This window comes from Microbulbifer variabilis (assembly GCF_052468405.1).
The window spans coordinates 4,129,124-4,186,794 of record NZ_CP174343.1; the positions used below are offsets into that span (position 1 = coordinate 4,129,124).

General features: G+C 51.5%; 53 protein-coding genes (2 of these 53 running past the window's edge). 29 read left to right on the forward strand and 24 right to left on the reverse strand.

What is annotated here, in order from left to right; genetic code table 11:
* From coaBC to slmA, 4 genes are all read left to right on the forward strand, one after another.
* Positions 1-653: the 3' portion of a bifunctional phosphopantothenoylcysteine decarboxylase/phosphopantothenate--cysteine ligase CoaBC gene (gene coaBC / locus ACJJJB_RS18735; RefSeq protein ID WP_445365302.1), read on the forward strand. The gene continues 556 nt to the left of window position 1, outside the view; only the last 653 of its 1,209 coding nucleotides appear in the window; the start codon falls outside the window, past its left edge; it ends in the stop codon at positions 651-653.
* A 22-nt stretch (positions 654-675) separates the two neighbouring features.
* A complete protein-coding gene (locus tag ACJJJB_RS18740) occupies positions 676-3,057 on the forward strand; it encodes a phosphomannomutase/phosphoglucomutase (protein ID WP_445365303.1) in 2,382 nt (793 codons plus the stop codon).
* Positions 3,058-3,225: 168 nt separating this feature from the next.
* Positions 3,226-4,128 carry an acetylglutamate kinase gene (gene argB, locus ACJJJB_RS18745; protein ID WP_282953646.1) on the forward strand — a complete coding sequence of 301 codons (903 nt, stop codon included), beginning with the start codon at positions 3,226-3,228 and terminating at the stop codon, positions 4,126-4,128.
* 127 nt (positions 4,129-4,255) lie between these two features.
* Positions 4,256-4,864 (forward strand): nucleoid occlusion factor SlmA, encoded by a 609-nt coding sequence (gene slmA / locus ACJJJB_RS18750; RefSeq protein WP_020413977.1) that lies wholly within the window; start codon positions 4,256-4,258, stop codon positions 4,862-4,864.
* A 100-nt stretch (positions 4,865-4,964) separates the two neighbouring features.
* Here the strand turns inward: slmA and ACJJJB_RS18755 are convergent, their stop codons facing one another.
* Together ACJJJB_RS18755 and pyrE are read right to left on the reverse strand one after the other, a co-directional pair.
* A complete protein-coding gene (locus tag ACJJJB_RS18755; protein ID WP_020413976.1) occupies positions 4,965-5,570 on the reverse strand; it encodes a hypothetical protein in 606 nt (201 codons plus the stop codon).
* A 46-nt stretch (positions 5,571-5,616) separates the two neighbouring features.
* Positions 5,617-6,270 (reverse strand): orotate phosphoribosyltransferase, encoded by a 654-nt coding sequence (pyrE, locus tag ACJJJB_RS18760; RefSeq protein WP_020413975.1) that lies wholly within the window; start codon positions 6,268-6,270, stop codon positions 5,617-5,619.
* A gap of 114 nt (positions 6,271-6,384) precedes the next feature.
* Between pyrE and ACJJJB_RS18765 the strand changes: the two genes are divergently transcribed.
* Entirely contained in the window at positions 6,385-7,152 is a 768-nt protein-coding gene (locus ACJJJB_RS18765) for an exodeoxyribonuclease III (RefSeq protein ID WP_282952087.1), read from the forward strand.
* 85 nt (positions 7,153-7,237) lie between these two features.
* On the opposite strand, the gene rph is transcribed toward ACJJJB_RS18765, so the two are convergent.
* Positions 7,238-7,957 (reverse strand): ribonuclease PH, encoded by a 720-nt coding sequence (gene rph / locus ACJJJB_RS18770; RefSeq protein WP_282952086.1) that lies wholly within the window; start codon positions 7,955-7,957, stop codon positions 7,238-7,240.
* Between the two features lie 110 nt (positions 7,958-8,067).
* Here rph and ACJJJB_RS18775 point away from each other — a divergent pair, with 110 nt between their 5' ends.
* From ACJJJB_RS18775 to ACJJJB_RS18785, 3 genes are all read left to right on the forward strand, one after another.
* Positions 8,068-8,955, forward strand: a complete 888-nt coding sequence (locus ACJJJB_RS18775) for a YicC/YloC family endoribonuclease (protein WP_020413972.1) — start codon at positions 8,068-8,070, stop codon at positions 8,953-8,955.
* Positions 8,956-9,056: 101 nt separating this feature from the next.
* Complete coding sequence (locus tag ACJJJB_RS18780) at positions 9,057-9,611, forward strand: rhomboid family intramembrane serine protease (protein ID WP_026305159.1); 555 nt, start codon at positions 9,057-9,059, stop codon at positions 9,609-9,611.
* A gap of 710 nt (positions 9,612-10,321) precedes the next feature.
* Entirely contained in the window at positions 10,322-12,046 is a 1,725-nt protein-coding gene (locus ACJJJB_RS18785) for a S8 family peptidase (RefSeq protein WP_445365304.1), read from the forward strand.
* Positions 12,047-12,129: 83 nt separating this feature from the next.
* On the opposite strand, the gene ACJJJB_RS18790 is transcribed toward ACJJJB_RS18785, so the two are convergent.
* The gene (locus tag ACJJJB_RS18790) at positions 12,130-12,672 is read right to left on the reverse strand and encodes a carboxymuconolactone decarboxylase family protein (protein WP_020413969.1); all 543 of its coding nucleotides are present in this window, start codon (positions 12,670-12,672) and stop codon (positions 12,130-12,132) included.
* Between the two features lie 157 nt (positions 12,673-12,829).
* Between ACJJJB_RS18790 and ACJJJB_RS18795 the strand changes: the two genes are divergently transcribed.
* From ACJJJB_RS18795 to ACJJJB_RS18820, 6 genes are all read left to right on the forward strand, one after another.
* The gene (locus tag ACJJJB_RS18795) at positions 12,830-13,426 is read left to right on the forward strand and encodes a TetR/AcrR family transcriptional regulator (protein WP_353375874.1); all 597 of its coding nucleotides are present in this window, start codon (positions 12,830-12,832) and stop codon (positions 13,424-13,426) included.
* A gap of 142 nt (positions 13,427-13,568) precedes the next feature.
* Positions 13,569-14,813, forward strand: coding sequence for a sterol desaturase family protein (locus tag ACJJJB_RS18800; RefSeq protein WP_020413967.1), 1,245 nt, complete (start codon positions 13,569-13,571; stop codon positions 14,811-14,813).
* Positions 14,814-15,043: 230 nt separating this feature from the next.
* Positions 15,044-15,664, forward strand: coding sequence for a guanylate kinase (gene gmk, locus ACJJJB_RS18805; RefSeq protein WP_353375872.1), 621 nt, complete (start codon positions 15,044-15,046; stop codon positions 15,662-15,664).
* 101 nt (positions 15,665-15,765) lie between these two features.
* Positions 15,766-16,029 (forward strand): DNA-directed RNA polymerase subunit omega, encoded by a 264-nt coding sequence (rpoZ, locus tag ACJJJB_RS18810; protein WP_020413965.1) that lies wholly within the window; start codon positions 15,766-15,768, stop codon positions 16,027-16,029.
* A gap of 54 nt (positions 16,030-16,083) precedes the next feature.
* Entirely contained in the window at positions 16,084-18,201 is a 2,118-nt protein-coding gene (spoT, locus tag ACJJJB_RS18815) for a bifunctional GTP diphosphokinase/guanosine-3',5'-bis pyrophosphate 3'-pyrophosphohydrolase (protein WP_020413964.1), read from the forward strand.
* Positions 18,202-18,334: 133 nt separating this feature from the next.
* The gene (locus tag ACJJJB_RS18820; protein ID WP_020413963.1) at positions 18,335-18,718 is read left to right on the forward strand and encodes a RidA family protein; all 384 of its coding nucleotides are present in this window, start codon (positions 18,335-18,337) and stop codon (positions 18,716-18,718) included.
* Positions 18,719-18,764: 46 nt separating this feature from the next.
* Here ACJJJB_RS18820 and ACJJJB_RS18825 read toward each other — a convergent pair whose 3' ends face one another.
* Positions 18,765-19,649 carry an NAD-dependent epimerase/dehydratase family protein gene (locus ACJJJB_RS18825; RefSeq protein ID WP_444902443.1) on the reverse strand — a complete coding sequence of 295 codons (885 nt, stop codon included), beginning with the start codon at positions 19,647-19,649 and terminating at the stop codon, positions 18,765-18,767.
* Between the two features lie 232 nt (positions 19,650-19,881).
* Positions 19,882-20,142, reverse strand: a complete 261-nt coding sequence (locus tag ACJJJB_RS18830; RefSeq protein ID WP_020413961.1) for a GlsB/YeaQ/YmgE family stress response membrane protein — start codon at positions 20,140-20,142, stop codon at positions 19,882-19,884.
* 201 nt (positions 20,143-20,343) lie between these two features.
* Between ACJJJB_RS18830 and ACJJJB_RS18835 the strand changes: the two genes are divergently transcribed.
* Both ACJJJB_RS18835 and recG read left to right on the forward strand, forming a co-directional pair.
* A complete protein-coding gene (locus ACJJJB_RS18835) occupies positions 20,344-21,264 on the forward strand; it encodes a hydrogen peroxide-inducible genes activator (protein ID WP_353375870.1) in 921 nt (306 codons plus the stop codon).
* Positions 21,243-23,345 carry an ATP-dependent DNA helicase RecG gene (gene recG / locus ACJJJB_RS18840; RefSeq protein WP_445365305.1) on the forward strand — a complete coding sequence of 701 codons (2,103 nt, stop codon included), beginning with the start codon at positions 21,243-21,245 and terminating at the stop codon, positions 23,343-23,345. The genes ACJJJB_RS18835 and recG overlap by 22 nt, the downstream gene beginning before the upstream one ends.
* Before the next feature lie 11 nt (positions 23,346-23,356).
* Here the strand turns inward: recG and ACJJJB_RS18845 are convergent, their stop codons facing one another.
* Entirely contained in the window at positions 23,357-24,676 is a 1,320-nt protein-coding gene (locus ACJJJB_RS18845) for a dicarboxylate/amino acid:cation symporter (protein WP_020413958.1), read from the reverse strand.
* 126 nt (positions 24,677-24,802) lie between these two features.
* Here ACJJJB_RS18845 and ACJJJB_RS18850 point away from each other — a divergent pair, with 126 nt between their 5' ends.
* The 4 genes from ACJJJB_RS18850 (at position 24,803) to phoR (ending at position 28,593) form a co-directional block, all read left to right on the forward strand.
* A complete protein-coding gene (locus ACJJJB_RS18850) occupies positions 24,803-25,417 on the forward strand; it encodes a chorismate--pyruvate lyase family protein (protein ID WP_020413957.1) in 615 nt (204 codons plus the stop codon).
* A gap of 57 nt (positions 25,418-25,474) precedes the next feature.
* Complete coding sequence (ubiA, locus tag ACJJJB_RS18855) at positions 25,475-26,317, forward strand: 4-hydroxybenzoate octaprenyltransferase (RefSeq protein WP_444946943.1); 843 nt, start codon at positions 25,475-25,477, stop codon at positions 26,315-26,317.
* Positions 26,318-26,426: 109 nt separating this feature from the next.
* Positions 26,427-27,131 (forward strand): phosphate regulon transcriptional regulator PhoB, encoded by a 705-nt coding sequence (gene phoB, locus ACJJJB_RS18860; RefSeq protein ID WP_020413955.1) that lies wholly within the window; start codon positions 26,427-26,429, stop codon positions 27,129-27,131.
* A gap of 136 nt (positions 27,132-27,267) precedes the next feature.
* Positions 27,268-28,593, forward strand: a complete 1,326-nt coding sequence (gene phoR / locus ACJJJB_RS18865) for a phosphate regulon sensor histidine kinase PhoR (RefSeq protein ID WP_445365306.1) — start codon at positions 27,268-27,270, stop codon at positions 28,591-28,593.
* A 35-nt stretch (positions 28,594-28,628) separates the two neighbouring features.
* On the opposite strand, the gene ACJJJB_RS18870 is transcribed toward phoR, so the two are convergent.
* The 4 genes from ACJJJB_RS18870 to ACJJJB_RS18885 all read right to left on the reverse strand — a co-directional run bounded on the left by ACJJJB_RS18870 (position 28,629) and on the right by ACJJJB_RS18885 (position 31,005).
* Complete coding sequence (locus ACJJJB_RS18870) at positions 28,629-28,988, reverse strand: hypothetical protein (protein ID WP_020413953.1); 360 nt, start codon at positions 28,986-28,988, stop codon at positions 28,629-28,631.
* A gap of 2 nt (positions 28,989-28,990) precedes the next feature.
* Entirely contained in the window at positions 28,991-29,602 is a 612-nt protein-coding gene (locus tag ACJJJB_RS18875) for a DUF938 domain-containing protein (protein ID WP_282952077.1), read from the reverse strand.
* Positions 29,599-30,375, reverse strand: a complete 777-nt coding sequence (gene yaaA / locus ACJJJB_RS18880; RefSeq protein ID WP_445365307.1) for a peroxide stress protein YaaA — start codon at positions 30,373-30,375, stop codon at positions 29,599-29,601. Before yaaA ends, ACJJJB_RS18875 begins: the two co-directional genes overlap by 4 nt.
* A gap of 150 nt (positions 30,376-30,525) precedes the next feature.
* Positions 30,526-31,005, reverse strand: coding sequence for a DUF4265 domain-containing protein (locus ACJJJB_RS18885; protein WP_020413950.1), 480 nt, complete (start codon positions 31,003-31,005; stop codon positions 30,526-30,528).
* 69 nt (positions 31,006-31,074) lie between these two features.
* On the opposite strand from ACJJJB_RS18885, the gene ACJJJB_RS18890 reads away from it, so the two are divergent.
* Complete coding sequence (locus ACJJJB_RS18890) at positions 31,075-32,361, forward strand: M48 family metalloprotease (RefSeq protein WP_445365308.1); 1,287 nt, start codon at positions 31,075-31,077, stop codon at positions 32,359-32,361.
* An 81-nt stretch (positions 32,362-32,442) separates the two neighbouring features.
* Here ACJJJB_RS18890 and ACJJJB_RS18895 read toward each other — a convergent pair whose 3' ends face one another.
* From ACJJJB_RS18895 to ACJJJB_RS18930, 8 genes are all read right to left on the reverse strand, one after another.
* Positions 32,443-33,288, reverse strand: a complete 846-nt coding sequence (locus ACJJJB_RS18895; RefSeq protein WP_445365309.1) for a putative porin — start codon at positions 33,286-33,288, stop codon at positions 32,443-32,445.
* A 583-nt stretch (positions 33,289-33,871) separates the two neighbouring features.
* Complete coding sequence (locus ACJJJB_RS18900; protein WP_445365310.1) at positions 33,872-34,675, reverse strand: putative porin; 804 nt, start codon at positions 34,673-34,675, stop codon at positions 33,872-33,874.
* 291 nt (positions 34,676-34,966) lie between these two features.
* Positions 34,967-35,281, reverse strand: a complete 315-nt coding sequence (locus ACJJJB_RS18905) for an antibiotic biosynthesis monooxygenase family protein (RefSeq protein ID WP_444902439.1) — start codon at positions 35,279-35,281, stop codon at positions 34,967-34,969.
* Between the two features lie 83 nt (positions 35,282-35,364).
* Entirely contained in the window at positions 35,365-36,066 is a 702-nt protein-coding gene (phoU, locus tag ACJJJB_RS18910; RefSeq protein WP_020413945.1) for a phosphate signaling complex protein PhoU, read from the reverse strand.
* Between the two features lie 25 nt (positions 36,067-36,091).
* A complete protein-coding gene (gene pstB, locus ACJJJB_RS18915) occupies positions 36,092-36,967 on the reverse strand; it encodes a phosphate ABC transporter ATP-binding protein PstB (RefSeq protein ID WP_020413944.1) in 876 nt (291 codons plus the stop codon).
* A 33-nt stretch (positions 36,968-37,000) separates the two neighbouring features.
* Positions 37,001-38,287 (reverse strand): phosphate ABC transporter permease PstA, encoded by a 1,287-nt coding sequence (pstA, locus tag ACJJJB_RS18920; protein WP_020413943.1) that lies wholly within the window; start codon positions 38,285-38,287, stop codon positions 37,001-37,003.
* A complete protein-coding gene (gene pstC, locus ACJJJB_RS18925; RefSeq protein ID WP_020413942.1) occupies positions 38,280-39,659 on the reverse strand; it encodes a phosphate ABC transporter permease subunit PstC in 1,380 nt (459 codons plus the stop codon). Before pstC ends, pstA begins: the two co-directional genes overlap by 8 nt.
* 139 nt (positions 39,660-39,798) lie before the next feature.
* Entirely contained in the window at positions 39,799-40,851 is a 1,053-nt protein-coding gene (locus tag ACJJJB_RS18930) for a PstS family phosphate ABC transporter substrate-binding protein (protein WP_020413941.1), read from the reverse strand.
* Between the two features lie 183 nt (positions 40,852-41,034).
* Here ACJJJB_RS18930 and ACJJJB_RS18935 point away from each other — a divergent pair, with 183 nt between their 5' ends.
* The 5 genes from ACJJJB_RS18935 (at position 41,035) to ACJJJB_RS18955 (ending at position 48,386) form a co-directional block, all read left to right on the forward strand.
* Positions 41,035-41,607 (forward strand): TRAP transporter small permease subunit, encoded by a 573-nt coding sequence (locus ACJJJB_RS18935; protein WP_445365311.1) that lies wholly within the window; start codon positions 41,035-41,037, stop codon positions 41,605-41,607.
* Positions 41,604-42,968 carry a TRAP transporter large permease gene (locus tag ACJJJB_RS18940; RefSeq protein WP_020413939.1) on the forward strand — a complete coding sequence of 455 codons (1,365 nt, stop codon included), beginning with the start codon at positions 41,604-41,606 and terminating at the stop codon, positions 42,966-42,968. Before ACJJJB_RS18935 ends, ACJJJB_RS18940 begins: the two co-directional genes overlap by 4 nt.
* A 353-nt stretch (positions 42,969-43,321) precedes the next feature.
* Positions 43,322-44,215, forward strand: a complete 894-nt coding sequence (locus tag ACJJJB_RS18945) for an ABC transporter ATP-binding protein (protein ID WP_445365312.1) — start codon at positions 43,322-43,324, stop codon at positions 44,213-44,215.
* Between the two features lie 19 nt (positions 44,216-44,234).
* Positions 44,235-47,816, forward strand: a complete 3,582-nt coding sequence (locus tag ACJJJB_RS18950) for an ABC transporter permease/M1 family aminopeptidase (protein ID WP_026305155.1) — start codon at positions 44,235-44,237, stop codon at positions 47,814-47,816.
* Positions 47,817-47,987: 171 nt separating this feature from the next.
* Entirely contained in the window at positions 47,988-48,386 is a 399-nt protein-coding gene (locus tag ACJJJB_RS18955) for an acyl-CoA thioesterase (RefSeq protein WP_020413936.1), read from the forward strand.
* 43 nt (positions 48,387-48,429) lie between these two features.
* On the opposite strand, the gene ACJJJB_RS18960 is transcribed toward ACJJJB_RS18955, so the two are convergent.
* The 4 genes from ACJJJB_RS18960 to uvrD all read right to left on the reverse strand — a co-directional run bounded on the left by ACJJJB_RS18960 (position 48,430) and on the right by uvrD (position 53,747).
* Positions 48,430-49,296, reverse strand: coding sequence for a hypothetical protein (locus ACJJJB_RS18960; protein ID WP_020413935.1), 867 nt, complete (start codon positions 49,294-49,296; stop codon positions 48,430-48,432).
* A gap of 86 nt (positions 49,297-49,382) precedes the next feature.
* Positions 49,383-50,087, reverse strand: a complete 705-nt coding sequence (locus ACJJJB_RS18965) for a hypothetical protein (protein WP_020413934.1) — start codon at positions 50,085-50,087, stop codon at positions 49,383-49,385.
* Between the two features lie 191 nt (positions 50,088-50,278).
* Positions 50,279-51,409, reverse strand: a complete 1,131-nt coding sequence (locus ACJJJB_RS18970) for a TRAP transporter substrate-binding protein (protein WP_445365313.1) — start codon at positions 51,407-51,409, stop codon at positions 50,279-50,281.
* 133 nt (positions 51,410-51,542) lie between these two features.
* Positions 51,543-53,747: a DNA helicase II gene (gene uvrD / locus ACJJJB_RS18975; RefSeq protein WP_020413932.1), complete on the reverse strand. Its 2,205-nt coding sequence runs from the start codon at positions 53,745-53,747 to the stop codon at positions 51,543-51,545.
* A 139-nt stretch (positions 53,748-53,886) separates the two neighbouring features.
* Here uvrD and hexR point away from each other — a divergent pair, with 139 nt between their 5' ends.
* The 3 genes from hexR to ACJJJB_RS18990 all read left to right on the forward strand — a co-directional run bounded on the left by hexR (position 53,887) and on the right by ACJJJB_RS18990 (position 57,165).
* A complete protein-coding gene (hexR, locus tag ACJJJB_RS18980; RefSeq protein ID WP_020413930.1) occupies positions 53,887-54,741 on the forward strand; it encodes a transcriptional regulator HexR in 855 nt (284 codons plus the stop codon).
* A gap of 189 nt (positions 54,742-54,930) precedes the next feature.
* On the forward strand, positions 54,931-55,569 hold the full coding sequence (locus tag ACJJJB_RS18985) for an NAD(P)-dependent oxidoreductase (RefSeq protein WP_282952071.1): 639 nt from the start codon (positions 54,931-54,933) through the stop codon (positions 55,567-55,569).
* 336 nt (positions 55,570-55,905) lie between these two features.
* A complete protein-coding gene (locus ACJJJB_RS18990; RefSeq protein ID WP_020413928.1) occupies positions 55,906-57,165 on the forward strand; it encodes a multidrug effflux MFS transporter in 1,260 nt (419 codons plus the stop codon).
* A gap of 27 nt (positions 57,166-57,192) precedes the next feature.
* On the opposite strand, the gene gstA is transcribed toward ACJJJB_RS18990, so the two are convergent.
* Positions 57,193-57,671: the 3' portion of a glutathione transferase GstA gene (gene gstA / locus ACJJJB_RS18995; RefSeq protein WP_444902436.1), read on the reverse strand. 118 nt of this gene lie beyond the right edge of the window; 479 of the gene's 597 nt are visible here — the last part of the coding sequence; its start codon lies beyond the right edge, outside the window; its stop codon occupies positions 57,193-57,195.

Genomic DNA, 57,671 nt, shown 5'->3' on the forward strand with positions numbered 1-57,671 from the left:
GCCTGCAAGGCAAAAACGTAGTCATCACCGCTGGTCCAACCCGCGAAGCACTGGACCCGGTACGCTATCTGAGCAACCACAGTTCCGGCAAAATGGGGTTCGCACTAGCCAAGGCCGCTCAACGGGCCGGCGCCCAGGTGACATTGATTGCCGGGCCGGTAAACTTGGCCACTCCGGCCCATGTTAAGCGCGTCGACGTTGTCGACGCACGAGAAATGCGCGCTGCTGCCGAGCGCGCAGCGGACCTCTGTGACATCTTTATCAGCGCTGCCGCTGTTGCAGATTTTCGTCCAGCCGCCGCCGCCGAGCAAAAAATCAAGAAGCAGGAAGACCATGATGAAAGCTCTATTGCCCTGATTAAAAACCCCGATATCGTTGCCGGTATCGCTGCACGCGTGGAACGACGCCCATTTACGGTTGGCTTTGCCGCAGAGACCCAACAGGTGGAGCAGTATGCACGGAGTAAGCTGCAGCGAAAAAATCTAGATATGATAATTGCCAATGATGTAAGCCGCGCAGATAGCGGTTTTAACAGCGACCACAACGCGGTCACAGTGATAGATCGAAATGGCAGCGATACTCTACCGCCAGCCTTGAAGACCGATCTGGCCAGGCAGCTTATAGAAATAATTGCCACCAAGGCACAACAGTAAAAAATCTCGGACAGGAATATCTGTGGTTTCCAAGAACAACAGTCAACGCAATTCAGCATTGCACAAAGGACTACTACTACCTTCCCTACTGGCCGCAGTAGCCTGGCTCTGTGGAGCCTATTTAGTCATTGAACATCTGGTCAAACCCCATAACCGTTCCCAGGTGGCCAAGGCGGCTGAAAAACAGGGAGAAACATTAGCTCAGGTAATTCAACAGCAACTGATCGAGCGTTCTCGGCGCCTGCAAAAAATCAGTGCGTTACAGACGCCGGCTGCCACTCTTCTCAATACTGCCGAACTGCCAGAGCAATCGAGGGTACAGGTATTTAGCAGCGCGCAGATTCAGGTCGGAGCCGGCTCAGACCCGAGTCTCAATTTCGCCCTGGTAGATCTGCTCAAACGAACCCGATTGGACGCACAGCAACCCCTGGAAATACTGCGCACAGGCTCCGATAACAGCTGGCAATTACACAACGTCATCAACCTAAGTAGCGAGCAACTGCTGGTAAGCCAACCCTTTACCGTAATAGAAAGCACTCTGGATGACCTTGATAAGGGTCAGGGACAAATTCAGCTCACCCAGAAATTTCCCGATGGGGCTGCACAAACTCTATGGAGCAGCGGGCAGGGTGGGAGCTATACCTCCACTGTGGATATTCAGGGAAGCTATCTGCATGTGAAATTTAGCCCTTCCACTACATTCACCGAACAATACAGCCTGTCGACGCTTTGGATTTATCTCGGTGCCGGTGCCGGCCTGCTGGTTACACTGCTGCTATTGATACGCTTTCTTCCACAAGACACTCGCGCTCCCTGGGAACGCAGCCAAAGAAACACAAAAGACAGCGAGAGGACGAGTAAACTTGGAGAAATAGAGGGTGAGGCCCCACAGCAGGATGGTTCCCTGCCCCAGAGCCTGGCCGCGGCCCCCAGTATCGCTCCACAGGCCACCGAGCAAAGCCATGCAGAAAATACCCCTAAAGAAGTGAACAAGCCGCACTCCTCTCTGGGCACCGAGTTTCCCGCGCACGTATTTCGCGCATACGACATTCGCGGTATTGCCGGCGATGAGATCAACGAGCCTTTCGCATACCAGCTTGGGCGCGCTCTCGGTACCCTAGCCCTACACGCAGGGGAGCATATTCTGCTTGTGGGACGCGATGGCCGAAATAGCAGTGAACTGCTCAGTAATTGTCTGATGGAAGGTATTCTCGATACCGGCTGTAACAGTGTTGACCTGGGCTTGGTCCCATCACCTTTACTCTATTACGCTTGCGCAAAAGGCAAGAACACCACCAGTGGAGTTATAGTAACCGCCAGCCACAACCCCGCCGAATACAATGGATTCAAGATTATACTCAAGGGCCGCCCTCTGGCCGAGGAGAAGCTCCAGGGGCTTTACCAGCTAATGAAAAAGGGCCCTTTCAAGGATGGAGAAGGCAGTAACCGCGAGCAGGATATCAAAGACAAGTATATCGATGAGATCTTCAACAATGTAGCGCTCGCCGGGCAGCCTCACCTAGTAGTGGACGCGGGCAACGGCGCTACTTCCCTACTGGCCCCGCGCCTGTTCGAGCAACTGGGCTGTGCAGTAACACCAATATTCTGCGAAGTGGATGGGAACTTCCCCAACCACCCGCCAGATCCTTCGCGCCCGGAAAACCTCCAGGCTCTGATAGATAAAGTCGCTGAGGCCGGAGCGGACTTGGGCGTGGCTCTCGATGGCGACGGCGATCGGGTTACCCTGGTATCCAGCAGTGGACGTATCGCCTGGGCCGACCAACTGGTTATGTTGTTAGCCAGGGATATTCTCGGCAGGCACCCCGGTGAAAGCATTGTCTTTGATGTGAAAAGCAGTCGCAGCCTGGCGCAATTGGTCAGCCAATATGGAGGCCGACCGGTAATGTGGAAAACAGGCCATGCCCCGATGAAAACCAAAATGCTGGAAACCAAAGCCATTCTTGGTGGCGAATTATCCGGGCATATTTTCATCAAGGATCGTTGGTTTGGCTTTGATGATGGTATTTACGCGGCTGCGCGCATCCTGGAAATTATGGCACTACGTGAACAGAGCCTCGACGAGTTGCTGGACACCCTACCCAAAATGCAAAGTACCCCAGAAATCCTGTTACCTGTGGCGGAGCAGGAAAAATTTGCCCTGATTGAAAAGTTACGCGAGCAGGGGGGCTTTACCGGTGCGGACGTCAATACTATCGATGGCTTGCGAATAGAGTTCAACGATGGCTGGGGACTGGTGCGGGCCTCCAATACTACTAGCGTTTTAACCCTTCGTTTTGAAGCTGAAAATGAAGAGGCTCTAGAACGTATTCGCAAACAGGTTATGGATCAGCTCAAAAAAATCGATCCCACTATTACCGTGCCTAACTGGCAGCTTCTCGACTGACGAGTATAAATTGACCTGAATATACTGCGGCACAGATAAGTGCCGCTGCCGACCGGCGGTCGGTATGTTTATATCCACAACATATCCGCGTACCTGCGCGGCACTCTCGGCATAGATTGGGCGGCAGGAGAATTCCGCTCAAACGTGCCTTACTCCAAAGGAATTTCCATGTCCCTCGATAAAAAGTCCGCACTGCGTGTTGCCCAGGTCCTGAATGAGGCATTGCCTTATATCCAGCAATTTACCAGCAAGACTGTTGTAGTGAAGTTTGGCGGAAATGCCATGGTGGACAGGGAGCTTCAGAACAGCTTTGCCCGGGATATTATCCTGATGAAGCTGGTTGGTATGAACCCCGTGGTGGTACACGGCGGCGGTCCGCAAATTGGTCAGCTCCTGAACAAACTGAGTATCGAATCCCGTTTTGTCGATGGTATGCGCATCACTGACAGCGAAACCATGGATGTGGTGGAAATGGTGTTAGGCGGCACCGTCAATAAACAAATTGTCAACTTGATCAACCATAACGGCGGCCGTGCTGTGGGTGTCACCGGTAAGGATGGCTTATTAATCAAGGCACGCAAACTCACCAGGAAAAATGAGAGCGCCGGCCTGCATGCCTCGGAGATTATCGACATCGGCCAGGTGGGCGAGGTAGAAAAGGTCAATACCGATGTTATTGATATGTTGATTCACAGCGATTTTATTCCGGTAATCGCTCCAATTGGGGTCGACAAGGATGGTATTTCATACAATATCAATGCGGACTTGGTCGCCGGTAAAATTGCCGAATGTCTAAAAGCAGAAAAACTGATGCTACTCACCAACGTATCGGGCCTTAAAGATAAAAAGGGAGAGGTACTGACCGGTTTGAGTACACCGCAGGTAGAAGGCTTAATTGCAGACGGTACAATTCACGGCGGCATGCTGCCCAAAATTGCCTGCGCATTGCATGCTGTTAAAGCCGGCGTGACCTCGGCACATATTATCGATGGCAGGGTACCCCATGCGGTATTGCTGGAAATCTTCACAGATACCGGCGTTGGCACCCTAATTACCAACAATGACGCATAAAGCGGACACACAATCGTCCTTGGCAATTGAAGACAGCCGAGCGAATCGGTAGGATTCCGCCGCCGCAATATTAAGGCAACAAGAGCAAAAACCACCGTCCGCTCCCCAAGCGGACTAAAGGCAGTCAATGAGCAGCGAAAAAATCAATCGGCGTCAACAGATCCTGGAAGCTCTGGCACATATGCTGGAAGCCAGTCCCGGCGCACGTATTACAACTGCAGCCCTGGCCAAGGAAGTCGGCTTCTCAGAAGCGGCGCTTTATCGCCATTTCCCAAGTAAATCAAAAATGTTTGAAGGTCTTATCGAATTTATCGAGGAGACAGTTTTCACACGCATTGCAATGATTTTGCAGGAGGAGCCCTCAGCCCTGAACCGTTGCCAGAAAATTCTGCACCTTCTTCTGGCTTTCTGTGAGCGCAATCCGGGTATAACCCGCCTCCTCACTGGCGATGCACTGACAGGCGAAACTGAGCGATTACACGGGCGTATCCTGCAGCTATTCGATCGCCTGGAGACCCAGATCCGGCAAATTCTGCGCGAGGCAGAGCTTCGCGAACACCTCCGCCCAACTCTGCCCCTGGGCGGTGCCGCCAATCTGTTACTGGCCAGTGCCGAAGGCCGTATCGTGCAATACGTACGCAGCGGCTTCAAGCGCAAGCCTACAGAATACTGGGCTGAGCAATGGCCGGTCTTAACCTCGGGGTTTTTCCGTGAGACAGTGGCTGCAGCTCGCTAAATAGCTGCAGCCAAGCCACGGAATAATTTAGAAAAATGACGCCGGTTGGAGCCTGAGGATAAAACTCACTGAGCAATTATCCTCGCGAATTCAGCTTCATTTAGTGTTTAGCCATAAGCTCAGCATAGCGCGCAGCAGCTTTATCAAACTCATCATTGATAGAGACGGCCTCATCAGCGCGCCGGCTGAGCCGCTCACGCAACACTGAAACCTCTTTTTGCAGGTCGGCAATACGCTGCAGCAGTTCCGGGGCCACCTCGCGACCACCGCGCTGGGTACGTGCCGCGCTCGCTTCTTCCTGAGCTATCTGTAGACCGAGGCTATTGATATTCGAGCGCATAATCGCCATGTCCTGCTCGACAATTGCCAACTTGCGTTTACGCGCACTCTCAATATCGGCAACACTGTTGTAACGCTTGAGCAGTTTGCGATCAGCTTCTTTCTGAACCTCCTGCTGACGTTGAACCTCATACTCCTCTGGGCTCAATTGCGGCGGCACCACCTCCAATACTCGACCGGAGTGACTGAGGATCTCATAGCCCCCAGCCACATATTCAGGAGGCACGCTCTCATTGAGCACCAAAATGCCCTGATTATCAGTGTAGCGATAAAGTACCTGCCCCCTGGCTCCGCCTGCGGCATTTGCCAGGATGGAGAGCAGTAAAAGGCCTGGAACCAGTAAACGTGCAATAGGGGCGATTGGCATCGCTCTTCTCACTAAACAGTGCGGCCCGCTGCAGGAAAAGGCCTATTTATTGACCTGAAACCCCATAACGTTGCCGGTAGTCCACAATTTTTTGCAGGGTCTCGCCGTCCTGCGATTCCTGCTCGAGAAAGCTGATCACATTATCCAACTGGACAATGCTGATCACTGGAATATTGTACTGTCTCTCTACTTTCTGAATAGCGGAGAATTCACAATCCTCACCGGCTTTTTCCTGACGGTTCAAACCAATCACTACACCCGCCGGTTCAGCACCATGAGACTCGATAATCTGCATGACTTCACGCACCGCGGTGCCCGCAGTAATCACATCATCGATAATCAAAACCTTGCCATTAAGCGGCGCACCCACTAAGGTTCCGCCTTCGCCGTGATCCTTGGCCTCTTTGCGGTTGTAGCAAAAAGGTTTATCAATGCCTTTCTGGGCCAATGCCACGGCAGTCACCGCACCCAGCGGAATGCCCTTGTAAGCCGGTCCGAAAATGACATCAAACTCCACTCCCGATGCGATAATCGCTTCGGCGTAGGCCTGTCCGAGTGCTGCCAGTGCGGCACCGGTGTGGAATCGGCCGGCATTGAAGAAGTAGGGGCTCTGACGGCCTGATTTCAAGGTGAAGTCGCCAAAACACAACACCTGATGATCCAGGGCCAATTGGATAAAATCGCGCTGATATTGCTGCATGGAAAATTGTTAACTATTGGCTAAGGTGAAGGGAGACCTCCCCGAAGCAATCCCGGGGATAGGCATGCAAATAATGTTTCTAATGATACACAGTCCGCTGGTAAGGGGCTAATAATGCGAATAGTGAGCTTGTCTGTAGACGGCATTCATCAGGCCGCACAACGCGGTCTCTACGATTGGTTGGCTGAGCAGGACGCAGACATTATCTGCCTTCAGGACCTGCGCTCCCTGGAGCCAGAGCTTGACCACCCCATATTTCACCCCGACGGCTATTACAGCTATTTTTTCGACTCGGGCACACCCCATGAAAACGGTGTGGCGATCTATACGCGCAACCAGCCCAAGGCGATTATTTTTGGAATGGGCTTTGCCAATGGCGAAGATATGTACGGACGTTATTTGCAAGCAGACTTCGAACGCCTGAGTGTTGGTTCCCTGCTTGCTCCAGTGGCTACGGATGAAGCATCACTGGAGAAAAAGGTCCAGTTCTTCGACGATATGCAGGCGCATTTGCATAAGATCAGCCGCAAACGCCGCGATTTTATTTTCTGTGGCAACTGGGGCATGGCCCACCGCCGGGCCGATGTGCAGAACTGGCAAGATCACCAGGATAGCCCCGGGTTTATGCGCCACGAGCAGCGCTGGCTGGACCAACTGTTCAATGAGATTGGCTATGTCGATGCCTTCCGCCGCGTAGTCAAAGACACCGATGAATTTACCTGGTGGCCGAGCGGCGCCGTGGGCGAGGGCGATGGCTGGCGCACCGACATGCAAATCGTGTCGCATGGCTTGAAAAACCGTATCGAATATGGGGCTATCAACAAGAACGTTAAATTTTCCAGTCACCTTCCAGTGATGATGGATTACGACATTGAAGTGTGAATGCTATGAAGCCTGGATTCGTCCAGGCTTCATAGATCAGCTTACTTGTTGGCGACATACAGGACTCGCCATCAGTTACCGGTTGCTACTGATTTAGCGCCTCCTGTTGGAGTGCAATCAGTTCATCAATACCTGCCTTGCCAAGCCCCAGCAGCTGTGCGAACTGCTTCTCAGTGAAAGGCTTGCCCTCTGCTGTACCCTGAACTTCAATCATGCCACCATCTGCTGCCATCACCAGATTCATATCGGTATCAGCCGCACTATCCTCCGGGTAATCCAGGTCGAGTACTGCCTCGCCATCATAGATACCAACAGAAACCGCAGCGACCAAGTTGAGCAATGGATCCTCGGTAAGGATTTTTTCTCGCTGCATATAGCGCAGGGCGTCCACCAAGGCCACACAGGCGCCAGTAATAGCGGCCGTTCGCGTACCGCCATCGGCCTGAATAACATCGCAATCCAAGGTGATCTGGTTTTCACCTAGCTTTTCCAAATCTACCGCTGCGCGTAAAGAGCGGCCTATCAAGCGCTGGATCTCAACAGTGCGGCCACTCTGCTTGCCCTTGGCCGCTTCGCGCGGCATACGCGAGTCGGTGGAACGCGGCAGCATCCCATACTCAGCGGTAATCCAACCACTACCTTGACCACGCAAAAACCGCGGCACTTCACTCGACACCGATGCGTTACACAAAACTTTTGTATCGCCGAACTCTACCAAAACAGAGCCCTCAGCGTGACGGGTGTAGTTACGGGTTATTTGAATCTGGCGCAATTGCGCCGCTGCGCGGCCGCTGGGACGCTGCATAGCTCACCTCAGAAAATTATATGAAAGCCCAGCATTATATACCCCAGCATGCCTGTCCGAACGCTGTGCTATGATGCCGGGCCGATAAATACGCCTGCAGGGGATCAGCAATGGCCAATAACCGGGAACAAAACAAAGTGCGGAGCATGACTGCTTTCGGCCGCGCCGAAGGCACTTACGCTACAGGGACCACTATCTGGGAACTGCGCTCGGTTAATCATCGCTACCTAGAGCCCCATTTTCGTCTGCCAGAGGTTGGACGTCCTTTAGAGGCCCAGTTACGTGACACTCTACGCAAAACCCTGTCCCGCGGAAAGCTTGAACTCACCCTGACCATCAAACCTAACGGTGTGGAGAGTAGCGGCCTCGAAATAAACCAGCCCCTAGCACAGGCATTAATTCAGGCCGCCAAACAAGTGGCTGCAGGTGAAGAGATACAGCCATTAAATCCTCTGCAGCTATTACAGTGGCCCGGAGTGATCAGCGAGCCGGAAGCCGATACCGAGCAGCAGTCAGCAACTATCCTGAAGGCATTTCACGAGGCGTTGCAGCAGTTACGCGCAAATCGCGAACGCGAGGGCGCAGAGCTGGCAAAGTTTATTGAAGCCCGTCTCAAAGGAATTGAAGAGCAGGTGGCTAATGTTCGCGAACTGCTCCCACAAATACTGGAAGCCCAACGGGAAAAGCTACGCAGCCGCCTGGAAGAGCTTTCTGTGGACCTGGATAAGGAGCGTCTTGAGCAAGAGATAGTGCTACTGGCTCAAAAAGCCGATGTTGATGAAGAGCTGGACCGTCTGAGTGCCCATACTGCAGAAACCCGCCGCGTGCTCGCCGGCGGTGGCGCAATTGGCCGACGCCTTGATTTCCTGATGCAGGAGTTTAACCGGGAAGCCAACACTCTTTCATCAAAGTCCATTGTGACTGACACCACTCAAGCAGCTGTAGAACTGAAAGTATTAATCGAGCAGATGCGTGAGCAAGTACAGAATATTGAGTAGGAAAACCATAGGGCTTTTACAACTAAAGTGAAGGCTCTATATTTTCCCACCTTCGACAGAACTATTCTTTTTAGTCTTCCCCACGTTAAAAATTAAAATTTATGCGTAAAAGTTTTAAATGGGCTGGAGCAATTTTTTTTGTATTAGCCACTATTGAAATTATCAATATAATTACGGGGCGATCACTAAATCATTTCGGCCTAGTCCCAAGGTCTCTCAGCCATCTACCTCATATTTTTTCCGCTCCACTGCTACATGGAAGTGTGTGGCACTTTTTATCAAACATAGTAACTCTGTGCGTATTTAGCTTTTTGGTATTACAATATGGAGTTAAAACCTACCTGAAAATAACAATCGCTATTTTAGTTACTACCGGGCTTACCGTTTGGCTATTTGCAAGAGACGGAAACCACCTGGGGGCAAGTTCGATAATCTATGGTTATTTCGGTTTTTTGCTAATGGCTGGATTTATCAGCAGGCAGTTTAGTCGATTAATTGTGTCCATCTTTATAGGGATTTTTTATGGGGGAATGATTATTGGCCTGCTGCCTAAAGGAAATTATATTTCCTGGGAGTCACACCTATTTGGCTTCATCTTTGGCATATTGGCGGCGAGGCTTTGGGCGCACACTCCCAGCTATAATATAGCCCGGTAAGCGACATCAACTACGTGAGACTGTTAGTCTTCAGAGTGGTTATACACATCAAACCCGAGATAGAAATAAAAGCCTTTCAAAATAAAATATAAATAACTAAAGCGCACCTTTCACAAACATTCAAAGCATCCTTCTGAGCCCAAACAGACTTAACCTTCCCTGAATTAATAAAATCTGAGAGCAATGTCTCATTCCTAAAGATATCAAATAGGATCACCGTCTTAGTTGAATCCCAGGGCTAATTTGCCTCTGATGAAAGGTCTAGGAATTCAAACTAACTAAAGAAAAAAACCACTTCGAAAAACATAACGATACTTCCTGTCTAGCAGAAAATTGTATTAATTTTTTTCATAACAATTTTTATATTCTCTTCGCTCTCATTTTCAATGAGAACTGCAGCACACTTCCTCAATAGACAATTTCTCAATACCTGACTTTTTTTTCAAAACTTATAAATTTGTCGCAAAAAGCCACAAGTTTTATTGGGTTTTCACTGAGGATAATGATTTCGATATCGTTATATACCTGTGCCCGATTGAAACTCTGGTACCAATTTTAGTGAAACTGACTAATTGATCACGTGATTGGCAGTTTTTTGGCTAACCCGTTTGGCAAATTTATTTTGCCAATACGAGGTGACACAGGAGTGGCCGGCCTGCCAGAACACTGACTGGCATCCGGACAAATAGAATCTCGGAGAAATAACAATAATGAAATCATCATTGAAAACTCTTTTTCAAAAGACAGCTTTAGCGAGCTCACTTTCAATACTGTGCGCGGCACCCTTCGCTGCCCATGCAGAAGAGGCGGACAACACTCTGCTGACCGATCGCATCATCGTAAAATATAAAAATAACGCCAAGGTCGGTCGGGCTGCCACTATGGCCCAAGAGACTGTGGAAAAGGCTTCTCGCCGCGCCGGCCACAAGATGCGTCACCTACGCCGTATGGCTACCGGTGCACAAGTAATGCGCCTTGAGGGGCGGAAAAATAAAGCTGAGCTGGAAGCCATTATCAGCCGCCTGAAGCAGGATCCGGATGTGGAGTATGCCGAGCCTGACCGTATTATGCGCGCTATGGCCACACCTAATGACCCGAGCTATCTCAATCAATGGCACTATTTTGAGACCACCGGCGGCCTGAACCTGCCTTCAGCTTGGGATGTAACCCAGGGTGAAGGAGCTGTTGTCGCCGTACTTGATACCGGTTATCGCCCACACCCCGATCTGGTCGGCAACATTCTGCCGGGCTATGACATGATTTCTGATACCTTTGTCTCTGTGGATGGAGACGGCCGCGATAGCGATGCCACTGATCCAGGTGACTGGTACACCAATAAGGCCTGTGGCGATGATCCACGTATCCCCTCAGAAAGTGACAGCAGCTGGCACGGCACTCACGTAGCCGGCACTATTGCCGGGGTCACCAATAACAATATGGGCATCGCCGGGGTCGCCTATAAAGCCAAGGTCGTTCCGATTCGTGTACTCGGTCGCTGTGGTGGTTATACCTCTGATATTGCCGACGGCATTATTTGGGGAGCAGGCGGTTCCGTCAGTGGCCTGCCGAGTAATGCTAATCCAGCCCAAGTACTCAACCTGAGTCTTGGTGGCGGCGGTAGTTGTGATACTACAACCCAAAATGCTATCAATACCGCCCGCAGCCTGGGCGCCACCGTTGTAGTTGCCGCTGGTAATGACAATACCAATGCCAGCCAGTTCAGCCCGGCAAGCTGTAATGGAGTTATTACGGTTGCAGCAACTAACCGTAACGGCGGGCGCTCTTACTACTCCAACTACGGCAATGTAGTGGATGTTGCCGCACCGGGTGGAGCACAGAGCTTCCTCAACGACCCGAATGGTATTCTGTCCACACACAACAGCGGTGCAACAAACCCAAGCAGTGATAGCTATTTCTACAGCCAAGGCACCAGCATGGCCGCGCCTCACGTTGCCGGTGCTGCCGCGCTGCTCTACTCAGTCAACCCGAACCTGAGCCCGGACGAGGTGGAATCAATCCTAACCAGCACTGCCCGTAGCTTCCCGTCCTCATGCAGCAGCTGTGGTACCGGTATTGTCGATGCGGCGGCAGCTGTAGCCATGGCCAGCGGCGATGATGGCGGTGGCAACGGAAATGGCGATGGAGTGAGCTGGACAGAGACCAACCTCTCCGGCAGCTGGCGCAGTCGGCAGGACTTCACTATCGAAGTGGCGGCTGGCACCTCTTCCCTGAACGTACAAATGTACGGTGGCGAGGGTGATGCAGACCTGTACGTGGGACACAGCAATGCCTCACAATGGGCATGCACCTCTAGAGAGTCGAGCAATAACGAAAGCTGCACCATCAATAATCCGCAGTCTGGTACCTGGGATATCACCGTATACGGCTACAGGTCCTATACTGGTGCAACCCTGGAGGCGGAAGCCGTGCCCTAAGCGGCAAGTTAAATTTACCATTATTGGAAAAGGCCGGTATTTACCGGCCTTTTCTTTTCTGCTCTCAAACTATTCAGTTTTAGCTAGCGAGCAAATGCAGCAAATTGAGTATCCACCGGTGTATCAGCAAAATGATTGATGTAATTGCTCATCACTTTCTGCGCAACTCCGGCAATTATCTCGAGCAGGCTCTGTCGATTGTAACCAGCCGCATAAAAGCGCTCCAATACCTCATCTGAAATCACACCGCGCTCACGGACAATCGCCAGGGTGGTATCCCTGAGTACTTCTAGCTTTTCAGTTGGCAGGGATGTCTTATTTCTAAGAGCCTCATTTACTTCGTCTGCCACCTTCATCGCCTTGGCAATGGCACTGTGTGCCGGCACACAGTAGTGGCAGTTGTGCTCCACATTGATGGTTTGCCACACCACTGTCATTTCCTCAGCTGTAAATGAAGTATTCAGAAAATACTGGTGTAAATCCTGGTAAGCAGCAAGGGCCTGGGGAGACTCCGCCATAACCCCATGCAAGTTAGGAATATACCCAAATGCCTTGAGAGATTTCTGTAGGAGGGGTTTGCTGTCTTCTGGTGCGCTTTCAAGGTCGTAAATTTGAAACTCTTTCATCGCTGAACCTACCTTCATTGTTTGGGTTAAATACTTGAGCGATCGATCAAGTGAGGCTCAGACTACCCAATATTGAGCGACTGTTCAATATTAAATGGTAATTGGCGTACACCCCTTGAAAGGGTAAAATTTGAGCAATTGCTCAATTGGAGGCTGCATGGCGAACACCGCGAAATTCAATCGTCGGGAAGTACTACAGAAGGCGACTAGGCTTTTCTGGCAGAATGGATTTCACGCCACATCGACCCGTGACCTGCAGCAGGCCACCAATCTTCGACCTGGCAGTATTTATGCAGCTTTTGGCAGTAAATCTGGTCTTTTCAAAGAAGTTCTCGCCTATTACGCGCAAAACCGCGATGAATTACTCCATCGCTGTATGGCAGAAGAGACAAGCACTCTGGGCGGCTTGCGCGCCTATTTCCGCTACATACTGCTTGGTGATGACGTTGATGCCCCAAACGAGCTCTGCTTATTGGCCAAAGCCATCTCTGAGCTGGATGAAGGGGAGGAGACGCTATTGGACGAGGCCCGCTCCTTGCTGGCTGCACATGGTGAAAAGTTTCGCCTCTATGTGGAGGAGGCGGTAAGCGCTGGAGAGCTGCCCCAGGATACAAATTCAGAGCTACTCGCCCGCCAGCTACAGGTTCAAATGATCGGGCTGCGCACTTTCCTCCGTGCCACCTCGGACCGCGCGGCAGTAGAGCAGATGATAGGGAAGCTATTTGACCCAGCCCCGGCGCAGACGTCCAACTAGGGAGATTCTGTGCTTGGAAGCTAACCTTCTCAAACTAACGCTGACGGATTTCGGAATCCAGCTCCTGCGGACATTTGCCCTGCACAGCCCCTATGGCAAAGTCAGGTAAGACGGTATCGAGCAATAACTATAAGAGGTCGCCGTGAGTCTGATTACCTACGCTATCCCCTTTTTCCTGTTCGCCATTCTGGCAGAGCTTGCCCTGGACCGCTGGAGAGGTTGGGGGGTCTACCGCCTTAACGACACCCTGGGCAATCTCAGCACCGGCATCCTTAGCAGAATCCTGGGACTGACTTATAAAAGCCTTTTCCTGATTATCTATATCCCTCTGTTCCAACTACTACAACCTTACTACCAAGCAATGGGTTTCGACTGGTCCATCAGTAACGGCTGGCACCTGCTGATCGCCGTAATCGCCTACGATTTCTGTTATTACTGGAAGCATCGCATCTGCCATGAAATCAATGTGTTTTGGGCCGAACATCTGGTGCATCATCAAAGTGAGGACTACAACCTGAGTACCGCCCTACGCCAGTCCAGTGGCGGGCTGCAATTGGATTGGGTTTTCTATCTACCACTATTGCTTATCGGCTTGCCGGCGGAAATGGTGATCGTTGCCGGTGCACTGGATCTGATTTATCAGTTCTGGGTACACACGCAAAAGATTCCCAAAGTCCGCTGGATGGAATGGCTGTTTATAACCCCCTCCAATCATCGTGTGCACCATGCGCAAAACAAGGTCTATGTGGATAAAAACTACGGCGGCATCCTGATTCTGTGGGACCGGCTGTTTGGCACTTATCAAGAGGAGCTTGAGCATGAGCCCTGTATTTACGGTGTGCGCAAAGCGCTTAACACCTTCGACCCTCTTGCAGCTAACCTTCAGCACCTGAAACGCATGGCTAAGGACGCCTGGTATACAAAGAGCTGGTGGGACAAGCTCACCCTCTGGTTCCGCCGCACCGGTTACAGGCCCGCCGACGCAGAGGCGGCTATGCCTGTACCCTCTACCAACCTGGCACATTTTCAGCGCTACGACCCACCTATTCGCCATGCCCGCCGTGTGTATGCACTGGCCCAGCACCTATGTTACTCCGCCGCAACCCTGGCCTTACTCTGGTATTACGAATCGCTGAACTTTGCCTATCTAATCTCGGTAGTTGCCCTGCTGGTTTTCAGCCTGGTTATCAACGGCCGCATTCTCGATGGCCACCACTGGGTGAAATATCTGGAACCCCTGCGCTTGGCGCTCCTGGTTGCACTATTACCGTTGCTAAATACCCAATTTGTCCCACTTTTTATGGCCTATATTTCTGTCAGCGCGCTGATGTGGTGGTGGTTGGCAATCACTGACAAAGAGGATAAAGTCGCTGTCGTTAGCGATTAGCAACAAGGGGCAACCTCAGTCGCATGATGTTGGTGGTGATTGAGCAAACTCCTGCTGGGCGATCCCGGCCGGTCTCAGGGGTGCAGTCTGTAGCGCACTTCTGGAACTCCCAACACATACCCCCAACTCCGGCCGGGGTTTAGCCTCCCATGCATACCCCGCCGTTTGAGACAGCGCGAATCTAACCGCTTCGGTTATAATGCACGCTTTGCCTTCGAATAGGATCAGTTGTGCCTACAGGAACTCTCTATACCGTATCTGCACCCTCGGGTGCGGGGAAGACCAGTCTGGTAAAGGCGCTGGTGGACAACGACACCCAAGTCACCGTCTCCATTTCCCATACCACCCGTGCCATGCGCCCCGGTGAGGTCAACGGTGTCGACTACCACTTTATCGAGCGCAAAGAGTTTCTGGCAATGCTCGAAGAAAATGCCTTCCTCGAGCACGCCCAGGTATATGGAGACAACTACTACGGCACAGCCAAAGGCAGTATTGAAGAAGTTCTCAACAGTGGCCGCGATGTGATCCTGGAGATCGACTGGCAGGGGGCCGCCCAGGTACGGCGTCTGCTTCCAGATACGGTGGGCATATTTATTCTGCCTCCCTCTCAGGAGGCATTGCGCCAGCGCCTCACCGGGCGCGGCCAGGATGACCAGGCTGTTATAGAACGGCGCATGGACCTGGCCATCGATGAGATGACACATTATGTCGAAGCAGATTACCTGGTGATTAACGATAATTTCGACCAGGCCCTGATGGAGCTAAGTTGCATTATCACAGCCCAGCGCCAGCGCCTCGGGCAACAACAGCTGCGCCATGGCGAGCTATTAAAGGCATTGCTGCGCCATTGAGCCGATTGATCGAATTGCGTACACTCCGCGGTCCGGTAAAATAACCGGTCCTCCCGAACAGAATTTGCCCTTATGGGCACAGTGAATGGAACCGAAAGTTTATGGCACGTATCACAGTTGAAGATTGCCTCGAGCACGTCGACAACCGCTTCGAACTCGTTATCGTGGGCAGCAAGCGCGCCCGCCAGATTGCTACTGGCGGCCAGGATCCCATGGTTCCAGAAGAGAATGATAAACCCACAGTAATCGCCCTGCGGGAGATCGAGGAAGGCCTGGTAGATGCCAGCATCCTCGACCAGCCGGATCGCGAAGAAGCCCCGGCCCCCATGGTGGCCCCGGCCTACCTATCAGACCAGGAAATCTGACCCTGGCCTGTTCGAACTGGAAGTCTATGAGTTATACGAGAGGCGCGCGCGGCATTGCACACCATCGATAGTCTGGCCCACCGCCTCTCTTCATACCTGCCCCCCGATCAGATCCAGATAGTCCGTCGCGCCTACTTCTATGCGGAGCAGGCCCACGACGGCCAGCAGCGTCGCTCCGGCGAGCCCTATGTAACTCACCCACTGGCGGTGGCTACCATCCTTGCGGGCATGCATATGGATCACGAGAGCCTGGCCGCGGCCATGCTGCACGACGTGATTGAGGATACCGGGATTCCAAAGGCAGCTCTGGCTGAGCAGTTTGGCAGCGAGGTGGCCGATATTGTCGACGGCGTCTCCAAACTGACCCAGTTTGAAACTGACAGTGCGGCAGAAAAGCAGGCAGAGAACTTCCAGAAGATGGCCCTGGCCATGGCGCGTGATATCCGCGTAATCCTGGTCAAACTCGCTGACCGACTGCATAACATGCGTACGCTGGGCGCGCTAAAACCGCAAAAACGCGCACGCATCGCCCGGGAGACCCTCGAAATCTACGCCCCTATCGCCCATCGCCTGGGCATGAATGATGTGCGTATCGAGTTTGAGGACCGCGCCTTCTTCGCAATCTATCCACTGCGCGCCAGCCGGTTACGCGCCGCCCTTGTAGCCGCGCGCGGCAATCGCAAGGAGCTGTTAGAACAAATCCAGAATGCTATCGAGTTGCGCCTGCAGCGAGAGGGGATCAGCTCTCTGGTCATTGGCCGCGAGAAACATCTATACAGCATCTATCAGAAGATGCGCGCCAAGAAGAAGTCATTTAAGGAAATCATGGATGTCTACGCCTTCCGCATTATCGTGGACAGCGTGGATACCTGTTACCGGGTTTTAGGTGTGATGCACAGCCTGTATAAGCCGGTCATTTCCGAATTTAAAGACTACGTCGCCATCCCCAAATCCAATGGCTACCAATCACTGCACACCGTTTTGCTCGGCATGCATGGGGTACCAATCGAGGTACAGGTTCGTACCAAGGAAATGGATGAGATGGCCAATAGTGGCATTGCTGCCCACTGGTTGTACAAAGCTTCCGGCGATGAAGTGATTAATACCGGCGGCACCAGCCAAGTGCGCGCGCGCCGCTGGGTACAGGGCCTGCTGGAAATGCAGCAACGCGCTGGTGACTCGTTGGAGTTTATTGAAAACGTTAAAATCGATCTGTTCCCCGATGAGGTGTACGTATTCACCCCCAAAGGTCAGATTGTCGACCTGCCAGCCGGTGCCACTGCCGTGGATTTCGCCTACTCGGTGCATACGGATATCGGCAACTCCTGTGTAGCGGTGCGTATTAATCAGCGCCTGGCACCGCTATCGCAACCCCTCGAAAGTGGTCAGAGAGTGGAAATCCTCACCCGTAAAAGTGCCCAACCAAATCCCAACTGGCTCAATTTTGTCGTCACTGCCAAGGCGCGCAGTGCAATTCGGCACTTCCTAAAGCACCAGCGTCACCACGACTCTATTGCCCTGGGACGACGCCTGCTGGAAAAGGCTCTGGGAAAATTCGACACGCGCCTGGAGGAACTCACTCCGGAACAATTGGAAAGGGGCCTACAGGAAGCCAAGTGCGCGACACTGGACAAGTTGCTCGAAGAGATAGGCCTGGGCAATAAGGTCGCCTTCTCCGCCGCAAAGCTACTGGCACCAGCCCACAGTGAAGAGGCGGAAACCGGCAATATTTCTTCACCACTGACGATCGATGCCCAGGAGGGCATGATGATCAGTTTTGCACGCTGCTGTCGCCCGATTCCCGGGGATACCATCCTGGGTCATATCAGCTCCGGAAAAGGCGTTGTGGTACACCGCGATACCTGCCGCAACACCAGTGAGTTCCGTGAACACCCAGAAAACCTGATGCTGGTGAACTGGTCTCCCGACGTAACTGGAGAATTCCTCGGTGATGTTCGCGTGGAGGTTGAATCGGAGCGAGGTATTATTGCGCGTCTAGCCACCCGCATTACCGAGGAGGGGGCCAGCATTGAACAAATCAATGTGGATGAAAAAGATGCGCACAATAGCGTGATCTCCCTGACGCTGGAAGTGAGTGGGCGGGTGCATCTGGCAAGGGTGATGAAACGACTGCGCAACCTGCCATCAGTAATCCGTATCTCCCGCCCCTAAGGCGCTTATCAGCTCATTATTTACTGCTACTTAGCAATGCAATTATGGCTGTCAGTAACGCTGACATTTGCCATCAAAGCACGTTATATTTAGCCGCTTTCCGTAAATACCAATAAGTAATGGAGTGCCCCGCATGCCCAACCGCGCAATTATCAAAACTGACAAGGCTCCGGCTGCAGCTGGTACCTATTCACAAGCGGTAAAGGTTAACAACACGGTTTACCTATCCGGGCAGATAGGGCTGGACCCAAAAAATCAGCAGATGGTTTCAGGCAGCTTCGCCGATGAAGCACGCCAGGTATTTCGCAACCTGAGTGCCGTGTGTGAAGCGGCAGATGGCTCACTCAATCATATTGTGAAGCTGAACTTGTTCATCACCGACAGCGGTAATTTTGCTGCGGTCAATGAAATCATGGCTGAATTTTTCCAGGAGCCTTATCCAGCACGGGCCACTGTAGTCGTCAAAGAGCTCCCACTGGGGGCCCAGTTTGAAGCCGAAGGCGTAATGGTGCCCTGATTTTCTACAATGCAAAATAAAGCCGGGCCAATCGCCCGGCTCATCTCTACCCTTCCGCTTCAAGAAGGGCGCTATAGCCCACTTTATAATCCGGATACTTCAGCTCGTAGCCGCTGGCCAGCATTCGCTGATTACTGAGCTTCTTAGATCGACGCTCACTGGTTTGCACTATCTCGCGCAAATGGGCACTGGTATAGCCCATCGCCTTCACCAGCCACTGCTGCAACTCATACATGGGCACCGGCTTGCTATCGGCACCAATATATAAGTTTTCTGGGGACCAGCCCTGTTTATGTCTCTCAATTAGATGCAATAAAAAGCCAATGCAGTCATCCACATGAATGCGATTGCTGTACTGTGGAGGTTGCGGAGGGGCACAGCGTCCGGCACGTACCTGGGAAAGCAGGCGGTCACGGCCCGGCCCATAGATACCGGCAAAACGCACTATGCAAGTGCCGGGCATCGCCGAGCGGATGATATCCTCCGCAGCCAGCAGAGCCTCTCCCTGAAAACCACTGGGGACAGGGGGAGTCTGTTCATCGATAAAATCATCGCCGCTCTGACCGTAAACACGGGTGGAAGATACCCAAAGCACCAGGCGCGGAGGTTTAGGCAGGTGCGGGATCGCCTCGGCGAGAGCCCGAGCAGTCTCTACATAAGCACGCTGGTATCCATTAGGTGTGTGTTCGTCGGGGGTAAATGTGGCGAGTATGATATCGGCACCATCTGCCAGCAGGCGCTCAATGTCACCGGCCTTTGTCGCATCTCCCCTGCGCCAGTTAACAACATCGGCGCGGCGCTTACTCGCCAAAGCCACCAGTGGGTTACGACGCATTCCGAAAACGCTGTATTTCTTCCGGTCGATATTCAGCGCGAGGCGCGCCCCAAGGTCACCACACCCAAGGATCCAAAGCTTTTCTTGTTGTGTCATATAGTTCTCGGCGGAGGGTGCCAAGTGCCGCACCAACCGTCATATTCCCTTAATTTTTATGCTGTTGAGTCCTGTTGGAGAAACATAAGATCCTCTGCAACACAGATCCTTCTCACCCGATCACTCCGGGTCCTCCAAAATTAACCCGCAAACGATTGCGATACCACCATCCATGGATACCGAAGCGGGGCAGCTTATGCCCCACAAATCAAACTGCCGCTCTGGTTTTGAACTAGTTACCGCGCCGCTTGAGTAAACGGTATACAGCGAGAAAGATTATCGCACCAATGGTCGCTGTTATTATGTCGCCAAATCCGAAACCGGTCACGGGTCCGCCGAAACCAATTAAGGCACCGAGCCAGCCTCCGATAAACGCACCGATAATGCCGATGACCATAGTCACTATCCAGCCTCCAGGGTCTTTGCCTGGCATGATCCACTTGGCCAATGCGCCGGCAATAAGTCCGAGAATGATCCAGGATAGAACTCCCATGACGTTTCTCCGTTCGGTATGCCCCCATAAGATATAGCAAAATTTTGCGCCTCAATCCCCTATCGACGTCCACAATTGGTAAATTTTTCCAACTTTCAGTCTCCAGGCAGAAGGCTAGGGGCAGGGTGAGACACAGTATTGGCGAGCAGCTATTATTTATGAATAATAGCTATCACCTGAGACCATTTAATTGTCTTTACCATGACCCTCAATGAATTGCGTTATATAGTCACCCTCGCCCAGGAACAGCATTTCGGCCGTGCCGCCGAGCGCTGTTTCGTGAGCCAGCCGACCCTGTCCATTGCAGTGAAAAAACTGGAAAAGGAATTGGGTGTTGCGCTGTTTGAGCGCTCCAAGACCCGGGTACAGGCGACACCACTAGGAGAGCGAATTGTCGCCCAGGCCCAACTTGTGCTCGAACAGTCTGCGGCAATCAAAGATATCGCCAGCGCCGGTAAGGACCAGCTTTCCAGCCCTCTCTCTGTCGGAGCAATCTTTACCATTGGCCCCTACTTGTTCCCACACTTCATTCCCCAGTTGCAACACCTGGCCCCAGATATGCCTCTGTATGTGGAGGAGGGGTATACTGCCACTCTGCGCCAGCGTTTACGCAAAGGCGAACTCGACGCAATTATTATCGCGCTGCCGTTTACCGAGCCTGATGTCGTGACACAGCCCCTCTACGATGAACCTTTTGTGGTGCTGATGCCATCCGGTCACCCTCTCACCCAGTTTGAGACTATCGACCCGGAACAATTGACTGATGACAATGTACTTTTACTAGGTGAGGGACACTGTTTCCGCGATCAGGTACTAGAGGCCTGCCCACACCTCCAGTTGACCATGGAAAAAGATAACGGTGGCGGCATCCGCACCGCCGCCGATGGAAGCTCATTGGAAACCTTGCGCCATATGGTGGCTTCGGGGCTGGGCATCACGGTACTGCCCCTGTCTGCAGCTACAGCTTCACAATATGCGAGCGGCCTGCTGGAGACCCGCCCATTTGTTGCACCGGGGCCTCGTCGCACCGTCGCCCTGGCCTGGCGCGCCAGCTTCCCACGCCACCGCGCCATTGATATCCTGCGAGAGGCTATCAGCCAGTGTCACCTGATCGAACCCTAACCAGCCTCTCAGAACAACCTATTACCGCTCTCAAGGGGGTAGGGGATAAGTTTGCCCAGGTGCTGGCCAAACTGCATATTTACTCCTTGCAGGACCTACTGTTCCACCTGCCACTGCGCTATCAGGACCGCACCCGCATAGTGCCGGTTGCGGGGCTCACCGCTGGTATGGATGCAGTCATCGAAGGTGAGGTAACAGCAGCTGATATCGTCTTCGGCCGGCGGCGCAGCCTGGTTGTGAAATTGCAGGATATGAGTGGCAGTATCACCCTGCGCTTTTTCCATTTTTCTGCAGCACAGAAAAACCGCTTTGCCCGCGGCGTACGCCTGCGCTGCTTCGGCGAGGCCCGTCGCGGCGCTGCTGGGCTAGAACTCTACCACCCGGAAACCGAGGTTGTTGGCAGCGAGAATTCTGCCACAGAAGAAACCCTCACCCCGGTTTATCCATTGACCGAGGGTGTTAGCCAGGGACGCATGCGCGGGCTGATGCAGCAAGCCGTGATGCTCTTGAGAAGTGGGGCCGTCACCGAGTTACTCCCCACAGAGTTATTACCCAAGGCACTGCGTTACCCTTTGAGGGATGCCCTGATTTACCTGCATTCACCTCCTGCTGGTACCCAGCTGGAGCAGCTCGGCGCTGGTATACACCCTGCACAGCAACGCTTGGCGTTGGAGGAATTACTCGCTCATCACTTAAGCCTGTTGGAGCTGCGGCGTAATAGCACCAGAGTTGCAGCTCCGCCGCTATCTGTAAATGAGTCCCTGGAGAGGGATTTTCTCTCGCGTTTACCATTTTCACTCACCGGCGCACAGCAGCGGGTATGCGGGGAAATCGCCGAGGATCTCGCCCGGGACGCCCCTATGATGCGCCTGCTGCAGGGGGATGTCGGTGCAGGCAAGACTCTGGTGGCGGCCATGGCAGCACTAAAGGGCATAGGCGTCGGCGCCCAGGTGGCCGTAATGGCACCCACTGAAATCCTCGCGGAACAGCACAGGATTAACTTCTGCAACTGGCTCGACCCTCTCGGCGTACAAGTTGCCCAGCTCACCGGCAGCCTGAAAGCCGCTGAGCGACGCGAGCAGCTGGCTAAAGTAGCCAGTGGTGATGCCCAACTGGTGGTGGGAACTCATGCACTTTTCCAAGCGGAAGTGGTTTTCCACAACCTGGTTCTGGTTATTATCGATGAGCAGCACCGCTTCGGCGTACGCCAGCGCTTGGAGCTTCGTGAAAAGGGCGCAGCCAGCGGTGCCACTGGCCGGCTGCAACCGCACCAATTGATCATGACTGCGACTCCAATTCCTCGCACCTTGGCTATGTCGGCCTTTGCCGACTTGGATTGTTCCGTCATTGATGAATTGCCGCCGGGGCGGCAACCCATAAACACGGTAGCTATTTCCAATGATCGCCGAGACCAGGTAATGGAGCGCGTGCACAGCGCCATTGCCGAAGGCCGTCAGGCCTACTGGGTCTGCACCCTGATTGAAGAGTCCGAGAGCCTGCAAGCTCAGGCAGCAGAGTCCACTGCACAGGAGCTGGCGGAAACGCTGGATGGCGTACGCGTGGCCCTGGTGCACGGTCGTCTCAAGCCAGAGCAAAAAGAGCAGGTGATGAGCGCTTTTAAGGCGGGTGAAGTGGACCTGCTGGTAGCGACCACTGTGATTGAGGTGGGGGTGGATGTGCCCAATGCCAGCCTTATGATTATCGAAAACCCTGAGCGGCTCGGTCTGGCCCAGCTGCACCAGCTGCGCGGTCGCGTGGGACGCGGCTCCATCGCCAGTCATTGTGTGCTGCTCTACGGTACTCCTTTATCGCAAAATGGGCGTGCACGCCTACAGGCACTGCGTCAACATAGCGATGGCTTTGCTATTGCGGAGGAAGACCTGCGACTGCGTGGCCCCGGGGAGATTCTCGGCACACGCCAGACCGGTGAAATCCAGCACCGCATCGCCGATTTGCAGAGAGATGCAGAACTGTTACCCCAGGTGCAGAGGATCGCTGCATCCCCAACGCTAAATCAGGAAATGCGATGCCAGCTGATAAAACGCTGGCTGCAAAACAAGCCCCGTTTTGCCGAGGCTTGATGAAAGGCGCCTCAGTGGGCGCCAACAGTATTTTGATTATCGTTGATGCTTACACTCTTGTAGTTGGCATCGTAGTAAGTCTCTTCATCGAGAGCCCCTTCGCTCTTCGCCACCACACTACTTACCACCGCATCACCGGTAATATTCACCGCAGTACGCACCATATCCAGCAGACGATCGACACCGATCACAATAGCAATGCCTTCTAGCGGCAGACCCACCTGCTGCAGCACCATACCGAGCATAATCAGACCCACACCGGGTACACCGGCAGTGCCAATAGAGGCCAGGGTGGCAGTAAGAATCACTGTAAGATAACCGGTCAGGCCAATCTCCACACCGAAGAACTGGGCAATAAAGACCGTAGCCACCCCCTGCATAATCGCAGTGCCGTCCATATTGATAGTGGCACCCAAGGGAATAGTGAAAGCGGCAACCTTGTTATCTACGCCCAGGCGTTTCTCCACTGTAGATAGGGTCACAGGAATAGTGGCTGCGGAGGAGGCAGTACTGAAAGCGAAGACCATGGTGGACCACATTTTCTTGAGTAACTCCAACGGATTGAGGCCACTCAACATCTTCAAAAGCAGCGAGTAAGTCCCCAAGGCATGTAGCAGCAGGGCACCTAGTACAACCAGGAAGTACTTGCCTAACTGCAAGAGCCCTCCAAACCCCAAGTCAGCAAAAGTTTTTGCCAAAAGGGCAAAAACTCCATAGGGGGCAAACACCATCAGCACACCCACCATGCGCAATACGACAGCATTCATATCATTAAAGAAAGCAGCGATGCGCTGGCCCGGCTCGCCACAGCGGGAAATCGCATAGCCCATCAGCAGGGCGAACACAATAATCTGCAGCATATTACCTTCAGCCATTGCGGCTACAGGGTTAGTGGGGAAAATATTTACCAGCACTTCGGAAAGGGGTGGGGATTCCTTTGGCTGATAAGCCGCGGTGGCCTCTGCCGCGGTTTCACTCACACCGACCCCAGGCTGGAATATCAGTGCCAAACAAAGGGCCAGAGTAATAGCGATGGCTGTGGTCAGCATATAGAGCAGAACAGTTTTACCCGCCAATGGGCCAATTCGGCTGCCTTCCGATAATGCACAGGCACCACTAATCAGGGAAACCAGCACCAGCGGCACCACCATCAGCTTCAGTGAGGCAATAAATATACGGCCGATGATGTCAAAAAGACCCTCGGTCAGGTAAAGGTTAATGGCGCTGGTAACACCCTCGCCGAGCAGCTGGCTCATATTCAGGAAATTGAACAGGCACCCCAGAAGAATGCCCGCAATCATCCCCACAAGAATTTTGGTCGTAAGCCCCATAACAAGCTTCTCTTTATGGATTCGTTATAGATTCGTTGTTTTCGTCAAAGAGGGCACTATATCCACTGGCGACTCAGGGAGCAAAAATGCAACAGGGTGAGGCCAGCCGCCAACAGGCGAGGTACAATGCCATTTTTCCAGACTGCGGAGTTATCGTTGCACCAATCCCCATTTGTACCCACCGGCGATTGGCGTGGGCAGCCCCTAGAGCCAACACTCCCAGAGCCTCCCGAGTCACTGTTGCCCTGGCTGGAATATTCGGGCTCGCTGACGGCGGCTTTGAAGCAGCAGAGCGGCGAGGATTTTCGTGTACAGGTCCTCTTCCAGGGCTGGCAAACACCCCTTGCTGAGGAGTGTCGCGCACTAAAACTGCGTGCGCACAGTCGCGCCCTGGTGCGGGAGGTTTTACTGTATGGCTGCGGCCAGCCCTGGGTATACGCCCGCAGCGTATTGCCGATGCGCAGCCTACAAGGCAAGTCCCGCAATTTGCGCAGCCTGGACGACCGCCCATTAGGAGAGTTACTTTTCAGCGAGCCAGGTATCCGCCGTGGTGATATTCAATTTAATCGCCTGCAGCGAAATCCGAACTTCCAGCTGGAGACCTTGTGCAATGAGAATAAGAACGCCTGGGGTCGCCGCTCTACTTTCTGGCTTCGGGACAAGCCCCTGCTGGTAGCAGAGACATTTCTCTCAAGTTTCCAGCCAGAGACCTCACCTTTAGCCGCCGCAGTCACTAACTAGATACTGGGAGAGTCCACCGTGATCAGCCAACAGATTGCCACCCGCTGGCCCGCAATCATGCCCTACTGGCAGCTGGCTCGCATGGATAAACCCATCGGCTCTCTGTTGCTGTTATGGCCCACTTGGGCAGCACTATGGCTGGCTGCGGATGGCTGGCCGGGACTGCACCTGTTCTCCGTATTCACACTTGGAGTGATCCTGATGCGCGCAGCCGGTTGTGCAGTAAACGATTTTGCTGATCGTGAGATCGACGGCAAAGTAAAGCGCACTGCTGAGCGCCCCCTGGCTACTGGCAGTATCACTCCAAAAGAAGCACTTGGACTTTTTGCCGGACTCAGCCTGTTGGCCTTCGCGCTGGTACTGACAACCAACCAACTGACTATTCTTCTTTCCTTACCCGCTCTGGCACTAGCTTTCTGCTATCCCTTTGCCAAGCGTCACACCCATCTGCCCCAAGTGGTACTGGGTGCTGCCTTCAGCATGGGCATTCCCATGGCCTTCGCCGCAGTAACTGGCAAAGTCCCACCACAAGTCTGGCTCCTCTATGTTGCCAACTTGCTGTGGACCCTGTGTTACGACACTTTCTACGCCATGGTGGACCGGGATGACGATCTGAAGATTGGGGTTAAATCCACAGCAATCCTTTTTGGAGAGATGGACAAAGTCATGACTGCCGCCCTGCAGCTACTGGTATTGATGGCACTGCTGCTCATCGGCCAACGCTTTAGCCTCGGGGGCATTTACTACGTTTCCCTTATCGTTGTGGCCTCATTGTTTGCCTACCAGCAATGGCTGGTTCGCGAACGGGGGAGAGAAGCCTGTTTTCGTGCGTTTCTCAACAACAATTGGGTAGGGTTGGCGTTATTTACCGGAATTTTTCTGCATTATCTGTTTAATTAACTGCTGACTGGGAACCGGACAGCAGCCGTCATATATTTGTCATATTAATCTCGTTTAATCCCCAGCCATAACCGGGAAAACCTGGAAGCTGAGCGGGAATGGCAGGCAAATGCACAGTAAAACGATTCTGATTGTCGATGACGAGGCCGCAGTACGCGACATGCTGCGGATAGCGCTGGAGATGGCAGATTACCGCTGCCTCGAAGCCGAGAACGCCCAGGAGGCCCACGCCCTGATTATCGATGAAAAGCCGGACCTGATCCTGCTCGACTGGATGCTGCCGGATGTCTCCGGTGTCGAGCTGGCCAGGCGCCTCAAGCGCGATGAACTGACCGCTTCAGTGCCCATCATCATGCTCACGGCAAAAGGCGAAGAAGATAATAAAATCAAGGGGTTAGAGACAGGCGCCGACGACTATATCACTAAGCCCTTCTCCCCCCGCGAACTGGTTGCACGCCTCAAGGCTGTGTTGCGGCGCGCAGGCCCGGCCACACCGGAAGACCCATTGAGTGCCGGCAACCTGGTGCTGGACCCTCTCAGTCACAGGGTGACTATCAAGGGGCAGCCTGTAGATATGGGCCCCACCGAATTTCGCCTGCTGACCTTTTTCCTATCGCACCAAGAGCGAGCCTACACACGTACCCAATTGCTGGACCATGTCTGGGGCGGCAACGTATATGTGGAAGAGCGCACTGTGGACGTGCATATCCGTCGCCTGCGCAAAGCCCTGACAGTGGATGGTCATGACCGATATATCCAGACAGTACGCGGAACAGGCTATCGATTTTCTGTGCAAACTGTCGAAAAAGTGTGACAATCCCCACAGATCGGCACTGACTTCCACGGGAACCAATGGTCACACTTCAGAACTATGGGTTTCCAAGATGTATTGACCGTGAAGGGCTGCCAGGCAGAGCCCTTTCGCGTCCGTCAGGTAACACGGCAACGCTATGTTGGATCGCAGTATTGGCGAGTTTTCGCGTTTTGTAATTATCGCTCTGGGCTGCACCATTCTCGGTTTCACCTCAGGCAACTGGTCGCTCGCCCTAATTGCGGGCCTGGCCGCCTACCTTCTATCTGTATTGTGGCAACAACAGCGCTTCAACCGCTGGCTGGCCAATGGCCGGCGCGGACCCGCTCCCACCTCTTTCGGTATCTGGGGCGAAATCTACGATGACTTCTATCGTATGCAACGCCGTCATCGCCGCGAGAAACAAAAGCTGCACGCTATGTTGCGGCGGGTACAGGACAGTACCAGCGCTCTGCGTGAGGGCATAGTTGCTCTCGAGAATGGCGACCATTTGGCTTGGTGGAATCCCGCTGCCGGTGAGCTACTCGGCCTGCAGGCCAGTGACAGCGGACAATCCCTGGTCAATTTTGTCCGTGACCCCAACTTTGTCAGCTACATGCACAGCGAGGATACCGACTCGCGCGAGCCTCTGACCCTTCCCGCCCCAGGCAATGAAGCACTGCACCTGCAGCTGGAGGTTACCCGCTATGGAAAAGATGAGGCACTGGTTATCGTTCGCGATATCACCCGCTTGCACAACCTGGAGCAGATGCGCCGCGATTTTGTTGCCAATGTCTCCCACGAACTACGCACCCCACTGACAGTCATTGCCGGCTACCTGGAAACCCTGCAAGGCAGTGATATGGCACCACCCGCATGGCAGCGTCCACTGGCACAGATGGAGGAGCAGGCCGCACGCATGACCACACTGGTCAACGACCTGTTGCTTCTGGCACGCCTGGAGACCTCTGAGCGCACTGGCGGCGACATGCTGATAGATGTGCAAGAACTGATGGAGCGAGTAGCGCGGGAAGCACGCAGCTTTAGTGGTGGTCGCCACCAGATAGAGGTGGAAAACGAAATCCCCAGCTGCATTCGCGGTGATGCTAGCGAGCTACACAGCGCCTTTGCCAACTTGGTGCTGAATGCGGTGAAGTACAGCCCTGATGAAGGGGCCATCAAGCTTCGCTGGTGGCAGGACAACCGGGGCGGTCACTTCAGTGTGGAGGACCGAGGCATAGGTATTGACCCTTTACATATCCCGCGCCTTACTGAACGCTTTTATCGGGTCGACCCCGGTCGCTCGCGAGACAGCGGCGGCACAGGCCTGGGACTGGCTATCGTGAAGCACGTTCTGATACGCCACGGCGGTGAAATGAGTGTTGAAAGTACTCCCACACAAGGCAGCACTTTCACTTTGCACTTCCCTGTCAAAAAAGTGGTTAGCAAAGTAGAGCAAGGTCCTAAGGTGACAGTGGGCGCTTAAACACCGCCCCACTCCTTACCCAGATAAAGCCGGGGTTAATCAAACTCCTCCAGCCTTACCTTTTCACCATTTTTTGTATAGGTGCTCTCGTCCTCATCATTAACCGGTGTACTCTCCCTGCTCAGGATCAGGTGGTGCAATTGCAAATCCCCATCACGCAGCAACAGGTGCTCATTGCCCTCATCGTCCGTAGGCAGGGGCCGGGAGCCCAGTAAAGCATCGCGCAAGGCGCGCAGGCGAGGCACATCCTTATAGCGGTTCAGGTCATTAGAAAGGCGCGTCTTCATACGCTCACTTTCGTGCAGGGCAGCAGCAGTCTCACGATACTTGGCAAAAAAATACACAGCGCCAATTGCAAAGGCCACAATTACCGTTACTTCAAACCACGCAGGCATACTTACTCCTTATTATCGTTTTTACGCCAGACAACCAGTTGATTATTGGCTGGCAGGAAACTTAGCTCTTCGCGCCGCATATCCGCATCTGCAGCGAGCTGATCCAACCATTCCAGGTCACGGATACCACTGGCTGGGTTGCGCTCCTTGAGCCAGAGATCAAAATCGGCATTGCTTGGCCCGATAAAAGCCCCATCAATTTTCACAGGACCGTAGACAACCAGCTGACCACCGGACTCCAAGACCGAGGGGAGCTTGTGGAAAAAGCGCTCTACCGATTCTCTCGACATGATATGCAGGGTATTGGCGGTAAAGACCACGTCTGCACTGAGCTCTGGCCAGTCGCTATCGACATCCAGGGCAAGAGGCTTTAGCAGGTTTTGCGCGGGCTGCTTCTCCAACCAGGCGCAAACTCCCGGTAACATCTCCGCACGTTCAGAAGTCTGCCAGGTTAATTGGGGCAACTGAGGAGCAAAGTAGACCGCATGCTGCCCGGTACCACTTCCAACTTCCAGCACTTGCCGGCTATCAGCCAGCAGGCGTCGTAATTGTTTAAGGATGGGATCACGGTTACGCGCGCAGGAGGGAGCATCCGGTAGGGCCTGCTCGCTCATTGCGCTTCGTCCCGGGTAAATACCCAATCGTGTTCACTGGACATTTCAGGGCTGTATTCATACCCCCCGACATCAAAGCCCTTCAGCTCTTCTGCCTTTTTTACCCGCTGGTCGATAGCCCAACGACTCATCATGCCCCGCGCCTTCTTAGCGAAGAAACTGATCATTTTGTACTGGCCATTTTTCAGGTCCTTGAAGTGTGGGGTAATCACTTCGGCATCGAGCGCCCTGGGCCTGATCGACTTGAAGTACTCATTTGAGGCCAAGTTAACTAACTCACGGCTCCTGAGGCTATGCAACTGCTCATTGAGAGCCCCGGTGGTTTTCTCTCCCCAAAATTCATACAGGTTCTTACCACGGGAATTCTCAAACTTGGTGCCCATCTCCAAACGGTAAGGCTGCATCAAGTCCAGTGGGCGCAGGATACCGTAGAGCCCCGACAACATACGCAGATGTTTTTGCGCATAGCTGAAATCGCGCTTGCCCATAGACTCTGCATCAAGACCGGTATAAACATCGCCTTTAAAAGCGAGCAGCGCCGCTCGTGCATTCGTAGCAGTAAAAGGCCGCTTCCAGGATTGGAACCGATCGTAATTCAGGATGCCCAGCTTATCGGAAATTTTCATCAGGCTGGAAATCTGCTGCGGGCTGAGTTTGCGCAGCTCTTTGATCAATGCTGCAGACTCCTTGAGAAACTCCGGCTGGGTGGTTTCCAATTCGGGAATTTCACTCTCATAATCCAGCGTTTTCGCGGGAGAAATCACTATTAACATCGGATACCTTACTTTCCTCTGCCTAACCATCGCTGTTAGCGACGTTCCAAACCAATTGCGAATCTAGGGCATACCTGAAATTTTGCCCGGCTCTCTTAGCATAATGCGGCAGTAAATATTGCTACTACCCTTGATTTACCCCGGCCGTGACTATTCTGGCTTTAGAATATCCTGCCACCAATTCAAGGGGGTCTGGCCATCCTTGGGATCATACACGTTGCCGTAATACCAGACACTGTTGGCCCCATCGCAGACACTATTCAGGATCTTTTCAATTTTTTCGAACCCGCAGCTGACATGAATGCTGTATACCAGCATACGCGGAACTTCCAGATCCAATTCGCCTCCAAGTTTTTCCAATTGGGGGGTTAATTTATCCGAAAGCTCTGCGCTATCACCGCGACAAAATACTCGGATTGACAAATTACCAGAGCGTTTTACCAGCTCAAACTGCTGGGTATCTTTATCTACCTTGATACTATCGCCGCTGGCGATGCCCTTTATAAAAGCGGGGGAACGTACCAGCTGACAGCTACTGTCTTCATTAATACGCACCTGCAGGCGTTCTACCACCGGCTCGCCATCAGGGTTCGTGCCCGCAAACAACTCGATTACCTGTAGTGCTGTCATAACCTCTCTTCCCGGACTGTGTACAATGGGTGATCGCTAAATACTCAGCATTATACAGGGAGGCAGGCAATGATCTCGCGCAACCAGACTTTCTTCGCGACTGCGGCATTTGTAACAACCTCAATTCTCAGTGGTTGCGTTGTCAACCCTGTAACCGGAGAACAACAATTCTCCCTGATCTCAACCCAGCAGGAACTGAGCCTGGGGCAGCAACAGTACCCTAAAAACCAGCAGCAACAAGGTGGGCAATACACCATAGACCCCAGCTTGCAGGACTATGTGAACAGGGTGGGACAAAAACTGGCTAGAGTTTCGGACCAGCCCCAACTGCCCTATGAGTTCGTCGTGCTCAACAATTCCGTGCCCAATGCCTGGGCCCTACCCGGCGGTAAAATCGCCATTAACCGTGGCTTGCTGGTGCTGCTGGATGATGAAGCTGAGTTGGCCGCTGTGTTAGGGCACGAAATTGTTCACGCCGCTGCGCGGCATTCAGCTACAGCCATGTCCCAGCAACAGGTGCTGGGCGCAGGGCTTGCTGTCCTGGGCGCAGCGACAAAAGACACCACCTATGCAGACCTCATCTCTACCGGCAGCCAGCTTGGTGGCTCAGCCTATATCGCACGCTATGGTCGCGGCAATGAGCTGGAGTCTGATGAATACGGCATGAAATATATGGCTGCTGCCGGCTATGATCCCCAAGGAGCAGTTCGCCTGCAGCGTAAATTTGTTGAGCTCTCCAAGGGGCGCCAGACCAACGGACTGGAAGCACTATTTGCCAGCCATCCCCCATCACAATCCCGTGTCAACGCAAATATTGAGCACAGCAAATCACTGGCAAAAGGGGGCATTAGCAACCGTGGTGCCTACCAAAAAGCGATTAGCCAGCTTAAACGCGATGCCGATGCCTACAAAAATTATGATGAGGCATTGAAGGCAGCAGGTAACAAGCAATATGACAATGCCCTAAACCTCGTGCGTAAAGCGCAAAAACAACAGCCCAAGGAAGCAGCTTTCTTCGCACTGGAAGGTGACCTGCTTGCGCAAAAAAAACAGTACGCCAGCGCCCACAAAGCTTATGATCGTGCTGTACAAAAAAACCCAGCCCTATTTTCCCATTGGCTGAAACGTGGAATGGTCAGTGCACAACTTAAGGACTATACATCGGCTGAGAGAGACCTAAACCGCTCTCTTCGCTACCTGGATACAGCTTACGCACATTACTATCTGGGTGAAATCTATGAGAGGCAAGGCAATGTACAAACTGCTTTTCAGCATTACCAGACTGCGTCTCAAGCAGGAGGAGAAATTGCATCGAAAGCTCAGGCAAGAATGCAGGGGCTGAAAAATAGAGGATAGTTTAATTGTAATTTAAAATATCCGGCACTATAAAATCTATAAAAAGGGCTATCTCATATAGCCCTTTTTACTTTCTTTCACTCAGAATTGTACAGTCACACCTAGTTCAAATTTCTTTACATCCACATCTGGATTCAAGGCCTTTGCATAGATATCATTTCCAAAACTGGAATGCTTGAAAACATTCTCTAAAATAGTGCTATAAGAAGCGTCCACAGCTATATTACGATTAAAAAAGTGAGAAAACCCTAACTTGTAATCATTATTTCTATCGTAATCAATTCCAAATGAAGTATTCTGTGTAAAGTAGTAATCCGTGCCCACTTTCCAATAATTATCTCCACCATCTCTATTGAGGTAGCTTAAATCTACAGCTAAATATTTATTATCACCTAAACCTGCAAAATATTTAGAAGAAAACAGCTGCCAATCAAAAAGTTCATCAGCAACGAATCCAAACCCAATATAATCAGTACTATTTAGCTGATAATTGTAGCGCGCCTCAACATAAGTGTCGCCTTCAGTATTATATAACTTCATCAGAAAATTTGGAGTAAACAAGTATCCCAAAGCTATAGTATTGAAACTATTTTCCGTAAAATCTGTTAAGTTAGCGCTAACTAAAAAACCATTTTCAGCAAAATACTCACCAGCGAAAGCAAAGTTATCATTGTTCCAATCTTCAATATTTCGATGGTAATATGCCGCTGATATATTGCTAGATTTATTGATAAATTCAAATTCTTTTAGCGGGCCAAGAGCATCCTTCCCAGAAAAATAATAGGTTGTTTCCACAGAAAAATCATCACCACTTACACTGTCAAAATCTAGATTAGAATAGCCTGCAGTAGTAATTGATTTGTACTCTTCAGCTGAAGCAACAACCGAGAAAAATACCAGTAAAAAAGCCGAAACCCTAAGTTTCATTTAAATCTCCTTCTTATTAGCTATTTTCAAATATATGGCGCCAAATAGGACTCCTCCTCCAGGAAAAAATTCAAATTTAAGTAAAAAATTCAATAATCAAATAAAATCAATTTTCTTGAGCGCCAAAAAGAGCTAAATTACACTTAGAACTCAAATAAGTTTCCATCGATAGTAAATAAATATTATGCAGCAACCCTAGCTGGGAAAAATATTCAATTACCTTTTCAAGGTATAGATAAATACTGCAAGCCAATAAGATTACTGAGCAAGTATAACGAAATATTCAAGCTTCATTTTAATAGCTTAAAACTTAAGATTGTTATCAACAAAATAATATCGAATGCAAAAAATCTATGGATTTAGAGCCTTAATACAACTAATAAATTACTCGAAACTCTTATTGCAATTTGTAGCAGACCTTCATATTAACCTGGATAATGCATGTTGATAGTAAGGTAGCATTTAGAGGGATTTTGAATATTATCAGTTGATCGAAAATCTAGAAGGGTTAGTGCGGATAGATAAAATAATATAAATCCAGAAATAAAAGGGCTATCTTAGATAGCCCTTTTATGAGTCCAAATTATAGCTGCACAGTCAGCCCTAATTGGTATACATCGTAGTCAAAATCACTATCAGTATTGGAAACATAAGCCGCTTCAACAGCAAAATTTTGGTTGAAGAAGTGGTTCATGCCCAGCTTATACTCATCGTTTTCATCGAATGAGAAACCGATGGAGGTACGCTGAGTAAAGAAGTACTCTGTACCTAAAGACCAATAATCGTCACCTTCATCATAGTTCGTATAAGTCAACTCTGCGGTTAGGTATTGTTCGCCAGCCAAGTGAGTGAAGTACTTGGAAGACAAGGAGCGAGTATCAAACTCTTCATCAACGAATAAATTAAAACCGATATAATCGGTAGAGTTTAATTGATGATTGTAACGAGCATTTAATGAAAATTCATTGTCGCTATCATCATCAACATGATTCAGGGTTACCAAAAAATCGGGAGAAAACAGATATCCAATTGACTGATAATCTACATTACTTTCCCAAAGGTCAATAATTCCTGCACCAATAACAAAGCCACTGGATGTAAAGTACTCACCACCTGCAGAGAAAGTATCGGAGTCAAAGCTTCCGATATTGTAATGAGAAAATCCTGCAGAAACGTTACTAACCTTATTGATGTATTCAAATTCTTTCAGTGGGCCGAGAGTTTCTTTACCACTAAAATAATAAGTTGTTCCAAAATCAAAACGGTCTGCATCAACGGAGCCGGACTCTATATCAGAGTAACTAGCTTTGGTAAATGAATTGTACTCCTCGGCAGTTGTAGTAGCCGCGAGAAGCATCAGGGGAAGAGCAGCGAGCTTGAATCTCATATCAAAATCCTTCGTTAACGTTGGGATCCAAATTGGGCAGCGGATTGTAACAAAAGTTTTTTAGTTCGCAACAACAGTAAATTACAAAAAGTCAGTTAACTATTTTTTTGCGGCAAGTTGAACAAAACAGATGGTTGAATTGACTGGAACAAAAAGATAAAAATGCTTGTAATACAGCGTAATAATTAACTAGAAAAACAAATCACAAAAAATAATATAATTTTATATTTTTTAATTTTTATCTTATCCACTGGCTTTATTCAGCTTGCATTCAGTTTGGAGTCACTAATATTAATCCAAGCCAAAATTAACAACCCATTGAGGGTCTTCAAATTCACCCAGTGAACGAATTTCGACGAAGGGAGCAACACTGCGAATGATTTTATCGATCTCCACAGAATGCTGCGTCTGCATTGCATCCCTATCTTCCTTACAATGCCAAGTGGCAACAGCAAGCAATTTTCTTGGATCATCAATTTTCCGGTGAAGTTCCGTCCCCATCGCGCCGGGATATTGCTGAATTAACCTGGACGCTCGTACCCAGGCTTCAGCATATTCCTCAGCACTGAATCCCTCTTTGATATGAACTTCGAAAATATATTTCATCGCTTCCTCTCAGGACGCCCAGGCTGGAAAAACCTGCAATAAAAAAAGGCCGCTTAATGCGACCTTTATAGCGGACTGGAAGTTCAAGACTTCCGCAAATTTTTTTCATGGCCGTGGCGAATATCCGCACCTTCCACCAAATAAACTACCTGCTCACAAATATTCTTCGCATGGTCGCCAATACGCTCCAGTGAACGCAGCGCCCAAAGCACGTTGATCACTCGCGAAATACTACGCGGGTCTTCCATCATATAAGTGACTAACTCGCGAACCGCGGTGCGGTAATCCATATCCACCTGCTCATCTTCCGCCAGCGTGCGCAGGGCTGACTCAACATCAAAACGGGTGTAGGCATCCAGGGCATCGTTGAGCATCTTGCGCACGGCATTGGCGATATGGCGTATTTCAGTATAACCACGGGGTGAGGTGCCTTCATCGGTGAGGGCAATGGCCATTTTTGCAACCTTGCAGGCCTCATCGCCGATGCGCTCCAGATCACGAGCTATGCGAGTTACCGACATCACCATCCGTAAATCCGAGGCGGCGGGCTGGCGTTTAGCAATAATTAAAGTCGCGTGCTCGTCGAGTGCCATCTCGCTCTTGTCGATCTCCTCTTCGACACGCAAAACCTCCTCAGCCAGCTGACTATCAGCATTGGACAAGGCATCTACAGCATCGGCGACCTGACGGGCAACCATGCCGCCCATCTCCAACATCTCGGTCTTAATACCTTCCAGGTCCTCGTTGAACTGACGGGAGATATGCTGATCGAAGTGCATTTCCATAGTGTTCCCTCGGGGCGTGGCCAACTCAGCCGAAGCGGCCGGTGATATAGGCTTCGGTTAATTCGTGCTCAGGGTTGGTGAACACGGTTTCGGTATCGTTAACTTCGACAAGTCGACCCAGATGGAAGTAGGCCGTACGCTGACTGACGCGAGCGGCCTGCTGCATTGAGTGTGTAACGATGGCGATAGTGTAGTTCTCGCGCAGCTCATCAATCAGCTCTTCGATACGTGCGGTGGCGATGGGGTCCAGGGCCGAACAGGGCTCATCCATCAGAATAACTTCGGGGCTAACCGCAATAGCCCGGGCAATACACAAGCGCTGCTGCTGGCCACCGGAGAGTCCGGTACCCGGCTTATCCAGGCGATCCTTTACCTCATTCCATAGCCCGGCGCGGCGCAAGCTGCTCTCAACAATTTCATCCAGATCGGCGCGGCGGCTGGCGATCCCATGGATCTTGGGACCATAGGCCACGTTCTCATAGATGGACTTTGGAAAAGGGTTTGGCTTCTGGAATACCATGCCCACCCGAGCACGCAAGGGCACAACATCCACCTTGGGACCGTAAATAGGATCGCCATCCAGACTCAACTCTCCCTCAACACGACAACCTTCAATAGTGTCGTTCATACGGTTGAGGCAGCGCAGGAAAGTGGACTTACCACAACCGGAGGGGCCGATCATGGCCACCACTTGATTGCGGCCTATATCCAGGCTGACGGAGTGGATAGCCTGGGCCTCGCCGTAAAATACATTCACATTGCGCATGCGCAACTTGGCGGTATCACAGAACGGCTTGCCCACGGTTTTCCGGACTTCGGCGCTCGCTGCAATTTGCCCGCCAGTCAGTTCGGATTGCGCCGCCTCTGTGCGCCCCGCGGCATCCAGGGTCATGGTACTCATAAATAATCCCGCTTTCTGTTAATCCGCGCTGTGTTACCAGCGGCGCTCAAGTTTCTTGCGCAGTAATACCGCGCTGGCATTCATTACAATCAATACGCTCAGCAGCACCATAATTGCTGCCGAAGTGCGCTCGACAAAAGCGCGCTCAGGGCTGTCGGCCCACAGGAAGATCTGTACCGGTAGCACAGTGGCTGGATCCGTCACCCCGGCGGGCACATCGACAATAAAGGCGACCATACCAATCATCAACAGAGGTGCTGTTTCACCCAGAGCCTGGGCCATGCCGATAATCGCACCGGTAAGCATACCCGGCATTGCCAGTGGCAACACATGGTGGAAAACCACCTGCATACGCGAGGCACCCATCCCCATAGCCGCTTCACGAATAGAAGGCGGTACCGCTTTTAATGCCGCACGGCTGGAAATAATAATCGTCGGCAGTGTCATCAGGGTCAGCACCAAACCGCCGACTAACGGCGCCGAGCGAGGCAGCTCGAAGAAATTGATAAAAATCGCCAGCCCCAACAAACCAAATACGATAGAAGGTACCGCAGCAAGGTTATTAATATTCACTTCAATTAGGTCGGTCCAGCGGTTCTTCGGTGCATATTCTTCCAGGTAAATGGCGGCGGCTACGCCGATAGGGAAGGACAACGCCAGTGTCACCAGCAGAGTAAATAGCGACCCCATCAGCGCTGCCCGAATACCAGCCTGCTCTGGCTCACGGGAATCCCCATTGGTAAAGAAGGTGGTATTGAAACGTTTTTTCAGCTCACCACTATCCAACAGTTGCTCAATCCAGCCGGCTTTCTGCTCAGAGGTGCGACCACGAAAACCCTCCTTGGAATCCTTGAGGCTCTTAACAAAGGTGTCCACATCGTCATCAGCGGCGAACCAAACCTTCTCGCTCTTGCCAAGCAGCTCAGGGTCATCAGCCAGGCGGTCACGCAGAGTGAAAGGCGCGCCAGAAGAAACCAGGGTATATAGCTCGCGCTTTTCGCCACGGCTGGTCACCGAGGGAAAGCGCTCGCGCAATGCTTGGCGAATCACACCGGAGAAGTTGGCCCAGGCCAGGCTCTCATCATCGACTTTGTCGATGTCAAGTACCTGTGCGTCGTAGTGTATTTCCAGCTGGATAGCGGTCTGCATAAAAGCACCGCTACCCTTGCTGATAATATCGCTGAACAGAATTACAACTGCGAGTACCCCGAAGGCGATACTGGCAATGCCCAATCCGCGAAAGAGCTTTTCCTTGCGATGGCGGCTGGCGAGGCGCTTCTCAATACGCTCGCGAACCTGCGCCTGAGTCAGATTAGTCATACTGCTCCCGATATTTTTTCACTACGTGCAGGGCGATAAAGTTCAGCACCAATGTGGTAACAAACAGCATTAAGCCCAGGGCAAAGGCCGCCAGGGTTTTGGGGCTATCAAACTCCTGGTCACCAACCAGCAGGGTCACAATCTGAACGGTAACAGTGGTCACAGACTCCAGCGGGTTGGCGGTTAAGTTAGCTGCGAGTCCCGCCGCCATCACCACGATCATGGTCTCACCAATTGCCCGTGACACCGCCAGCAGAACACCGCCGACAATTCCCGGCAAAGCCGCCGGGATGACCACTTTGCGCACTGTTTCAGAGTGGGTGGAGCCCAAGCCCAGGGCACCATCGCGCAATGATTGCGGCACCGCATTGATCACGTCGTCCGACAGTGAGGAGACAAACGGGATAATCATAATGCCCATCACCAGACCAGCAGCCAAGGCACTTTCACTGGAGGCCTCCAGGCCGACCGAGGTAGCCAGGTCACGAATAAAGGGCGCAACAGTCAGGGCGGCAAAGAAGCCGTATACCACTGTAGGTACACCGGCGAGAATCTCCAAAATAGGTTTGGCCACTGCACGGACACGTTTACTGGCATATTCCGCCAGGTAAATTGCCGCCATCAAACCAATCGGTACAGCGACAAACATGGCGATGGCAGAAACCATTAAGGTGCCGGTAAACAGGGGCACAGCACCGAAGGCACCACTGGAACCAACCTGGTCGGCACGCAGGGCCATCTGCGGGCTCCAGTGCAAACCGAACAGAAACTCGGTGACCGGAACCGACTGGAAGAAGCGCAGGGATTCAAATAGCACCGAGAATAGAATACCCACGGTGGTAAAAATGGCCGCGCAGGCACAGGCAATCAATATAGCCCGCAAGACCTTCTCAACTTTTTCTCTGGCGCGTAATTGTGGAGAGAAACGTAAAAGAGCAAAAGCCCCAAGACCCACGGCCAATATCAAGCTCATAAAGGCTTGCATATTATTGGAGCTGCTGCGCAATTGGCTGAGGTGATCCGCCGCTTCTTGCAAACGTGGAGTGGCTTCCCCCAACATATGACCCGCAGCCAGATTTTGAATTTGGGCGTAGAGCAGATTCTGTCCTGAAATTGTCTCGGGTTTGTCGGCGACACTGTTCAGCACCATAGCCCGAATAATGGCATCGTCAAAAATCAGCCAGGCTCCTAGTAATATCAAAGCCGGCAAGCCACACCAAAGCGCGGCAAATATTCCGTAATAACTAGGCAGGGAAGCCAGATTTCGTAAGCCACCTAAGCTGCGTGCAGCGCTCAGTGCACGGCTAAAGCCGGTACCGTAGGCCACCAGTATCAACAGCAGCAGAAGGGCGAACAGTGTGGGGGTTTGCATTGATTTACCGTGCTAAAAAATGGTGGTCGGCATTATCCCGACATTTCCCTCAGATTCCACAGTGCTGTGGACAAAGAAAAGCCAAGCCCTCTCGGGCTTGGCCGTCAATTCCCTTTGACTGTACTACTCCAGGATATAGTTATTTTGCAGCGAGATTGCTCAGTGCATTCAGCTTGCGAACGTCAGTAGCAATTTGCTGACGCTTCTCTTGAGGCAACGGGATCATGCCTTTGTCTGTCAGGTAACCTTCATCACCCCAGGTGCGCTCATTGGTGAACTCGGCCAGGAATTGCTTGATGCCCGGTACTACGTCAGCATGCGCTTTCTTCACGTAGATAAACAGCGGGCGGGATACCGGGTAGCTCTGATCAGCAATAGAATCGAAAGTCGGGGCCTGACCTTCAATCAGTGAGCCCTGTACTTTGTCGGCATTCTGATCGAGGAAGCTGAAGCCGAAAATGCCCAGGGCATTCGGGTTGGCAACCAGCTTGTTCACGATCAGATTGTCGTTCTCACCAGCTTCTACATAAGCGCCATCTTCGCGCACGTTGTGACAAATCGCCTTGTAAGCGCTCTTGTCTTTTTTCTTCATGGCCTTGATCCAGCCAAACTTCTTACAGCCACCTTCCATCGCCAGCTCGGCAAAGGCATCGCGGGTACCGGAAGTGGGGGGCGGGCCCAGAACTTCAATTTTGGTATTGGGCAAAGCCGGGTTTACGTCTTTCCAGGTCTTGTAAGGGTTGGCCACCAGGGTCTCGGAACCGTTAGGGTTTGGTACTTCTTTAGCCAAAGCCAGGAAAATATCCTTGCGGGATAGCTCAAACGGAGCTGCTTTCTTTGCGTTGGCGAGTACGATGCCGTCGTAGCCGATCTGGACTTCCACAACATCAACGCCGTTGCCGTTACACATTTCCAGCTCGGACTGCTTGATACGACGGGATGCACCGGTGATATCTGCAGTACTCTCGCCAACGCCCTGGCAGAACAACTTCATACCGCCGCCAGTTCCCGTGGATTCAACTACCGGGGTTTTGAACTGTGTAGCGCGGCTGAAGCGCTCTGCCACAGTAGTAGTAAAAGGATAAACGGTAGAGGAACCGACAACACTGATGTAGTCGCGAGCCGCCATAGCCACCTGAGAGGTGGCGAGGGTCAATGCCGCCAGGGAAGTGGCCAGAATTTGCTTGTTCATGTGGAACTCCGATGAGTGTTTTTTATTTCACGCGGCGATGCTAGGAACAACGGGTGACGATTCTATGAACAAAAGATGACAAAAAGATGACAGCTTAAAATATGGCTCGCTGGTGCATGGACTGCCAAAACGGTAACCTTCGTGCAACCAAGATAACAATAAGATGTAAAGAGAGAAGCCCCCATGCCTTTTCTGTTGCGTGGAGCCCGTGCATTGGAGAGTCTGTCCAGTCGCACCGGTCACCTGCTGGCCTGGTTTACCTGGGCCATGGTTTTACTGCAAAGCGGTGTCGTGGCACTACGCCATCTTTTCGATAGCGGCTCTATCGCCCTACAGGAATCCGTAGTCTATCTGCACGGTGCTACCTTTATGCTCGGCCTGGCCTACGCCCTGCAAACTGATGCCCATGTGCGGGTAGACATCCTCTATAGGCGCATGGGGACCAGGGGCAAGGCCTGGGTTAACGCCGTAGGTTATCTCATCTTTTTATTACCAATTTGTACTTTTATGCTGATTAGCAGTTGGCAGTTTGTACTGAACAGCTGGTCAGTGCTTGAAGACAGCGCCAATGCCGGCGGCCTGCCAGGGGTATTCCTGTTGAAGAGCCTGATCCCTCTTGCGGCAATTACCCTAGCCCTGGCCGGCGCAGCCCAGTTTATGCGCGCCCTCCTGCAACTGATGGAAACGCCAGCCCCGACAACCAAGGCCTCGGCCAAGCCCCGGTTACTAAGGCAGGCAGAGGAGGCTGAGGCATGATGGAGTTAATCCCCCTGCTGATGTTCGCCGCTGTCTGTGCAATGTTGATGTTCGGCTATCCGGTAGCCTTCACTCTTGGTGGAACAGCGCTAATCACCGCTGGCCTGGGTATTGTGTACGGCGTCTTTGATGCAGAATTGCTGCGCGCCTTTCCCGATCGCCTCTACGGCATTATGCAAAATGGCACCCTGGTGGCCGTGCCATTATTTGTGCTGATGGGTGTGATACTGGAGCGCGCCCGAATCGCCGAGGATTTACTGGTCAACCTAACCAAGGTATTTATGGGGGCGCGGGCAGGAATGGCCATTTCTGTAGTAGTGGTTGGTGCACTGCTCGCCGCCAGCACCGGAATAGTGGGTGCCACGGTAGTAACTATGGGTCTGATGTCCCTGCCCACCATGCTGAAACAGGGCTACTCTCCCAAGCTCGCCACCGGTACCATCTGTGCCACCGGTACCCTCGGGCAAATTATCCCTCCATCTATTGCGCTGGTATTACTGGGAGATACTCTCTCCAATGCCTACCAACAGGCACAGCTGTCTGCCGGAATCTTTAACCCCAAGCCCGTCAGCGTCGGTGACCTGTTTATCGGGGCAATTATCCCGGGCTTACTGCTGGTAGCAGCCTACATTATTTACCTGTTATTCATGGCCCGCCGCGAACCGGCGAAAGCTCCCTCCACCGAACAGGAGGCACTGGAAGTCTGGCCGTTGATTAGCAGCCTTTTTCCTCCTATTGCCCTGATGTTGGTGGTTTTGGGCTCCATTATTACCGGTGCAGCAACTCCCACAGAGGCCGCTGCAGTAGGTGCACTGGGCGCAGGTTTGTTGGCTTATAGCCGTGGTGCCCTGAATTGGGCACGAGCGGGGGAGGTTGGGCGAAGCACCCTACAAGTAACAGCGATGGTCTTCGCAATCCTAATCGGAGCCTCGCTGTTTTCTCTGGTCTTCCGCGGTTATGGCGGCGAAGAATTGGTAACCAGTATTTTTCACAGCCTGCCCGGTGGCGTAGTAGGGGCGACACTATTGGTAATGCTGGTGATTTTCTTACTTGGGTTTATTCTCGACTTTATCGAGATCACCTTTGTAGTGGTACCTATTGTAGGGCCAGTTTTATTAGCAATGGGAGTCGACCCGATTTGGCTCGGCATTATGATCGCCATTAACCTGCAAACTTCATTCCTGACACCACCGTTTGGTTTTGCCCTCTTTTATCTACGCGGTGTCGCACCCAGCTCAATAGCTACTTCCGCTATATACCGTGGTGTTGCGCCCTTTATTGGCATCCAGATTTTTTTACTTTGTCTATTGGCGCTCTGGCCAGCTCTGGCAACCTGGCTGCCAGGGATTATTCAAAAATAACAGGTACATACCCTATTTTTACACCTGTTAAAAATAAAAGGGGCCGGCTCAATTGCGCCGCCCCTTCTCAGTCTCTATCGTCAATTCCACACTCCGCACTTAACTACAGAAACATCAAACTATTTGTCTTTTAAAACTTTCACTACACCTTGTCATCCCTCTTTTCAGAAAATACTCCTGTTACATTAACGATTTAAAACCTGGTGTAACTGTCTATATATTGACGGTGAAACGCACCTATCGACACTCGAAACAAATAAAGATAACAAACAGGGAATCAAGAACTCTGAAATCAGTCTATCGATTCTTAAAAAGAATTAAGAACATGAATAAATATTAAAAGGGAATTAAAAATGCTGAAGATCTCTAGTCTTTCCAAGACTTATGACAATGGCGTACACGCGCTTAAAAACATCAATCTGGATATTCCAAAGGGAATGTTCGGGTTGCTCGGACCCAATGGGGCCGGCAAGTCCTCATTGATGCGTACCATCGCCACTCTGCAATTCGCCGATAGTGGATTCATCACTTTTGATGGAATCAATGTGGCCACCAATCCGCAGAAAATCCGTAGTACTTTAGGTTACCTGCCACAGGATTTTGGTGTTTATCCGAGAATCAGTGCCGAAGATATGCTTGATCATATGGCGGTACTTAAGGGTATCAGCAATCGAAAGGAACGCCGCGAGCTGGTGGCTGACTTATTGCACCAAACCAATTTATTTCGTGATCGCAAGAAAAATCTGAGCGGTTACTCCGGCGGTATGCGCCAGCGCTTTGGCATTGCCCAAGCCCTTATCGGCGACCCGCGCCTGATTATTGTCGACGAACCCACAGCTGGACTCGACCCACAGGAGCGCAATCGCTTTCATAATCTGCTCAGCGAAATTGGCGAGAATGTAGTAGTGATACTCTCCACCCACATTGTGGAAGATGTTGCCGACCTGTGCCCCAATATGGCCATTCTCGCAGCTGGAAAAATTGTTGCACAAGGTAAACCTGAAGAGCTGACTTCCAAGCTGCAAGGTCGCGTATGGCGGCGTATCGTCAATAAATCAGAGTTGGAAGAGTGCCGTAATAAATTCGATGTGATTTCCACTCGCCTATTAGCCGGCCGTCATGTTGTACATATACTGGCGGAATCTCAACCGGGTGAAGGGTTTGAACAACTGCAACCCGACCTGGAGGATGTCTACTTCTCCACCCTCTTCAGTGATGAAGAATCTCGAGTGGCTAGCGCCGCCTGAGGCGGGGGAGGGTATCGACATGTTTTTATCTATTGCTAAGTTTGAATTTCACTATCAACTGCGCCAGCCGGTGTTTTATGTCACCAGCCTGGTTTTTTTCCTTCTGACATTTGGCGCCACTGCCTCCAACAGTATACAAATCGGCGGTGCCGGCGGCAGCACCCTAATCAACTCCCCTTTTGCGATCATGCAAACCCTGCTGATCATGAGCTTGTTCAGTATTTTTATTACCGCCGCATTCGCAGCCAACCCGGTACTGCGTGATCGTGATATGAAAATGGATGGTATCGTCTTCAGTACCCCTATCAGCAAGCGCGATTATTTACTAGGGCGCTTCACAGGGTCATTTACTGTTTCTTTCCTGGCATTTTCAGCCTCTGCCCTAGGTATGCTGTTCGGTTCCTGGATGCCCTGGCTGGACCCGGAACGGTTAGGTCCAACACAAATATCTCATTACTTACAAACACTATTCGCACTCATTCTTCCCACCATGCTGTTTTGCAGCGCACTGTTTTTTAGCCTGGCAGCTGTAACTCGCAGCATGATGGCCACTTACTTGGGGTTGATTGCTTTTCTGGTTCTCTATTTTACCAGTCAGGGGATGATGGACGAGCCCGCTTATCGCAGTGTCGCCGCACTGGCCGACCCCTTCGGTCTCGGCGCCTTCGATAATGCCACTCGTTATTGGACCGCCTTCGACCGCAATACTTCCATGATTGCCCTGGAAGGAGAGTATCTAACCAATCGCATAATATGGCTCATCGCCAGTTTGCTTATTATTGGGTTGGGCTATAGACGCTTTTCTTTTGCCGAGCGCAAACCACTCTGGTCACGTCGTCACAGAATAGAGAATCAAACTGAGGAACAGCTTCGTTACAATAAGCCAATACCGCGAATCACTCCTACTTTTGGCGCAACCGCTGTTTGGCAACAATTCCGGGTACGCAGCGGTTTTGAAGTCAAAGCCGTGGTAAAAAGCCTGGCTTTTTGGGTAATTCTCGCAATTGGTGTTCTCAACGTACTGGGTGCTTCCCTTAACCTGGAAGCAATTTTCGGTACCTCGGTTTACCCTGTTACCCGCTCAATGATAAGCCTGATACAGGGCGCCTTCAGCCTGATCATGATGATTATTCTGATCTACTATGGGGCTGAATTAGTATGGCGCGAACGCCAGACCGGCTGCCATGAAATTATGGATGCAGTGCCCACACCGAACTGGGTTTTTGTGGCAAGCAAGTTTATCGCAATGCTGGTGGTTCTAGCCGGTATATTGATTGCCAGTATGCTGACCACTGTCGCTGTACAGCTGGGCAAGGGGTACGCTACCCTCGAGCCAGGGCTTTATTTTTATGGTCTCTGGTACCAATTCGCAATGCCCTTCTACCTGATGGCTGTTCTTTCTATCTTTGTCCAGGTAATTACCCGTAATAAATTCCTCGGCATGTTGCTGATGGTGGGCTACCTGATCAGCTCTATAGTGCTCGACATCTTAGGTTTTGAGCACAACCTCTATCAGTTCGCCGGTTGGAATGCTGCTCCCTACTCGGATATGAATGGCTATGGTCACTTTGAACAGGGTCGCGCCTGGTTTGCATTTTACTGGACAAGCTTCAGCCTGATATTAGCAATGTTGAGTTATGGGCTCTGGCAGCGGGGCACCCTGGCCTCACTAACGAGCAGGCTCAAAGCCCTACGCTTCCAGCTGGGATTGCCCAGCCGTTTAGCTGGTATTACAGCCTTCCTGCTGTTTGTTGCCAGTGGAACCTTTATTTTCTACAACACTAATATTCTCAACGACTATGAAACCAGCAAGGATCGCGAGCAGCTAGCCGCAGACTACGAGAAAAAGTACAAATCCCTGGAAGACAAGCCAGCGCCACATATCATCGATGTCAATGTAGATGTGGATATCTTCCCCGATGAACGCCGCTATGAAGTGCGTGGGCGTTACTTCCTGATGAATAAGCGCGATAAATCTATCAATGAAGTAGCCATCGGACTGGAGCGCGGTCTCACGGTCAACCAGCTATCCCTGAGTCAGGCCAAACTGCGCGAAAAGGATGAGCAATTCGGCCATTATTTCTTCGAACTGGAGCAACCCCTGGAACCCGGAGAGTCACTTACACTGGAGTTTGATCTTAGCAGGATCAGCCGTGGCTTTATGAACTCCGGCTCCTCCACCACTATTGTGCAAAACGGTACTTTCTTTAATAACTTTGAGGCGATGCCCTTTATCGGTTACAACAGCAATATTGAATTAACTGACCGTCACCTGCGCAAGAAGTACGATCTACCCCCGCCTCAGCGAATGCCCAAACTGGAGGATACAGATCACTACCGGGAGTCCTACCTGCGCAGCGACTCCGACTGGATTAACTTTGAAACCACGGTCAGTACCTCAGTGGGACAAGTAGCACTGGCTCCCGGCTATCTGCAAAAAGACTGGCAGGAGGGAAAGCGCCACTATTTCCACTACAAGATGGATGCCCCGATTCACAATTTTTTCTCCTACCTTTCTGCGGACTACACCATAGTTAAAGACCAGTGGAAGGATGTAGCCATTGAGGTCTACCATCACAAGCCTCACGACTACAACGTGGACCGTATGATTGAAAGTGTGAAGAAATCCCTGGAGTATTTCAGTGAGGCTTTCAGTCCCTATCAATATCGCCAGTTGCGTATCGTTGAGTTCCCGGGTTATGAAAGTTTTGCCCAGGCATTTCCCAACACCGTGCCCTTTTCAGAATCCATCGGCTTTGTCGCCGATCTCCGCGACCCGAATGAAATTGATTACGTCTTCTATGTAACTGCCCATGAGGTTGCACACCAGTGGTGGGCACATCAGTTGGTCGGAGCCAACGTGCAAGGCGCCACTTTGCTCTCCGAAACCCTGGCCCAGTATTCCGCACTGATGGTTATGGAGCAGGAATACGGTCCGGAAAAAATACGTCGCTTCCTCAAATATGAGCTTGACCGTTACCTGAGCGCGCGGGGTAGCGAACTCCTTGAGGAACTTCCCCTGACTCACAATGAAAACCAACCCTATATCCACTACCGAAAGGGCTCTGTAGCCATGTACGCCCTCAAAGATGCCATGGGTGAAGATGCCATAAATGCGGCCTTGGCATCGTTGCTGAAAGATAAAGGGTTCTCCAGTGACCCCTATCCCACCAGTATGGATTTGGTGGCAAGGCTCAGAGCGCACGCCGAATCATCTCACCAGGAACTGATCACCGATATGCTGGAGAGGGTAGTTCTTTTTGACCTGAAGATCGCAAAGGCCACCTCTGAGCTATTGGATAATGGTAACTATCGCGTTCTGTTGGAGTTGGAAGCTCACAAGTTCGAGGCCGATGGGGAGGGCCAGGAGCAAGAAATCCCAATGAATAATCGGATAGATATCGCCATTTTCAAGGAAGATCCCGACAAGAACTTTAATTCAGAAAACGTGCTCTACTTCGCCAAACAGGAGATCAGCGAGCAAACCACCGTGCTGGAGTTTGAAGTGGAGGGCAAACCGAGCATCGCTGGAATTGACCCCTACATCAAGATGATTGATAAAAACCCAGACGACAACCTGCTGGAAATAGAGGCTTTGTAAGGCCCAGATCACTAGTCTCCCGGCCATCTGGGGTGGTGGCTGGGAAGCAGGATGGCCAGTTTTCTCCAGCAAATTTGGGATAACACTGGTCAATTACTGCGCAATTTGTGCTAGAATGCGCCACCTTCCCAGAAGTAGTACCCAATAACTCTAACAATCTGTGAGCAGTCGATGTCCGCACTTTCAGCCCTAGATGAAAACCCGCAACCCACAGGTACGCTAACCCTGCAAACCCTGGCCATGCCCCGTGATACCAATCCCCAAGGGGACGTATTTGCTGGCTGGCTGATGTCGCAAATGGACCTGGCGGGCGCAATCCTCGCCCAAAGTATCGCACGGGGCAGGGTAACCACCGTTGCGGTAGGCAGTATGGTGTTTTTACGCCCGGTACCTGTTGGCTCCACAGTCAGCTGCTATGCAGAGGCTATCGAAGTGGGTCGTTCTTCGATCAGGACTATGGTTGAGGTGTGGCTGACACGGGTTGATTCCGGTGAGCAGGTGAAGGTCACTGAAGGTGAGTTTGTTTTTGTCGCTATTGACGATAGTGGGCATACCAGGCCACTGCCTTAAAGATCGTGCTGGGGGGAGATTTCCTCCCCTGAAATCAGCTAATTTAGCTTTCCAGGCATACCGGGGAAGGTTCTTTAGCTATCGTTGGTACAGACTTCACCCAACCACGCAAAGTTCTAAAAGTCATTCGATTACATTCCTCTGAAATAATGCGCCCTCGCTCATAGACTTTTTCTCCTCCAGAAAAAAAACTCAAAGTCATTTCTTTATTTTCTGGCTTGCGGTTTTCTGAAAGTTCTGCCTTCATTGCCATAAGAGAATCAACAAACAACTTGATACTTAATTCGCCGAGAGAGTCAATAGGTATGATTTTTTTATCTTTATTTGGCGAGGAAACAACCTCAATCAAATTTTGATAGGCTGGCTTTTCTTGGTTATCCAGCTCAGTTATTGAGACTGCATTTTTCAAAGTTAATGTACTTCTATCCTGTGACAGAAAGAATACAGGGTGAGACTGAACAACCCAAGGATGATTAGTTTCAGCTTCCCAAGCAATAAATGGGATATTTTTTTTCTGTAAATCAACTTTAGAAATTTCTATTAAATCAACAGCATTAAAGGCAGCAATATTCTCTTTATATGGTTCCAAAATCTTATCTGCCCTTTCCTGCTCTGCTTTCTTTTTACTATCCCCAGTTGCACCTACAATTAAAGCATGGGCGAGAATAGATCCAGCGAAAGCAGCTGGCGTAGCGCCAATATAAGTCATCTGCCCATGATTTACATCTAAGCTATCATGATTAACCTGACCATAAAATGGTGGCTTTTTGAACGCCTCTACTTTTATAGCTATCGAAGTATCAACAGGAATACTAACAGACTGATCAATATACTCTACATATGGAGAAGTCTTGTTACCAGAACACCCAGCAATCAGCATGTATATAATAAATAATGCTTGATATCTCATCTTTAGTCTCAAAAGAATAAATTCTGCAATAATTGACTTGAGTGCCAGTAAGTTTCTAGCACTCAATTAATCATAAGGATTAAACCTTACTGATCTGTTTTTGGTGTACCTAAAGAGGAGATAATGATTTCTTTTCCTTCTGCTATAGCTTGATAATAAGCATTAGTTAGAGCAGGGAAGTTTGGAGACTCATCCCATTCACCAGAAGCTGCCTTTAGAACTTGCACAGGACGGTACCACTCGTAGGTATTATTTGAAAGGTCAACTAAATACCCTAATGCTTCGAAATAGCCTTTTGGCTCGCTTGTCGGTATATAGCTTGAGTAGGTTCTATGCATACCTACAGCGTTTAAATCCAAAACCAAGAGGTAACTAATATTATATTGCTCGGCAAATGAAGAAAAATCCCGCTTGGTAGAATTGGGAATTTCTGATTTGTATTTAGGCAACTTACGTAAATTAAGTTCCTGGGAAATTTCTACTACCTCAATGTCTTTGGACTGTAGCAGCTTGTTCATATCAGCAGCAATAATCACTACTTCATCCGCTGACAAGGTTTCAGTGTGGGTACTAAGCGAGGAGTTCGCTATCTCTGCAGCAGCCAAACAGAGAAGACAACTTGCTCCAGGGAGATAAACATCTGGTGTAGGTACTTTTGACACTACCAATCCTACGCGCTTCCCAGGTTGCTTCCAAAAAGTTTGATCTGGCATAACTGGTGATTGAGGTACACCTGCACAGCCTGAAAGAAAAACCATCCCCAAAATAAGTAAGCCAAAAGCTCTAAGCATTTATAACTCCCAAGTCATATTTTTGTAGTCAGACAATAAAAACCGCGGCATTATTGTTCAAATAATTAAAAATAAAAACCCAGGCAAGAAAATATTTTCACTGCTTTATTAGTACAGAAATTTAGGTTTGTCGCAAAATGCAAATTTATGGTTAAATCTTTGACTCATACTTTAATTAGCGGGAAGCAAAACTAATTATCCAGCTCTCGCGCCTGGTAATAAGCCTCTTCACTAATCTGGTGGTAGGGCCGTACATCCCGCTCAAAATCCTTAAAGGCTTTATAGATACGGGCAAACTCAGGGTCCTTGTCTGCAGTCTCCTGCATAATTTGCGTGTTGATTTGCTTTAAATGAGAAAGTACTTCATCCGGTAGACGCCTGAGCTTTACACCGTGCTCTTCCACTAATTCACGCAGGGCTCGGTTATTGCGCGCAGTGTACTCATCCAGCATGTCCTGGTTTGCTTCCCGGGCTGCCACGCGCACAATTGCCTGCAGGTCTTTAGGCAATTTATCGAAGGCTTTTTTATTGACAATAAATTCCATCATCGAGCCAGGCTCATGCCAACCAGGATAGTAATAATACTCGGCAACCTGGTGAAAGCCGAAGGCTAGATCATTGTATGGGCCAACCCATTCGGTCGCATCAATGACGCCAGTCTGCAACGCTGTATAAAGCTCACCACCAGGAATCGTGACGGCCGTGCCGCCGGCCCGGTTTAATACTTCACCTCCCAGCCCGGGAATTCGCATTTTTAAACCCTGCAAATCCTCGACAGAGTTAATCGGCTTATTAAACCAACCCGCCATTTGCACCCCTGTGGAACCACCTGCCAGGGGTATCAAATTAAAAGGCTCGTAAATCTCCTCCCAGAGTTCCAAACCACCGCCGTGGTGGAGCCAGCCATTCATTTCCTGGGCATTCAAACCAAAAGGTACCGCAGTGAAAAACTGGGCCGCCGGAATCTTGCCTTTCCAGTAATAGGCTGCACCGTGCCCCATCTGTGCCGCACCCTCGGAAACAGCACCGAAAACCCCCAATGCAGGCACCAGTTCACCCGCACCGTAGACCTTAATTTTGAGACGGCCAGCAGACATCTGCACTACCTCTTTGGCGAAGCGCTCCGGTGCCTGGCCCAGGCCGGGGAAGTTTTTTGGCCAGGTAGTAACCAGCTTCCACTCAAACAATTCTTTATCACCAGTATCAGAAAAGTGTTGTTGAGGCCCTTGAGCCGCACGGGAAGTTACCAGCGCGGCAAAGGTAATTACCAGCAGGGCGAGAAGGCCCAAAATAACGGCGGGGTACCAATTAATTTTTTTCATCGCTTCTAATTATCGTTTTTCTTGTAAGGCGCTGACTGTCAGCTAGCTAACTTTAATTATCGTGGCTCCAGTGATACTGGAGCCACGTGAGATTTGCTTCTTCAAAATAGATTCAGTTTTCCAGCCCCTTGGTCTACAGCGGCTGCAATTTAGCCATAGCCACCACCAGCCATTTACTGCCGGCATCATCGAAGTTCACCTGTACCCGTGCGCGCGGGCCATTGCCCTCAAACTGCACTACGGTGCCCTCACCAAATCTGGCATGCTCCACTCGCCCTCCCAGGGCGAGCGGTGGCAAATCATCAAAGTCTGGGGCCGGGTCGGAAAACTGACCCACTTTGCCATAATCCGCCTGGTATAGTGGCCGGGAAATCTCAGTCTTGAGGCGCACCTCGTGCACCAAATTAGCTGGAATTTCACCAATAAACCGTGAGGGGCTGTTATAGGTCTCACTGCCAAACAGGCGGCGGTTTTCTGCGTAGGTGATATACAGTTTGCGCATAGCGCGGGTAATTCCCACGTAGCAGAGTCGGCGCTCCTCCTCCATACGACCCGGCTCCTGCGCGGACATCTTGTGGGGAAACAGGTTTTCCTCCACACCCGCCATAAATACCAGGGGAAACTCCAGGCCTTTGGCGGAGTGCAGGGTCATTAACTGAACCGCCTCCTCAAATTCATCTGCCTGGCCCTCACCGGCATCGAGGGCAGCGCTGTCGAGGAACTGGTTGAGCAGAGGAATTTCCTCCTCATCTTCCTCCCCTTCGGGCAGGTCCACACCAGAGAAAGCGCGACAGGCAGTCACCAGTTCCTGCAAGTTCTCCACCCGCGTCTGGCCCTTCTCACCTTTTTCCTTGCCGTGGAATTCCAACAAGCCGCTAGTCTCGATCACATCCTCAGCAATAGCATCCAACTCTTTATCTTCTGCATTCGCTGCCAGCTGGTTAATCAGGTCCAGAAAGCTCTGCAGGGCATTGCCGGCGCGAGCGGCCAATACCCGCTGCTGCAACATCAGCTTGGCCGCCTGCCACAGGGAACAGCCCTGTTCGCGGGCATAGGAGCGCACCATTTCCACCGTGCGCGCACCGATGCCACGGGTCGGCGTATTCACCACCCGCTCAAACGCAGTGTCATCATCGCGGTTGGTAATCAGGCGCAGATAAGACAGGGCATTCTTGATCTCCAGGCGCTCGTAGAAGCGCTGGCCGCCATAGATGCGGTAGGGCACCTGCTCGCGCAGAAGCCCCTCTTCAAGTACCCGGGATTGCGCGTTGGAGCGGTAGAGGATGGCAATGCTGTCGCGGCGGTTGCCATCGCGCACCCAGTCATTGATGCGTTCGACAATAAAGCGCGACTCATCCTGTTCGTTGTAGGCCGCGTAGACGGCGATGGGCTCACCCTCTTCACCCCTGGTCCACAACTCCTTACCCAGACGGCCACTGTTATTGGCGATCACCGCGTTGGCCGCATTCAAAATGGTGGAGGTGGAGCGGTAGTTTTGCTCCAGGCGCACCGTCTGGACTTCTTTCAGGTCTGTGGAAAAGTGCTGAATATTCTCGATCTTGGCACCGCGCCAGCCGTAAATGGACTGGTCATCGTCACCCACAGCTGTGATATGGCACTGCTCACCAGCAAGCAGACGCAACCAGGCGTATTGAATCGTGTTGGTATCCTGGAACTCATCCACCAGGATAAAGGGAAAGCGCTGGCGGTAATGGGCGAGAATAGCGTCGTTATTCAACCAGAGTTCATGGGCGCGAAGTAACAGCTCACCGAAATCCACCAGCCCACCACGCTGGCAGGCCTCTTCATAGGCAAAGTAGATCCGCACCATGGTCTGCAACCATGGGTCGGCGCCAGCATTGATATATTGCGGGCGCAGGCCTTCATCTTTCTGCGCACCGATCCACCACTGGGTTTCCCGCGGCGGCCACTTTTTATCGTCCAGCCCCAGATCCGCCTGTACCCGCTTGATCAGGCGCAGCTGGTCGTCGGAATCCAGGATCTGGAAGTTCTGCGGCAACCTGGCCTCTTGCCAGTGGGCTTTGAGCAGGCGATGGGCCAGGCCGTGGAAGGTGCCCACCCACATGCCGAAGGTATTCACCCCCAGCAGCTCTTCGATACGGGCGCGCATCTCGCGGGCCGCCTTGTTGGTAAAGGTCACCGCCATAATGGAATAGGGCGAGGCACCTTCCACCTGCATCAGCCAGGCGATGCGGTGCACCAGCACCCGGGTCTTACCCGAACCGGCACCGGCCAGAACCAATTGATTGCCGGGCGCGGCTGCTACTGCTTCGCGCTGGGCGTCGTTGAGGGGGTCTAAAATCTGAGATACGTCCATGGGCGATGATTGTACCAGAGCTGCTGTGCGAGACCTGTGTAAATAAACAGCATTTTACCCATCCTGACAACGCAAAGCCGCTCGCCAGCGGGGGGCACAGCCGCTACACTGCGCCATCTGGCATAGCGAAGGTAGTCTTGTGAAACCAGCGGAAGTCACGCAAAAAATCAGCGAACAACTGTCATCCATGCGCAAATCTGAGCGCAAGGTGGCGGAGTATATCCTCGCCAACCCGGATGAAATTATTCATATGCGTATTGTTGACCTGGCCACCGAGGCCCAGGTAAGTGAGCCCACGGTAGTGCGTTTCTGTCGCGCAGTAGGCTGCTCGGGGTTCCAGGAGTTCAAGCTGAACCTGGCCCAGCAGCTGGCCTCCAGCCCCAGTTTTGGCCAGATTGCAGTAACCGAGACCGACACCATTGCTGAATACAAGCGCAAAGTATTCGATTCCACTGTGGATACATTGTTGAAGGTACGCGACAGGATTGACGACCGCGCACTGGAAGCCGCTGTGACCGCAATGGCCGCCTCCAAGCGGGTAGAATTCTTCGGCTTTGGTGCCTCCGGTGCTGTCGCTGCCGATGCTCAGCACAAATTCTTTCGCCTGCAACTGGCTACTGCCGCACACTCCGACCATCACATCCAAAATATGTCGGCTATGTCGATGCAACCAGGGGATGTTGTGGTGGCTATTTCCCAGAGTGGGCGGACCAAAGCACTGTTACGCTCCATGAGCATGGCAAAAGAGCAGGGCGCTCTGGTCGTGGGCCTGGCCCCAAGTGGCTCCCCGGTAGCCCAGCAGGCGAGTATTCCACTGGAGGTGGATGTAGAAGAGGATATCGAGATCTACACGCCACTGTCTTCTCGAATCGCCCACCTGGTGGTAATTGATGTGCTAGCAATTGGCGTAGCCCAGCGTAAAGGACCACAGTTGCAAGAGCACCTGTTAAAGCTCAAACAGGGCCTTTACACCCTTCGTGAAGACAAGCACTGAGAGCATGAGCGTCCGCATAACGAAAAGATTAACCGCAGGCACCGCATTGACGGCTTCCCATAGCAGCCAATGCACTGCCATCGGCCAACAGAAATTTATTGCTCCAGCACTATTAACTATCCCATAAATACTGCAATACAAAACTAAACTGCTTGGCATCCCCAACAAAGACACCCCGAGATTGAACGCATGAATATTGCATTGATCGGTGCCAGTGGTTTTATCGGTTCTGCACTGTTGGTCGAGGCCTTGGCAAGAGGGCACCGGGTCACAGCTCTGGTTACCCACCCCGAGAAGCTACAAACCCAGGAGAGGTTAACCGCAACCCAGACCGACGTATTAAACACTACGCAGCTTGCCGACTTATTGAGAGGCCACGATGCGGTGATCAGTGCTTTTAGCGGCCACGCCCAACAGGATATTCACGGCTATTACCTGCGAGGCTTCGAATCAATTCTCAACGCCTGCAAAGAGGCGGGGATAGATCGCCTTCTAGTTGTTGGTGGCGCCGGCAGTCTTGAAGTTGCTCCAGGAGTGCACTTATTGGAAACTCCCCAATTTCCACCGGAATGGAAAGCCTCAGCTCTCGGTGCCCTTGATGCCCTCAAGCGACTAAAGCAGGAAAATACGCTACAGTGGACTTTCCTGAGCCCCGCCGCCTTGATCGAGCCCGGCGAGCGCACTGGTCATTTTCGTCTCGGAGGCGACCAGCTGATGGTGGATAGGGATGGCCGTAGCCGCATCTCCCTAGAGGATTACGCCATAGCAATGATCAATGAGCTGGAGCAGCCTCAACATATCCAGCAGCGTTTTTCAGTTGCCTACTAATGAAAACTGTTAAGTTAAAAGATACTGAGTTATTGATAAGCTGGTGAAAAGGTCACTGTCCCGTTACCATTAGGTCACATTGGAGCCCTGGCCAAAGGCCACCAAATACGTACCCTCGGCTGGATAAACACCAATTTTATGTTTGAAATCCAGCCGACATACCCGAATAGACCGCCTTCTCAGCGCCTTTCGCGATACGAAAAAGCTCTCTACCGAAAGAACCGTCTTAAACTCACAGGTTTGATATTGAGCTTGCTGTAGTCTCGACTGTGGTCTGCCATAACAGATCGAGCAATGCGTTTTACGGTTTTCCACTGAGCTGTATCAGAGTCAACTATGAGTTCGAAGCCAAAACCTGATGAAAAAACCACACCGCGTTGGCTGGTGGTATGGCTGGCGGCTCTCGTATCCTTGACGCCCTTTTCGATTGACAGCTACCTGCCAGCTATTCCCGCCATGGCTGCAGCGCTGGATACTGAGGTGGAGCGAGTACAGTATTCAGTTTCCAGCTTTTTGTTGGGTTTCGCCCTGGGGCAATTGTTCGGTGGCCCACTATCAGATCGCTGGGGACGCCGCTTAGTGGGGACTATTGGTCTAAGCATTTATATTGTCAGTTCTCTGTTAGTGCTGCTCACAGACCATGTCGACCAGTTGATTATCCTGCGCTTCCTTCAGGCCATCGGTGGCGGTTTTGCTACTGTGATCTGCGCAGCAATTGTGCGCGACCTGCACAGTGGGCGCGAAGCAGCCAAGATTATCTCTATGATCAGCACCATAATGTTGATCGCTCCCCTGATCGCACCAGTCATTGGGGCACTCCTTCTGGCCATTGGTGGCTGGCAAAGCATTTTTGTTTTTTTACTCTTGTACGCATTGGCAATGCTGGTTCTGGTGCGCCTGTTATTGCCGGAGACCGTGCCGCGCTTTACCCGCGCGCGTCGCCAGCTAATGCCTCTGGGGTCCTTGATCTCAAGTTATGGGCAGGTATTGCGCAATCGCCGGGCCCTCGGTTTCCTGGGCGCCCAGGCCTGTGTGAGCGGCTCGATGTTTATCTATATCACCACAGCGCCCTTCGTATTTATGGATTATTTTGAGGTCAGTGCCAGCCAGTTTCCCCTGTTTTTTGGCAGCTGCATTCTGGGCCTGATCTGCATGGTGCAGGTCAATATACGGCTGTTAAATCTGTTTCAGCCGCGCAATATATTGCTGGCAGGCATCTCTCTACAGATACTGGGTTGTGGTCTGCTGTTGCTGGGCACTATGACTGGAATTCGGGAAATTACCTTGTGGATGGTGCCACTGGTACTGGTGATGAGCTGTATCGGCATGACAGGCCCCAACGCTGCAGCCTGCTATCTAGAGTTCTTCCCCAAAATCAGTGGCAGTGCCAATGCCCTCTATGGGGCCACCATATTTATTACCGGGGGGGTCCTGGGCGGATTAGTCAGCAGCATACACACCGGCACCCTGGTGCCTATCGCCGCATCTATGTTTGGCTGTGCGGTGGCAGCATTTTTTTCCGCCATGGTAATCGCTCAGGCGCGCAAGCCCATCGAATCAGATATACCGGCTACCAAACGATTCACCCCACGCTAATCCATGAGGATACCCTGGCAACTGGTCCTACAATTCTTCCTCTTGTAGGGCCTGCTGTACCGATGGCCGTTCCGACATTCGCTTCTGGAACGCCTGCAGCTTGGGCCAGCGCGCCATATCAAACTGCTGGGCTTCCATCCAGCGGGACAGCACATATAAGTAGGCATCCGCCACAGAAAATTCATCGCCCATCAGGAAGTCTTTGTCCAGGCGCTTTTCTATATAGTCGAAGCGTCGTAACAAGCATTCCCGCGCTTGCTCCTGCTCATCCTTGGCGCCATCCCAGAACAGCGGTTTAAATAATTTATGTACCTCTGCACTGAGGAAATTAAGCCACTCCAACAAGCGGTAATGGGCGAGGCTACCAACTGGCGGAGCCAGGTGCGCATCTGGCTTTTGTTCCGCGAGAAACTGTACTATCGTCGACCCCTCTGTCAGTATTTCCCCACCTTCCAACTGCAGGGCAGGGATGTAACCCTTCGGATTTATCTTCCTGAAGTCATCGC

Coding starts and splice junctions, on each gene's coding strand:
- argB (WP_282953646.1), top strand. CDS start 3,226: ATGTCCCTCGATAAAAAGTCCGCACTGCGTGTTGCCCAGGTCCTGAAT.
- slmA (WP_020413977.1), top strand. CDS start 4,256: ATGAGCAGCGAAAAAATCAATCGGCGTCAACAGATCCTGGAAGCTCTG.
- ACJJJB_RS18755 (WP_020413976.1), bottom strand. CDS start 5,570: ATGCCAATCGCCCCTATTGCACGTTTACTGGTTCCAGGCCTTTTACTG.
- pyrE (WP_020413975.1), bottom strand. CDS start 6,270: ATGCAGCAATATCAGCGCGATTTTATCCAATTGGCCCTGGATCATCAG.
- ACJJJB_RS18765 (WP_282952087.1), top strand. CDS start 6,385: ATGCGAATAGTGAGCTTGTCTGTAGACGGCATTCATCAGGCCGCACAA.
- rph (WP_282952086.1), bottom strand. CDS start 7,957: ATGCAGCGTCCCAGCGGCCGCGCAGCGGCGCAATTGCGCCAGATTCAA.
- ACJJJB_RS18775 (WP_020413972.1), top strand. CDS start 8,068: ATGGCCAATAACCGGGAACAAAACAAAGTGCGGAGCATGACTGCTTTC.
- ACJJJB_RS18780 (WP_026305159.1), top strand. CDS start 9,057: ATGCGTAAAAGTTTTAAATGGGCTGGAGCAATTTTTTTTGTATTAGCC.
- ACJJJB_RS18785 (WP_445365304.1), top strand. CDS start 10,322: ATGAAATCATCATTGAAAACTCTTTTTCAAAAGACAGCTTTAGCGAGC.
- ACJJJB_RS18790 (WP_020413969.1), bottom strand. CDS start 12,672: ATGAAAGAGTTTCAAATTTACGACCTTGAAAGCGCACCAGAAGACAGC.
- ACJJJB_RS18795 (WP_353375874.1), top strand. CDS start 12,830: ATGGCGAACACCGCGAAATTCAATCGTCGGGAAGTACTACAGAAGGCG.
- rpoZ (WP_020413965.1), top strand. CDS start 15,766: ATGGCACGTATCACAGTTGAAGATTGCCTCGAGCACGTCGACAACCGC.
- ACJJJB_RS18820 (WP_020413963.1), top strand. CDS start 18,335: ATGCCCAACCGCGCAATTATCAAAACTGACAAGGCTCCGGCTGCAGCT.
- ACJJJB_RS18825 (WP_444902443.1), bottom strand. CDS start 19,649: ATGACACAACAAGAAAAGCTTTGGATCCTTGGGTGTGGTGACCTTGGG.
- ACJJJB_RS18830 (WP_020413961.1), bottom strand. CDS start 20,142: ATGGGAGTTCTATCCTGGATCATTCTCGGACTTATTGCCGGCGCATTG.
- ACJJJB_RS18835 (WP_353375870.1), top strand. CDS start 20,344: ATGACCCTCAATGAATTGCGTTATATAGTCACCCTCGCCCAGGAACAG.
- ACJJJB_RS18845 (WP_020413958.1), bottom strand. CDS start 24,676: ATGGGGCTTACGACCAAAATTCTTGTGGGGATGATTGCGGGCATTCTT.
- ACJJJB_RS18850 (WP_020413957.1), top strand. CDS start 24,803: ATGCCATTTTTCCAGACTGCGGAGTTATCGTTGCACCAATCCCCATTT.
- ubiA (WP_444946943.1), top strand. CDS start 25,475: ATGCCCTACTGGCAGCTGGCTCGCATGGATAAACCCATCGGCTCTCTG.
- phoB (WP_020413955.1), top strand. CDS start 26,427: ATGCACAGTAAAACGATTCTGATTGTCGATGACGAGGCCGCAGTACGC.
- phoR (WP_445365306.1), top strand. CDS start 27,268: ATGTTGGATCGCAGTATTGGCGAGTTTTCGCGTTTTGTAATTATCGCT.
- ACJJJB_RS18870 (WP_020413953.1), bottom strand. CDS start 28,988: ATGCCTGCGTGGTTTGAAGTAACGGTAATTGTGGCCTTTGCAATTGGC.
- ACJJJB_RS18875 (WP_282952077.1), bottom strand. CDS start 29,602: ATGAGCGAGCAGGCCCTACCGGATGCTCCCTCCTGCGCGCGTAACCGT.
- yaaA (WP_445365307.1), bottom strand. CDS start 30,375: ATGTTAATAGTGATTTCTCCCGCGAAAACGCTGGATTATGAGAGTGAA.
- ACJJJB_RS18885 (WP_020413950.1), bottom strand. CDS start 31,005: ATGACAGCACTACAGGTAATCGAGTTGTTTGCGGGCACGAACCCTGAT.
- ACJJJB_RS18890 (WP_445365308.1), top strand. CDS start 31,075: ATGATCTCGCGCAACCAGACTTTCTTCGCGACTGCGGCATTTGTAACA.
- ACJJJB_RS18895 (WP_445365309.1), bottom strand. CDS start 33,288: ATGAAACTTAGGGTTTCGGCTTTTTTACTGGTATTTTTCTCGGTTGTT.
- ACJJJB_RS18900 (WP_445365310.1), bottom strand. CDS start 34,675: ATGAGATTCAAGCTCGCTGCTCTTCCCCTGATGCTTCTCGCGGCTACT.
- ACJJJB_RS18905 (WP_444902439.1), bottom strand. CDS start 35,281: ATGAAATATATTTTCGAAGTTCATATCAAAGAGGGATTCAGTGCTGAG.
- phoU (WP_020413945.1), bottom strand. CDS start 36,066: ATGGAAATGCACTTCGATCAGCATATCTCCCGTCAGTTCAACGAGGAC.
- pstB (WP_020413944.1), bottom strand. CDS start 36,967: ATGAGTACCATGACCCTGGATGCCGCGGGGCGCACAGAGGCGGCGCAA.
- pstA (WP_020413943.1), bottom strand. CDS start 38,287: ATGACTAATCTGACTCAGGCGCAGGTTCGCGAGCGTATTGAGAAGCGC.
- pstC (WP_020413942.1), bottom strand. CDS start 39,659: ATGCAAACCCCCACACTGTTCGCCCTTCTGCTGCTGTTGATACTGGTG.
- ACJJJB_RS18930 (WP_020413941.1), bottom strand. CDS start 40,851: ATGAACAAGCAAATTCTGGCCACTTCCCTGGCGGCATTGACCCTCGCC.
- ACJJJB_RS18935 (WP_445365311.1), top strand. CDS start 41,035: ATGCCTTTTCTGTTGCGTGGAGCCCGTGCATTGGAGAGTCTGTCCAGT.
- ACJJJB_RS18940 (WP_020413939.1), top strand. CDS start 41,604: ATGATGGAGTTAATCCCCCTGCTGATGTTCGCCGCTGTCTGTGCAATG.
- ACJJJB_RS18945 (WP_445365312.1), top strand. CDS start 43,322: ATGCTGAAGATCTCTAGTCTTTCCAAGACTTATGACAATGGCGTACAC.
- ACJJJB_RS18950 (WP_026305155.1), top strand. CDS start 44,235: ATGTTTTTATCTATTGCTAAGTTTGAATTTCACTATCAACTGCGCCAG.
- ACJJJB_RS18955 (WP_020413936.1), top strand. CDS start 47,988: ATGTCCGCACTTTCAGCCCTAGATGAAAACCCGCAACCCACAGGTACG.
- ACJJJB_RS18960 (WP_020413935.1), bottom strand. CDS start 49,296: ATGAGATATCAAGCATTATTTATTATATACATGCTGATTGCTGGGTGT.
- ACJJJB_RS18965 (WP_020413934.1), bottom strand. CDS start 50,087: ATGCTTAGAGCTTTTGGCTTACTTATTTTGGGGATGGTTTTTCTTTCA.
- ACJJJB_RS18970 (WP_445365313.1), bottom strand. CDS start 51,409: ATGAAAAAAATTAATTGGTACCCCGCCGTTATTTTGGGCCTTCTCGCC.
- uvrD (WP_020413932.1), bottom strand. CDS start 53,747: ATGGACGTATCTCAGATTTTAGACCCCCTCAACGACGCCCAGCGCGAA.
- ACJJJB_RS18985 (WP_282952071.1), top strand. CDS start 54,931: ATGAATATTGCATTGATCGGTGCCAGTGGTTTTATCGGTTCTGCACTG.
- ACJJJB_RS18990 (WP_020413928.1), top strand. CDS start 55,906: ATGAGTTCGAAGCCAAAACCTGATGAAAAAACCACACCGCGTTGGCTG.